Genomic DNA, 57,671 nt, shown 5'->3' on the forward strand with positions numbered 1-57,671 from the left:
CATCTTGGCTACTTACGTAATAGTTATATCCGAACCATCCTGCTAGTGCAACGACAATTGCTCCCCCCGCAATCACAAAGATATTGCGGTTTTTTTCGATGCTTTTTTCAAATTTGGTTAACTCTCCTGCCAAACCTTCTGGGCTCTCTAAAAAATCAAGCCCCGAATCTGTGTCTTTATTGCTCATTACTATTGATTTTCAAATTGGAGTGCAAAATTAGGAAAACTCTTGAAACTCAAAAAGAACTCAGCTATTTTTTATACGGATTGAGCGCCTATTTAAGTGACTTCGTTCTTTTGCTCGACAACAACAGTGCCAAAAATTTCGTCAGAACAAAAAAACAGCCAAAATCTGCCCATTCTTTACTGTTCTTTTTTGACCCAACGAATCATTTTTCGCCAAATAGATTTGGATGGCGTCTCGTTGTGGTAGTAATTATTTTTCTTGCCGTAATAATCGTACGTCTGCTTGTAGCTGTACCCGTAGCCTTTCGACGAATAATAAGCCGCTGGCATGAGGTTGGCGTACAGGTCATCTTTGTAAAAATCATTGATGATAACGCCTACGTTTTTGATTTTATATTCTTCCGCAATTTGGTTGACCAACAAATACGATTCTTTGTGCGAGTACAGCCAACGAATGATGTAAATCACCAAATCGCTTTTCTTCAATAAAGGCACGTTGTCCGACACCAAACCAACGGGGGCAGTATCCACCAACACAAAATCATACTCTTGCTGAGCGTTGGCAATAAATGCCTCAAATCGCTCATTTTGAATAAGTTCAGTCGGGTTAAAAGGCGAAGGCCCCGCAGGAATAAAGTCGAGGTTTTCGATGACCGAGTGATGAATCGTCTGGTGAAAATCATCTGCCTTTCCCGACAGGTACGTGCTAAGCCCAATTTTGTTGTTGTGGTTAAAATAACGGTGCATGTTCGACCGCCGTAAGTCTGACACAACCACCAGCACTTTTTTCCCAATTTTGGTCAAAGACGTCGCCAAATTCAGCGTCACAAACGATTTGCCTTCGCCCGAAAGTTCAGATGTAATCACCAGCAATTTGCCTTGCTGACTCGGAACGTCGGTCAAAAAGCTGAGGTTGGTACGAATGCTGTTGACCGATTCAGAAAACAACGAACGGTTTTCCAAAAAGTGCAACAAATCTTTTTCATTTTGGGAGATTTTGTGCGGAAATCGCTGGATGAGCCCTAGCAAGTTGACGTGCTCAGAAGCACCAATTTTGGAAATTTCGGTAAATTTCCCGTTGGCAAAACGGGCCAAAAAAATAGAACCAAACCCAATCAATAATCCCAAAACGAGCGACACTGAAATAAGACGCGGCGCTTGTGGGTAAGTCTGGTACGCATTACTGCGGGTAAGTACCGTAAACGACGGCAAAACACCTGCTTTTACAATGGAGGTTTCAATCTCTTTGTTAATCAACAAAAGGTATATTTTTTCGTTAACATCACGGTCGTTTTGAAGATACCCAAGCTCTCGCTCTACCGATGGCAGGGCATTCATTCGGCTTTTAATTAGCGCCAAATTTTGACTGATAATGCCCAATGTACTCTCATTTTTTTGGCGCTGTACCTTGATGTTGGTGAGAATCTGCTCCCGCACGCGATCAATCTCGTCGTCGGCAGTTTTTACAATTGGGTTATTGACACTCAGGTTTTTACCAATTATATACGCTTTCCGGTCAAGAATGAGGCGATTGAGATCCGAGACTAACTTGAGAAGAACACCGTCGCTGGTACCATCCAGTCCTAGACTACCCACATTGACGGGCTCAAAACGATTGCTCAGGCTTTGTTCGAGCAAATTGATGTACGACTTTGCAATTTCTAGGGTATTTTTTTGCGCTTCAAGCTGCGTCATTTGCCCCATAACGTCCGACATAGAGGCTTGCAAACTAGGCACCGAACTGCGTTGTTTGTAACGTTCTAACTCCGACGATGCTTTTTGAAGCGCCGTCGCGTAGATTTTGATTTGTTCTTGAATAAAATTAATCGTCAGGTTAGACGACCTCTTCTTTTGTTCAAGGTTATATTCTTCGTACGATTCAATGAGTTTTTGAAGAAAATCTTGCGTAAACTGTCGGTTGTAATACGAAAACGAAACGTTTAAAATGGGTAAACTCGCTCCCTCTTCGGTTACTTTAATTCCACCGTCAAGACGCCCACGCAGGTCATTGAGGTCATTGTAAGAAAATACATAATCCTGCGAAAGCCTCTCTACAGATTTGACACTAAACGAAAGTCCTCGTACCGAAACGAGGGTATCTTTTGACAAATCGAAAGTTAGATTTTCGGTTTCGTCTTTGGTTTTGTACGTGATTACGCCTGATTGTTTGATTTCAAAAAGCCCAAACTGAAACTTATTGGGGTCATAAGAGATAAGTTGTGACGTGAAAGGCTGGTAAGGGTACACGTCATCATGACGAAAGGTAAGCTCACGATAAAAAGTAAACGGATAATTGAGTTTTTTAATCGCTCCGTTGATGACCTCTTCCGATTTAATGACATACAGTTCGGTAAGGTATTCTAAATTGGATTCATCAGACTGAATGAGGCGGTTAAGTTCGTCGAGCTCAGTTTGTTTATCGTTGTATTTTAACACCATCTCGGCCATGTAACGAGGATGGGCCACTTGAAGAAAAATAGCACACCCACCAACGGTCAAAACCAATGCTCCAATCACCCAATACCAACGACTTAGAATGACTTTAAGAATCCGCTTAACGTCAATGTCAGCAGACACTTCGGTGTATCTATCTTGTGATTGGCTCCAGTTTCCGTTTTGCATAATAGCTGTTTCCCTCTAATTTGTTTACCCCAAACGATTGAGCAAAGGTAATTGTTGTAACGTGTCAAAGTGCGGGTTTCGGCCCAAATCCTTCAATTTTTGTAAGTGATGAATCCCGTGCGCATCGGTACCAAATGCCTCATAATACCCTTTTTCTATCAATTGTTCGGCCGCTTTCCGCTCTGCCGACCCATACTGCCCCACCAACGACAGCAAATTGAGTTGAAAAGAAACCCCCCTGTTTTTTAGACTTTGCCATTCCCTCGGCTTGCCGTGCCAGTATCGGTAGCGTTCGGGATGCGCCAGCAAGGGCGTGTATCCTTTTTGTTGAATTTTTTCAATCAGTTTGTGCCCCCAAAGGCTAGGCGCCTGCATCGAAAATTCAAATAGAATATACTGGCCCTCGATGGGTAGCAGCTGATTTTCTTGAATGAGTTGGACAAAATTTTCGTCAGCATAATATTCCGCCGATGCTTCTAGCAACAAAGGAAGCGAATGGGTTTCAATGAGGGCGTTGGTTTTTGCGGCGGCGGCTCGGATGGTATCGACGGTATTTTTAAAATAATCGGCCCGAACGTGCGGCGTGGCAACAATTTTTTTGATGCCTATTTGTACGTACTCCTGCAACATTGCCAACGTTACGTTTTCGTCGAGCGCACCGTCGTCGATGCCAGGAAGCACGTGGCAATGCCAGTCACTTTCCATAAAATCAAGTGAAAAAGGAGCCGTTGCGCTAGAAGATTTTTTCTTAAAAAACGAAAACATCTGCTGCTATTTAAGTGTAAGGTATAGCCCTAAAACAACCGCAACGGCGTTGAGTCCAATAACCACTGGAGATAATATACTGGAGAATCTTTGGTTTTTAACAATCCTAAGGCTCCATTTAGAAGGCGGAACAAAGACGTAATCTCCGTCAAAAACGGGAATGTTGGCCACGGCGGGGTCGCCGAGGTTACGGATGTCATAATTGACTTCCTGCTGCACGCCTGAGCGTTTTCGTATGAGCTTAATGGTTTTTTCGGCCGTCGCAAAATCAATCCCCCCCGACATGGCAATGACCTCTCCCAGGGTCAATTTTTCATTATCAAGATAAATCATGCCTTGCTTCGCCACCGAGCCCAAGACCCTGATTTGTAGGTTGGAAATCTCAATGTCAAAAATAGGGTCGTTGATGAGGTCTTTGTAATACTGTTCAATGGCCTTGGTGGCATCCGTTTTGGTCAGTCCTGCCACTTTGACGCGTCCCACTTGTGGTAAAACGATTTGACCATGACGATCAACGGTAATCAAATACGCAGAAGCCCCTGCTTGTCCCGACGACATGGGCGTGGAAGCCACGGCGATGTTGCCACTTTGCGGAAAAATAATCTCAAGCGCGTTGAGGCTTCTGATGCGCAACCGATCTCCAGGTTTAAGGCGGTACTCTGTTGTATCTGACAACAACTCAGACTGAACACCAATCGTCTGAGTAGGTTTTGTGGTATCTGAGGTGCTTTTTTGGGCGTACAGAGGGCCACAAAAAAGCAGAAGCAAAACGATAAAACGCATAGCAAAAAATAGTGAGGAGGGATAACCTCGAAACAAAAATACGTAAATTGCCCGCCTGTCCAAAATACCCGATGTATGCTAAAACCTTTCTACCATGCCGAACTCACCGAAGCGGGCCTCGACGAAGTGGGGCGAGGCTGCCTAGCGGGTCCTGTGGTAGCAGCGGCCGTGATTCTTCCCAAAGACTACACCAACGAACTGCTTAACGACTCGAAGCAGTTGAATAAAAATCAACGCGAAGCCCTTCGCAACGACATACAAGAGGCCGCCTTGGCTTGGGCCATCGCGGAAGTTTCTAACGAAGAAATTGACAAAATTAACATCCTCAGAGCCAGCTTTTTGGCCATGCACCGCGCCGTGGATCAGTTGGCGCTACGCCCCGAGCATTTGTTGGTGGACGGAAATCGCTTTACGCCTTACCCGTTTTTACCCCACACCTGCATCGTCAAAGGCGACGCCAAGTTTATGAGCATTGCGGCGGCTTCGGTACTGGCCAAAACCTACCGCGACGACCTCATGGAGCGCCTCGCGGTGGAGTTTCCGCACTATGGTTGGGAAAGAAATGTAGGCTACCCCACGCCCGTGCATCGGGCAGGCATTCGAGAGTTTGGTCCCTGTTCTTACCATCGGATGTCGTTTCGATTGTTGTAATTTTTGCTTTCAAATTGAACATTGACGATATTTAACACAACCACTGTCACTTCGCAATGATGAAGTGCTTTGTTGTGGTTTGCTTTCAAATTGAACATTGACGATATTTAACACAACAAAACTTTCAACTACAATAGAGAAGGTTGAGTTGTGGTTTGCTTTCAAATTGAACATTGACGATATTTAACACAACCGCAACCTCGCAGAACATAACCGTGGGTAGGTTGTGGTTTGCTTTCAAATTGAACATTGACGATATTTAACACAACAGAAGGGCAGAAAGTAGAAGCAATTCGCGAGTTGTGGTTTGCTTTCAAATTGAACATTGACGATATTTAACACAACTCAATGGAAGCTTTTTACGAAATGTTCTGGGTTGTGGTTTGCTTTCAAATTGAACATTGACGATATTTAACACAACAGGGCCTTATTCAGAATTACAGAAGTTGGTTGTGGTTTGCTTTCAAATTGAACATTGACGATATTTAACACAACAGGCGAAGCGCACGTAAGAGCATAAGACTAGTTGTGGTTTGCTTTCAAATTGAACATTGACGATATTTAACACAACAGAAGGGCAGAAAGTAGAAGCAATTCGCGAGTTGTGGTTTGCTTTCAAATTGAACATTGACGATATTTAACACAACATAAGGATGCACTACAAACGCTGTAATAAGTTGTGGTTTGCTTTCAAATTGAACATTGACGATATTTAACACAACTGTTTTTACGTCGGAGGATGCCCATTTAAGTGTGCTAACCGCTAATTATTGGACACGTAAATGATAGAAAGTTAGAGACTGTAAGCACAGATTTTAGTCTTATTTTGCGTTAATTCTTTCATATCAATGTTATGTTTGAGCAAATACTTGTAAGGACTTTGGAAAGCAATTCCTCCATGTATCCTCTCAAAATTATAGAAGTTTCTAAAGTCTTCCAATGTTTTTCGAGCATGCTTCAAATCGTTAAACTCAAACCTTTGACAGACACAACTTTCCATAATGGAATGATAGGCTTCGATGTGCGCGGGAGTGTAATATAAACTCTGTCTAGTGGTTAATTTGGGTCAAATTTAGTTTTTCTTTTCGATTTCAAATGCTTTTTTGATTTGTTATTGGATTTGTCAAGGGCGGCTGAGGTACGAGGCCGTTTATATACCCTTGACAAATCCAATAACAGGCTATTTTTGCGTTTTACAATTGAAAGGAAAACTACAGGTCTATTCGCATTCTATCACCAAACTTAATGTGTAATTGTTGGGCGGTAAGTGCCCAATTTTGCAAAGGAGACGTCCATTTTCGGCTTATATTTTCAACGGCCAAGTAAATCAATTTAAGTAGAGCCATGTCAGTTGGGAAAGCGCCTTTGGTCTTGGTAATTTTACGGACTTGCCTGTGAAATCCTTCTACTGCATTGGTGGTATAGATGAGCTTTCTAATATGCTCATCATAAGCAAAATAGGTGGATAATTTATGCCAGTTCTTCTGCCATGATTTAAGCACGACTGGATATTTTACCCCCCATTTATCTTCAAGTTTTTTCAATTCCAATTCAGCTTTGTCTTTGGTAGGAGCCTGATAGACTGTTTTTAAGTCCTGCATAAAGGCCTTTTGGTCTTTGGAGGCCACATATTTAAGCGAGTTGCGTATCTGGTGAATGATGCAAGTCTGAACCTCAGCTTGAGGGAAACAAGCCAATATTGCCTCCGAGAAGCCAGCGAGGTTATCCGTACAGGCTATCAAAATATCTTTTACCCCTCTGGATTTTAAATCTGTAAGCACCGATAACCAAAAATTGGCACCTTCGCTTTCGGAGACATACATACCAATCAAATCTTTGTAGCCATGTCGATTAACTCCCAATACATTATAAACAGCACGAGTAACAACTCGACCACCTTCCCTTACCTTGTAGTGCATGGCGTCTAACCAAACAATGGTATAGAGACTTTCCAAAGGCCTACTCTGCCACTCTTTGACCTGCGGAATTACACGTTCGGTAATCTCGGAAAGGGTAGAATGAGATATTTCCACATCATACATTTGTTGGATATGATCGGATATATCTCGCAAACTCATCCCCTTACTATAGAGTCCGATGATTTGAGGGGCAAGGTTATCAGCTAAAACTGTTTCGCGTTTCTTGACGATTTGAGGAGTAAATGTGCTCTTTCGATCTTGGGGAGTACTCAAAATAATCTCACCAGAGGTGGTTTTGAGACGCTTGCTGCCTTTGCCATTGCGCTTGTTGCCTGATTCTCGCTCCTGTTCATCAAGATGAGCATTCATTTCCGACTCTAGCGCACTTTCTAAAAATTGTTGAAGTAAGGGAGCGAAAACCCCATTCTTGCCAGTTAATGATTGTCCCTTCATTAACTGCTCCAGCGCTTTGTCGCGCATCTGTTCAAATTCTGTCTTTTCCATTGTTCTGTCTTAAAGTTAAAACTTTTAGACAGAGTTCAGTTTACAGTCTCATGTGCGCATCTTGTTGTGGTGTTGCAGGTTTTGTGAATTCTTGTTTAACTTGTTTATCTCGAAAATATTTTTGGACTTCAGTGGCTACAAACTGGCTGCCATTATCACTCCTTACGCAGACTCCTGTAGGTAATTCGTAACTTTCAAAGAGGCTATCAAATAATGAAATGACATCCTCTTTCCTGATGGTAAAAGCACAATATTGGCCTAAATTCCACCTTGAATTTACATCTAACACCGTCAATACCTGCATACTTCTCTTTTTCCCTGATACCCAGACATACTTTATATCGAACTCCCAGTAATCGAATGGGATTTGAGTCTGTGGAATCAAATTTTTTACCCAATTACGCTTCCCCATTTTAGAACTAATAGCGTACCTGCTTTGAAGTAAACCACTCTCTTTCATTAGTTTATAAACAGAATGCTTACTTACTCTAAAACCTAATTCATCTCTCAGGTAGATATAGGCTTTGTAATAACCATAATCAACAAAGGGTTTTTCAAACAGTTCTTTCAACGTTTCAATCACATGATATGCCTCTATTTTACCACCTTCTTCATTGAGAAATTCGGCATATGGTTTGCGCCCAGATTTGCCTAAAGTAGCTTTGTAATAATAACTGCTTCTGGCGATAAAACAGGATTTTAGAACGGTTTTAATACTACCTCCTGAAAGAATAAATTCATTGGCTACTTCCAAGCGAATTTGCTTACTTAAAGGCTTTTTTTTAACAAAGCATCCTTGATTCTAAGTGATAATTCTTTCTCAGCGATGATCTCTTTATAAGCTTGAATCTCCCGCTGAAAGCGAAGAATTTCTTTGTCCTTATTAGAGTTACTAACACCCGATGGGTTTGAAAAACCTCCTTTTTCGTAGTGGGAGACCCAGTTATAAATGTTCGCACTGGAGACGTTAAACTCCTTAGAAGCCTTAGCAGCTCCGTGTTCTTTGTAGTACTTCACTATGGTCAGTTTTTCCTCCTGACTCCATGATTTTTGATGTTTTCCCATTGAATCACAAATTTAAAAGTTGTACCCTAATTTGTGTCCAACTTTTTAGCGGGCTAGATTCTAAGTTGTGGTTTGCTTTCAAATTGAACATTGACGATATTTAACACAACGCTTGAGCAAGAACTTATGCGCCCAAACAGTTGTGGTTTGCTTTCAAATTGAACATTGACGATATTTAACACAACCGGGGGGGCGGTTTCGGAGGCGTCGGAAGTAGTTGTGGTTTGCTTTCAAATTGAACATTGACGATATTTAACACAACCTCTTCTGCTTAGCTATGCAGTACGAATCGGTTGTGGTTTGCTTTCAAATTGAACATTGACGATATTTAACACAACCGACGAACTAACTCCAAAAAAACTAAGAGAGTTGTGGTTTGCTTTCAAATTGAACATTGACGATATTTAACACAACTTGTGCAGACAACGAACATAGTCATTGTGCGTTGTGGTTTGCTTTCAAATTGAACATTGACGATATTTAACACAACTGCCGCCGCTAAGCAAAGGATACATTTCTGGTTGTGGTTTGCTTTCAAATTGAACATTGACGATATTTAACACAACAATTGGGTACACTATCGAAGACCCTGAAAGGTTGTGGTTTGCTTTCAAATTGAACATTGACGATATTTAACACAACTTACTCAGCAGTCAGGAAAAACGTCAGCTTGTTGTGGTTTGCTTTCAAATTGAACATTGACGATATTTAACACAACCCAAGAGAGATTTTAGAGAAAGCCATGGCCGGTTGTGGTTTGCTTTCAAATTGAACATTGACGATATTTAACACAACCTTCGAGTAAAAGATTAACCGCTACGCTCGGTTGTGGTTTGCTTTCAAATTGAACATTGACGATATTTAACACAACCGCTGGTGTCGGAGTACAATAAGCTCACGGGTTGTGGTTTGCTTTCAAATTGAACATTGACGATATTTAACACAACAGAACGTTATTTATCGTTCAGTAAATCAACAAGTTGCCAAGTTTTGACAAATTAAAAAAGAGTAAGTTGTTTAGACGTTATTTTCAAGAATAAAAGAGTGGTACGCATAAATCTGAAATACATTTTTTCAAATTTTTACCCGCAGATTTCGCAGATTGATAGCCGCAGATAAACGCTGACGAATAGCTTCATAAAATACCTTTTCAGCGAAAATCTGCGTTTATACTATTCAGCGGTCTTCTGCGGGTAAAATAAATTTAAACAGTTACTTCACCAAGTTGGCTTACCTTCACTTTAACAGCCTTTAGCTGAATGTGTGACATCATTAGAAAAGGCATAGATTCACTAAGCGAGAACTCCTTGCTTTCATAACTTGCATTATAACGCGAATGGTTATGTTTGGCAAAAGAGACATAGCCAAAAAGATAGATTTTGCTTTTTATTCCTTCACTCAGTCCTGTTGCTTGATACAGTCGTTTGGATAAATCCTCGGGGTCATTCCACTGAATTTCGTCGGGGGTATTTTCATAGAAAACCACGAAATCGCCTTTTTTTAGATTTGGACAGAGCGGATTAAGCGGAAGTGTCTCTCCTTTTTCGTTGGTAAGTTCGTCGGCAAAAAGAGGTTCACCTTGTTGGCGTTTGCGCACCGCTTCAACAGTAGAAAGGAGTTTAAAATCACATATACGCTTCGTTTCGCCTTTTTTGTTGGTGCTTAGAAGCTGGTAAAAAGCCATGATATAGTTTTCATTTTTTTCAGCATACCGATTAGAAGCAACAATGACCCCGTCGGCATCTTTGGCAGGAATCGCCACAAAACTGCGTACATTCTTACTGATGGTTCTAACTTTTTTAATGACGGGAAGCGTATTTCCTTTTTTACTGCTGGGGTTCGTCGAACGATTCGGATAGTCGTTCAGGCTGTACATATAGACAGGGTTTCGTCGCATTTCCTCTTCCGAAAAGGCTTTGTCTCCCCTATCGCCATATTGTGCAAGCCTTTGTTTTAAAATTTCTCGGATTTGGACGTCCACAATTTTTTCTAAGTCTTTTGAACTTTTGATTAATTCAGGAGTGAGTGCTTTTCGCGTCACAAATACCTCATGTTTGTCAAAGGCATTAGGGTGGGGTTTCTGAATTTTACCAAAAAACGTTTCTTTAAACAAAGCCCCTCGCACACTTTGAACGGCTTGCGTATGCTTTCCTCCTTTCTTTTTACTATGATTTTGCTGGGCAACCAATAAGCGTTGATTCACCTGAGACGCAACCAAAATTTGTTTGAGTGCTTCTCTAATGGATGATTTTTGAATAGGCAAACGAGGTAAGCGATATTCCAATTCTTTGCTAAAAAGCAAGCCATCGTGGTCGGCATTTGCAATCTTCAATTCTTCCCTCACTCTGTGAAATGTGCTGATTTGCTGAACGATAGCGGGCGTACAAAAGCCAATCACCAAGGCGTCAAGGGCATGATGACGGTGGTCGGAGCGGTTTTTACCCTTGCCAAACTGAGCTTGCCACTGTTTGAAGTTCTCTATTTCAATTTTGTTGTTTTCGTCGGCTCGATTCGCAAAGTGACGCCACATTTCTATACCCGTCGCTTCTTCATACATTACTTCTTCAAGCAAACTACCGATTCGCCAAATACGCCTCAGTTCGGAGGTGGCAGCCCCCGTCGTAAATTGCACATCACGACTTACTTCTTGAAGTTTTGAGCGAATTTGCCGAGCAATGTACGACGTATTGGTAAGCTGGTCTGGGCGAAAACTCGGCGGTACTTCTTCTTGCAAGAAACGTTTCTGTTTTTCGGGACTTTTTGAAAATACTTTTTTGATGTGCTCTTTAAAAGCGATAAGAGTCCCTTCCCCTTTGTCTCTCATAAACTCAAAAGCAGTACTGTTGCTTTTCTGTTTATTTGCTTCCGTAAAGCAAAGGGTTTTATTAACGAATGAATTATCCATACTACGGCTGTATGGAATGATATGTTCTATCTCGATTTCTGGGCTCATCAAATCAGCTAGTGGAATCGTTTTAAAAGTATAAGGGCATTTCATGCCTTGTTCCAACCATAAACGATACTTTTCAAAGTGAAGGTCAAAGCCTTTTGAATCAAGAATAAACTTCTGAAAATCTTTCAAATTTTCCTGATTTTCCCCTAGTTCAAGCCAAAGTTCAAATTTATTGATGACGGCACTGTTGGGATATACGATACCAAACTTTCCGTACTTGGTAAGAAAAGCTGCGTACTCTTTACGACGCTTTTCTGTGTCCAAATTTTGGTTTCTAATTTTTTGACGTTCTTGTTTTGGTTTTTTCAACTCGCGGGTAGATTCCACTCGAATCGTAAGTTGTTCGGGATTGATACTGTATTTTTTAATGAGTTGATTCACTAGGCGAATCACTCTCATGGTTGCTTTTTCAACTACTGGGTTTCTCAGCTCATTGTTTTTGAGCTCGCTGATTCTAGGTTTAAGGGGGCGGTTCGCGGCGTTTTGCTCTACTTCGTAACCTGCTTTTTTCAGCGCATCGCGCTCATGTACTCCCTTACGTAGTTCAGGCAGTAGCTTTTGAAGCACCGTAGTAGAGTAGCTTCCGTACCCCTCCTCCAAGTGAATTTCTGTTATAGCGTTGATAATATCAGGGCTAAACTCCCATTTTTGGGCGAGCTTTTCGCGAAGCCAAGCCTCATCTTGGTGCATATAAATGATATGCCAAAGCTTTTCAAGTTGGCCTTGTTGTTCAATCTCTTGAAAAAGCCCTTCTCCCAATACCTGACGTAAAGAAGCACGGGTCTTATTACCCATCAAGTCTTTACCAAGCTCATCTGTGTTAAATTTTACATTTTTAGGTAGTTTCAATAGCTTTTTAGCATCGCCAAAACTCAGACTTTTGCGATTTTGAAGTTCTTCAAATAGCATTCCTCGTTGTTCGTCGTCGAGAGACACATTAAACATCTCTGGATTTTTTTCGTCCGTGATACGAATGTCAAGAAGTTGTTTCAGTAGCCTAAATTCTTGGAATGGTAAAGAGCTCAATGGTGCACAAGGCTTGGACTTCTCATAGCTACATTTCCCGATGAATTTTTTGGGTGACTTGAGCAGTCGTTGATAAAAAATGCAACGATTTTTAATTTGGTGATAGTTGCTATCGGTTAAAATAGCAGGGTAAAATGTACGCTGTTTTTGCCAAATCAGGTCGAACTCGGCTTCAATGAGTGTTCTTTCAAGGTGTCGCCCTTCTCGACGAATACCGCGTGAATTTACCAGTGAGAACTTTTCTGCACCATCCAGGCCCCTTTCGTCGTAGGGTTCGTCGGGATTATGCCATTCACCACGCTGTTGGAGTTCGTGGCTTTTTTCAAACATTTTGAAAAAGTAATGCCCAACAGTTTTACAATTATGAGCAGACATTCGGTTTTTGAGCCAGCTAATTTCGCTTTGAATCGCCCCCTCCTCTTTTTCCTTCTCTGGGTCTTTTCCCACCTCCTTCCTACTACTTTTAAAACCTCGGTACTTGTTGAATAAAAATAAAATCCTACCTAGTTCTTGTAGCGTAATTTGCTGCTCAACTGCCTCTTTGCGCATCTTGTACAAATCAAATGCAGTAATCTTGTGAGACCAATCGGGTATCATTCCTAATGGCTTTAGAAGGGTATTGAGTTGCGCTCTACGTAAGTGATAGCGAAAACGATTTCTCCGTGCACTACGATACCCCCGACGCTCGGCACTTCTTGACTTTTCAACACCCTTTTCTTCTTTATTTCCCATTGGGAAAGTATCTACGCCTAGTTCTAATAGGGTGTTGGTGCTATCTAAGAGGGCAAAACCAATTGAATTTGTACCCGCGTCAAGAGAAATCGTGTAGTGCATGTTGATTGATAAATTGGCGTTTAAAACATATCTTTGCTTCTGAAAGCTTATCACAATAAGGATTATTCCTTAGGCGAGCTTCGCCTGCCCTTCGGTTCGCCCGTTGGGCTTTTTTTTAGTAAGACAATGATACTAAAAATCTAATTTCTGTAAAATTTCAAGAGAAGCCTACAAAATTCTAATTTTCTCAAGCTTGGGTGTGTCTATGTGGTTCGGAAGCAGTACCTTTGCCGAAAATTTCTTCCAAATCGTATTTTGTATCATCCCAAAATCGTACATACAATGGTTTCTACCACGATTGCCCGCGATACCCAAATTTTTGATTTAATCGCCCAAGAACACCACCGCCAAGAGTCTGGAATTGAGCTAATTGCTTCTGAAAACTTTACTTCGCCGCAAGTAATGGAAGCGCAAGGAAGCGTATTGACCAACAAATACGCCGAGGGCCTTCCAGGCAAACGCTACTACGGTGGGTGCGAAGTGGTGGACCAAATCGAACAAATTGCGATTGACCGCCTCAAGGAGCTGTTTGGTGCTACGTGGGCAAACGTGCAGCCGCACTCGGGAGCACAGGCAAACACGGCCGTTTTCTTGGCATGTTTGCAGCCTGGCGACAAAATTTTAGGTTTTAACTTAGCACACGGTGGCCACTTAACACACGGCTCGCCTGTGAATATTTCGGGTAAATACTTCCAGCCGTTTTTCTACGGTGTAGAACAAGAATCTGGTCTTATTGATTGGGACAAAGTAGAAGCTACCGCTTTGAAAGAGCGCCCAAAAATGATTATTTGCGGGGCATCTGCTTATAGCCGCGACTGGGACTATATCCGTTTGCGTGCCATCGCTGACCAAATCGGCGCGTTGTTGTTGGCCGACATCTCGCACCCAGCGGGCTTGATTGCCAAAGGATTATTGAACGATCCACTGGAGCATTGCCACATCGTCACGACTACGACACACAAGACGCTTCGTGGGCCTCGCGGTGGGGTAATTATGATGCGCAACGATTTTGAAAACCCATTTGGCTTGAAAACACCGAAAGGCGACATTCGTATGATGTCTTCGTTGTTGGATTCTGGCGTTTTCCCTGGTACACAAGGCGGGCCACTTGAGCACGTGATTGCAGCCAAGGCCGTCGCGTTCGGCGAAGCACTTAGTGATGACTACACAGAATACGCTCACCAAGTTCGCAAAAATGCCCAAGCAATGGCAAAAGCGTTTGTCGATAAAGGCTATAAGATTATCTCAAACGGCACCGACAACCACTTGATGCTCATCGACTTGAGCAGCAAAGGTTTGACAGGTAAATTGGCCGAAAATACGCTTATCAAAGCCGACATTACCGTAAACAAAAACATGGTTCCATTTGATACCAAGTCGCCAATGGTAACGTCGGGGATGCGTGTAGGTACGCCTGCCATGACAACCCGTGGTTTGAAAGAAGCGGATATGGAGCGTATCGTAGATTTGATGGATGCGGTATTAATGAACGCTGAAAACGAAGCAAAAATCGAAGCCGTAAAACAAGAAGTAAACAACTGGATGGCAGAAGTGCCTCTTTATAAGTAGGCTTTCCTTTTTAGGCTTAACCTTTTGATATACAGTTTTTTATAAATAAATTAAACCCGAAAGAGAGTCAAAATTGGCCACTTTCGGGTTTTTTGTATGTTTTGTTTTTGCGACAAAACTGAAGTACAAATGCAAGATACACTTTTCGACCTTAATGCTGTAAATGCCTCTAAATCGGACTGATTTAGGGTCTATTTATTTAAACTATTGATTGGACGTCTTTAGTTGAACTACTTCCTAAAAAACGATGGTTAAAGCTCCCTCATGGCTTCCTAAACGGGGCTATTTTGGCTTAGTGCTCCTTAAACATTATCTAAAACTAAGCGATGAAAAATTGTTAGAAAGATTTAACACCGAGCGGGTCGCTGCCCAGAACCCAGTCCATCTCCATTTATTCCTTCAATCCCATTTTACGAAATGCCCCATTACCGTTTATAAATTCCCTCGGCCGTTAGTCCGATAATGGGTGATTTTTTGGTATTATTGAGATAGTATTGTAATATCATTTTAATATCAAAAAACGATGAAAGAAAAAGAACTTACCTCAGCCTCTGGCTACGCATTTATTGGTGTGGGATTCGCCCTATGGATTTTGGGCGGAATGATGGCAAGTGCCCAAACGGGCCTGTTAGCAGGACTGCTGTTTTTTCTAGGATGTATTATGTTTGTGGGTTTAACAGTCATCAACCCCAATGAAGCGGCTGTCTCCACTTTCTTTGGAGAGTATGTTGGAACCATGAAACAAAATGGATTGCGTTGGGTCAATCCCTTGTACCGTCGTCGGAAAATAAGCTTGCGAGCGCGCAACCTGAACGGCCAAAAACTGAAAGTAAACGACAAAATGGGAAATCCGATTGAAATTGCAGCGGTTGTCGTTTGGAATGTAGAAGATACGGCTCAGGCGGTATTTGAAGTCGATGATTATCAGAAGTTTGTTGAGATTCAGTCGGAAGCGGCGGTGCGTAAATTGGCAGGAAGTTATTCCTACGATAACATCGAAGACGAAGATGCAGACATTACCCTGCGCGACGGTTCGGGTAAAATAAACGACATGCTTGAGCATGAATTGAACGAACGCTTGGTGCGGGCGGGTGTAAAAGTCATCGAGGCGCGTATCAGTCACTTGGCCTATTCCCCCGAAATTGCAGGGGCTATGCTTCAGCGTCAGCAGGCGTCGGCTGTGGTGGCTGCCCGTAAACAAATTGTGGACGGTGCCGTGGGAATGGTCGAAATGGCTTTGGCCAAACTCTCTGAGAAAGAGATTGTTCACTTAGACGAAGAGCGTAAAGCAGCCATGGTGAGCAATTTATTGGTTGTGCTTTGCGGCGAAAAATCGGTGAGCCCCGTAGTCAATGCGGGAACGTTGTACAATTAAGCCCTAGGTCAGACGATAGTCAGACCGATAAATTATACAATCAGGCTTTTGTAGAATTAGTGGCACCCAGGTCAGACGATAGTCAGACCGATTGGTCTTACGGAATGTTTAGATACTTGTCTGAACATTCCTTTTTTGCGTTATTTACCATTATCTTTTTATTCAATGGCAACCGAAAAAAAGGCGTTTGTACTCAGAATCAGCCCCGAAATGCTCAAAGAGCTGGAACAATGGGCTCAAGAAGAGTTCAGAAGTACTAACGGCCAAATCGAATACGTGCTAAGTGATGCGCTCAAGAAACGAAAAAGGGCATCGAAATCACCTAAGAACCCAGCGTCGCTGGAGTAAATACCCATGCACTTATACCTTCACATTCCTTTTTGCAAACAAGCCTGCCACTATTGCGATTTTCATTTCAGTACCCAACTGAAGTCAAAAACGGAAATGGTGGCGGCTATTTGTCGAGAAATAGAGCTACAACAAGACTATTTGCCAACGCGAATGCTCGAAACCGTCTATTTTGGGGGAGGAACGCCCTCCATTTTGACCCAAAACGAATTGGAACAAATCCTCGAAACCATTCACCGTTTTTTTAAAGTAGAGCCAGGGGCGGAAATTACCCTTGAAGCCAATCCCGATGATTTAACATCTGAAAAACTCCGTGCGTTGAAACTGTTTGTGAACCGTTTAAGCATTGGTTTGCAGTCGTTTTATGAGCCTTACCTACGTTTTATGAACCGAGCGCATAACGCGCAAGAGTCGGAGCAATGTGTAAAGTTGGCCCAAGATCATGGCTTTGATAACCTGACGATTGACCTGATTTATGGCATGAGCCAAGCGCATTTGGGGATGGTTCCAACCCTCAGTGACGAACAACTCTGGCAACAAGACCTTGACAAAGCAATGGCACTCGAAACGCCGCATATTTCGGCCTATAACCTGACCATTGAGCCAAAAACGGCGTTGGGAAATTGGCTCAAAAAAGGAAAAATAAAACCCGTTGACGAAGAGTTATCGGCGCGGCATTTTGAGCAGATGGTTCGCTCCTTGACGCAGGCTGGGTACGAGCAATACGAAATTTCCAACTTTGCTAAAAATGGCCAATATGCCCGCCACAACAGCAGCTACTGGAAGCGGCGGCCGTACCTAGGCGTTGGGCCGAGCGCGCATTCATTCAATGGTGTTTCGAGGCAATACAACGTGTCTAACAACGCTATGTATCTTATTGGTATTCAGGCGAAAAAGCCTGTTTTTGAACTAGAAGAATTGTCAGTCTTTGACCAAGTAAATGACTATATTTTGACCAGTCTTAGGACGATTTGGGGCTGTGATTTGGCGGTTATCTGGGACATAGGGAAAGTTGACTTGCTGAAAGAACAAAAGGAGTACGTTGAAAAATTTCTTGAAAAAAATTGGGTAGAAGTACGAAACAATGTACTGTTTCTCACCGACAAGGGGAAATTATTTGCCGACCGAATTGCGTCTGATTTGTTTTTAGTTTGAACAATTGAATTCCTTTTTCGATTTTTGTTACATCTAATCTGTCACACTATTTGCTAATCACCTTTTAGTCCTCTATGGCTGTTAACCGAATTCGCCCTAACACCCCTGCATCAGCGCCCTTGCCCAAAACAAAAAGTTGGAAATCGATTCTAACGCGTTTTGTGTTAAAGAGCATATTGTATTTTTTGGTTGGGTCGGTGATTTGGGTGACAGTGCTCAAGTTTGTGCCCGTTTGGTTTACGCCTTTCATGCTTGTACGAAAAGTGGAGGCTATTACGGATGGTCGTAGTAGTAAAATTTATTCGGATTGGACTCCCATTGAAGACATGTCAAAAGAGGCGCCGTTGTCGGTAGTAGCTTCCGAAGATCAACTTTTCCCTGAGCATTGGGGCTTTGATTTTAAAGCCATGGGCAACGCATTTCAATCCAATTTGAAGGGAAAAAAAATCAGAGGCGCAAGCACCATTTCGCAACAAGTAGCCAAAAACGTCTTTTTGTGGCAAGGCCGCAGTTACGTTCGTAAAGTTTTAGAAGTATATTTTACGCTCTTAATTGAGGTGATTTGGGGAAAAGAACGTATCTTAGAGGTATATTTAAATGTAGCTGAGACAGGCAATATGACTTTTGGGTACGAGGCTGCTGCTCAACGTTTCTTTCAAAAATCGTCGGCCAATCTAACTCGTACTGAAGCAGCCCGTATCGCAGCGGTATTGCCAAGCCCTTTACGTTTTTCAATTAAAAACCCGTCGAGTTATACGCTGAGACGTACACAGCAAATAGCTCGCCAAATGCGAATGTTGGGCCGAGATTATACCGCAAAACTGTAAGAATATGCTTATTTTCTGAGTTAAATTTTCTTGTAAGTGGCTCATTATGTGTGTTTTAGATTGTTTTTGTATCGGTAGAAAAGTATATTCTACTAGATATATCAACTTTTGGCATAATTATTGCCTGTAAAATTATACTATACCAATTACCCTACGTAAACTTAAATAATTGATTATCACAGAGTTGCCCTCTTGTGGGTTGCGAAGCTGTAACGTCATTTTAACAAGTATTAACGATGTAGTAGGGGCATGATTCGAAATGTTTTACGCATTATTGGGTGTGCGGTGTTTTGGGCCGCGTGGCTGCTTCATTTTGAAGCACACACTCAGGCTGTACCCTGCGGAACTCCCCACGAAAATGCGGACGAAATTCAGCGCCGAGAAAGCCGAGTCATTCAGCTAAAACAAAAGTTTGCCGAACAGTACGCAACAGCCGCCATTCAAACGGTTCAGTATATCCCAATAAAAGCGCATATACTAAGAAGAACAGATGGTACAGGCGGCCTTAGCATCGCAGATCTCAACATCGCGCTTGCCCAAGTCAATTCGTATTATATCAACGTAGGTAGCGGGCTCCAATTTTATTTTTGTGGTTCTCCCAATTACGTCAATAACACCACTTTCTACGATTACGACAATACCGAAGAGTCTCCCCTCTGTAATGCCAACGATGTGACGAACGCCATCAACGTTTATTTTCCCAATACCATACAGTTTGGCAGTTTGGCAGTGTCAGGATACGCGTACTTTCCGAGTACTTTGGCAAGCACTAATCGACTTTTTGTACAGGCCAGTAATGCTACCGATTTGCGAACGTTTACGCACGAATTAGGCCACTATTTTAATTTATTACATACTTTCCAAGGAAGCACAGACCCCAATTTAGCCAACCGTGAATTGGTTCAGGGAGGCAACTGTGCAACAAAAGGAGATTTGGTTTGTGACACCCCTGCCGATCCTTACGGACGAGATTCGGTAAGCTTGCTCGGCTGTAGTTATACTGGAACGGCACGAGATCCCCAAAATCAGTTGTACAATCCGTCGCTTTCCAACATCATGTCGTATTATCCGATTGCGTGCGGAAATACTTTTACGGCAGGGCAAATGAACCGAATCAGCGGAGGGGTTTTGTTACGAACTGATGGTGCAAACCAATATTCACTCACTTGTGGTTCTACCGTCACAGGAGCTAATGTGCCAAGTAATTTAGCAGGAATACTAGGGCCATCGGGAGTAACGCTGACATTTACCGACAATTCTTCTAACGAGTCAGGGTTTATCATTGAGCGCTCAACGACCTCCGCTACCGCGGGTTTTGTACCTATTGGCGGTATTGCACCCAACGTTACGACTTACTTAGACCAAACAACCACCGCGTTTACGACTTATTATTACCGCGTAAAGGCATCCAATTCTTCGACCGATTACAGCGCTGTATATAGCATCACTACAGGGCTTAACTATTGTACTCCAACCTACACTACGCCATGTTCGACGCTCCAAGTATTGATTGATGATTTTATCTTGAGACAGGGAGCCACAACCATCATTAACAACGTCAACTCCAATTGTTCGCCAGGTAATTTTGGAGATTACACCTCCACGCTTTACAACGTAACCGCAGGTAGTACTTACACGTTTACGGCGAGGGCTACTTCAGGGGGCGTTGGTACTTATTTTGACCAACATATTACGATATGGCTTGATTATGACCAAGATGGGGTCTTTGAAGCATCCGAAAGGGTATATCAAAGTACGGATATTTCTTCGACAAGGATGAACCCTACGGCAACCAACTCTTTCACAATCCCAGTGACGGCAAGCGGAATGGTACGAATGCGGGTAAGGTCAAGTTATAACTCGGGGTCGGGTAGTGCAGTTACCGATCCTTGCGTTAACTTAAATTATGGAGAAGCCGAAGATTATAGCTTAATGGTCTCAGGGGCGTCGCCGCCCTCTATTACGACTGGTAGCGTCACGCCGAGTACCGTATGTGCTGGTCAAAGTGTCAGTGTTAGTTTCACAACTTCCAATTTAACCTCTACTTCGTACGTCGTTCAGCTGTCGGATGCGGCTGGAAATAATTTTGTTGATATTCCAACAACGGGAACAAGTAGTCCATTAACCGCAACAATTCCTGCTGGAACGTTAAGTGGAACGGGCTACAGGGTTCGCGTCAATTCTGTTTCACCGAGTGTAACGGGTTCAAACAGCGCAACCTTTACCATCAATAGCATTCCAAGTGCTCCCACCGCTACGACGCCAATTAATTACTGTCAAAACCAAACAGCCGTGGCACTGACGGCCACGGGCAGTAATTTGTTGTGGTACACGGTAGCCACGGGTGGGTCAGGCAACGGGACAGCCCCGACCCCATCAACTTCAACTGCAGGCACAACCAGTTATTGGGTATCTCAAACGGTAAGTGGTTGCCAAAGTAGTCGCACAAAAATTGACGTCATTGTCACGGCCGCACCAAGTGCTCCCGCCGCTACGACGCCAATTAATTACTGTCAAAACCAAACGGCGGTAGCGCTGACGGCCACGGGCAGTAATTTGTTGTGGTACACGGTATCCACGGGCGGTACAGGCAACGCCACAGCGCCAACCCCATTAACTTCAACCGCAGGCACAACCAGTTATTGGGTATCTCAAACGGTAAATAGCTGCGAAAGCAGTCGCACAAAAATTGACGTCATTGTCACGGCCACGCCAAGCGCTCCTGCCGTTACGACGCCAATTAATTATTGTCAAAACCAAACGGCGGTAGCGCTGACGGCAACGGGCAGTAATTTGTTGTGGTACACGGTATCGGCGGGTGGAACAGGTAATTCTACAGCGCCAACCCCATCGACTTCAACCGCAGGCACAACCAGTTATTGGGTATCTCAAACGGTAAATAGCTGCGAAAGTAGTCGCACAAAAATTGACGTCATTGTCACGGCCACGCCAAGTTCTCCTGCCGCTACGACGCCAATTAATTATTGTCAAAACCAAACGGCGGTAGCGTTGAGTGCAACGGGTAGTAATTTGCTGTGGTACACGGTATCGACGGGTGGGTCAGGCAATTCGACTGCGCCAACCCCATCAACGACGACAGTGGGTACAACCAGTTATTGGGTATCTCAAACGGTAAATAGCTGCGAAAGCAATCGCACAAAAATTGACGTTGTTGTGAGTTCTACGCCACCTCCGCCTTCAGTAACAACTCCTGTTAATTATTGTCAAAACCAAACGGCGGTAGCGCTGACGGCCACGGGCAGTAATTTGCTTTGGTACACCGTAGCGACGGGAGGTACAGGCAACGCCACGGCACCGACGCCTTCAACGACGACCGCAGGCATAACCAGTTATTGGGTATCTCAGACCTTGGGCAGTTGTGGTAGTAGTACCCGAGCAAAAATAGATGTCGTCGTTACAGCTACGCCAAGTGCTCCTACCGCAACGACACCGATTAACTATTGCCAAAACCAAACGGCGGTAGCGCTGACGGCCACGGGCAGTAATTTGCTTTGGTACACCGCAGGGACGGGTGGTACGGGTAACGCCACGGCACCGACGCCATCAACGACAACGGCAGGTACAGCCAGTTACTGGGTATCTCAAACGGTAAGTGGCTGCGAAAGTAGTCGTACAAAAATTGATGTGAATGTGACGGCTACGCCTGCTGCTCCTACAGCTACGTCGCCAATTAACTATACACAAGGACAAACAGCAAGCCCATTAACCGCTACGGGTACGTCTTTAAAATGGTACACGGTCCCAACGGGAGGAACATTTAATACGACAGCCCCCACACCATCGACGGCGGCAGTGGGAACCACCAACTATTATGTATCCCAAACGGTAAATTCGTGTGAAAGCCCACGGGCAACCATCGTTGTAAACGTTACTTCTACGTCAACCTCTGTGGCGTGCCCAACCATAAAAATATATTTGGAAGGTGTTTGGGGAAGTACTGAAATGTCAACGACGCTCAACCAACAAGGGCTATTGCCTGGCCAAACACCCGTAAGCCCCTTTGGAGTAGCTACTCCTGCTGGTCAACCTTATAAAACAGCCCCTTGGAATTATTTGGGCACAGAGACGGTAAGTTCTTACGACAGCGATGTGGTAGATTGGGTGTTGATTTCACTACGAACGGATGTAACCAATACCTCCTCAACGGTCTATCGAACTGCGGGTTTACTTCGTAAAAATGGTAATGTGACCTTGGTGGCAGCTTGCCCTACTTTGTCCACGTCGCAGTCTTATTATGTTTTGGTAGAACACCGAACGCACGTTGGGGCGGCGTCTCATACACCTGTAGCCATTGCAAGCAATAAGATTACGTACGATTTTACCCAGCAACAGTCCTATATTCCTTCCAATGCACCTGCGTCGGGGCAGCTTCAGGTTGGAGCTATTCACTGCTTATTTGCGGGGGATTCAAACAAATCTTCTTTTGCTGAGATAAATGCTAATGACTCAAGCACGTGGCGCTTAGACAACGGGAAATTTGCGCGCTATTTACTGACGGATTATAATTTAGATGGAGAAGTAAATGCCAACGACGACATTCTCTGGAGGAAAAACAACGGAAAATTTTCAGGCGTAAGTTTTTAAACCGGCATATTAATTGCCCAATATAAATGGCAGGCTGTTGAGGGCTTTAACAAAAATCGAACCAATTATTCGGAAAATATGAAAAAGTTTAATCTTCTATCTTTTTTAGTTGTCGGGGCGCTATTGATGAGTGCAACTTTTGCCAAGGCCCAAGGACGTTATGAGGTGAGGCTTGTTCCAGGGAGTTATAACTGCGCCAAAGATTCGGTGACGATGTGCGTAGAAATCCGTGCTACTTCTGCCGATAGTGCCTTTGTGATGGGGAATGCCAATATTTTGTTAACGTATCCCACAAACCAGTTGAGTAACCCCGTTTATAGAAGTCGGGGAGTATTTAGTGGAGGAACCTATTCGTTGCTTGGAATGACCCGGACGCCAGGAGATCCTACCAGTGCATTAAGTATTAACATCGTAAATAATGGGGTGAATGGAGAAGGAACAACGGTGGATACCAACTGGAAAACAGTGGCGTGTTTGGCATTTAGTACCGCAGGAAATACCAGCAAATGTTATAGTATTTCGGTGAGTTCAAGCAATCCGTCAACGGTCGTGACAATGGCATATCCTGATCCTGCTGACCCACAAAATAATATGTCATTGACAAGACAAGTGTCGCAAGGAGCGTTGACACCTATCAATAACCAATGCCCAGCTACACCTACAGTAACATTGTCAGGTGGAGGAACAATTGCAGCAGGAGGAAGCTCTACGCTGACCGTTACGTCCCAAAATAGCGTATTACCAGCGACGGTAGCGTTAAACGGTGGAATTTCGGTAACACTGACACAACAAGAGCCTAGCAAGACCGTAACAGTCACTCCAACCAATACAACTACTTATACGGTACAGAGTGTCACGGGCGATTGTGGAACTGGAACTGGACAAGGAACAGCGACTGTCACTATTCAAAGTGCTGGTACAGACTGCTCAAATGTTAAGTGTGTACCTGTAACTTTCCGAATTATTAATTAGGGGAGTTTTTAAAAATCTCTAATAGATAGGTGGCTGCTTTAATAGGCAGCCATTTTTCGTTTTCTACCTGTGCCGCTATCTCGCCAAGTTGTTGTAGAACCTTGGGGTGCTGATAAAACTGCTCTTCTAAGGCATACCGAATGAGGCTGTGCATCCATTCGAGGCTTTGCTGTTGACGGTTTCGATGGAAAAAGCCGTTTTGTTGTACTTGCTGCGTAAAGTGCTCAATCATTGCCCAAATAGCATCCAAACCCTTATTTTCGAGGGCTGAGCAGGTTTTTACCTGTGGATACCAACCATTTTCGGTGGGGGGGAACAAGTGAAGCGCATTTTGATATTCGATTACTGCTCTTTGGGTAGCAGGCTGATTGGTGCCGTCGGCCTTGGTGATGACAACGGCATCTGCCATTTCCATAATTCCTTTTTTTATGCCTTGAAGCTCATCTCCTGCACCTGCCAGCATCAACAAAAGGAAAAAATCGACCATGCCTTTGACCAAAGTTTCAGATTGCCCTACGCCTACGGTTTCGATAAAAATTATTTCAAAGCCAGCGGCTTCGCACAAGAGCATCGTTTCGCGGGTTTTATTGGCAACTCCTCCAAGTGAGCCACTCGAAGGAGAAGGCCGAATGTAGGCCAAAGGGTCGTGGGAAAGTTCTTCCATGCGGGTTTTATCGCCCATGATACTTCCCTTTGAGCGTTGGCTGGTGGGGTCAATGGCCAAAACGGCAAGCTTTTTGCCAAGACCCGTTATTTTTTTGCCAAAAGCTTCAATAAACGTGCTTTTTCCAACACCTGGCACACCCGTAATTCCAATGCGAACAGAACGCCCAGTGTGCGGTAAAATGAGCTCTAAAACTTGCTGCGCTAGTTCTTTGTCGGAAGGAAGCTGACTTTCGATAAGGGTGATGGCACGACTTAAAACCATTCGGTTGCCCGAAAGAACGCCTTCAACATAAGCCTGAACTGAAAGACGATGTCGCAAGGGAGTGACTTTTGGTTAGTGATGAGAACCTAAAAAAGCCTCTGCCCAAAGAATGTCTTCGGGCGTTGTGATTTTAATGTTTTCGTACGCCCCGTCGATGAGGGTTACTTCACGGCCCGCAAAGTTGAGAACGCTGGCACAGTCGGTGAAGAAAGGCTGCTCAGGAGCGTCAAAAGCTGGGCGCATCCAATCGAGTCGGAAAGTTTGGGGTGTTTGAACGAGTTGGTAAGAAGCGCGTTCGGCTGATTGGTTGCTGCCGTCTTCGGCCACAAATCGGAGAGAGTCTTTGAGCGGAACGCTCGTGACGGCAGCGCCCTTGTCGGCGGCAACCTCAAACCCTTTGGCAATGATTTCGGGGGTAACAAAAGGACGAACTCCGTCATGAACAGCGACGAGTCCTTCTTTTGTGCTGATGCGTTGAAGCCCGTTTTTGACCGATTGGAAGCGGGTGCCACCGCCAGTAACGGTGACAATCGGAGGGTAGAATTCGTGCTTGTCGCACAGGGCGTACCAAGCTTGCATTTCGCTGGCTGGGAGAACCAGAATGAGCTGCAAAGAGAAATCATACGAAAGGAATTTCTCAATGGTGTGCATTAAAATGGGTTTACCGCCAATTTCAATAAATTGCTTTGGCATCTTTTTCCCCATGCGTGTTCCGCTTCCCCCAGCGACGATAATGGCAAATTTTGTCATTTGCTTAGATGATCAACATGGCGTCGCCGTAGCTGAAAAACTTATATTTTTCTTTGATGGCTACCTCGTAAGCCTCCATGATTAACTCATGTCCACCGAATGCGCAAGTCATCATCAATAGAATGGACTCAGGTAAGTGGAAGTTGGTCAATAGCGCGTTTGAAATCTTGAAATCGTATGGAGGAAAAATAAACTTATCAGTCCATCCTACAAATGGCTTAACGCGATTATTGGCCGATACCGAAGATTCAAGTGCTTTGAGAGAAGTTGTTCCAATGGCACAAACCTTCTTCTTGTTGTCTAATGCGTTGTTAATAATCACCGTACTTGGTTCAGAAATTGCATAATTTTCTGAGTCGGTTTTGTGCTTGGTCAAATCTTCGACATCCACTTGGCGGAAAGTACCTACGCCTACGTGTAAAGTGATAGGCGCAAAATTAATCCCCTTGATTTCCATGCGGCGCTGAATCACTTTTGTAAAGTGCATCCCCGCGGTAGGTGCCGCTACAGCGCCTACGTGTTGGGCAAAGATAGTTTGATAACGCTCACGGTCAGCATCTTCTACTTTGCGCTTGATGTCGCGCGGTAGGGGAGTTTCGCCTAGTTCGTCGATGGCACGCATGAGCTCGTCGTGGTTGCCATCATATAAGAAGCGGATCGTACGGCCGCGCGAGGTGGTGTTGTCAATGACTTCTGCTACCAAATCGCTATCGCCAAAATACAATTTGTTTCCAACCCGAATTTTACGTGCGGGATCCACCAATACGTCCCAAAGGCGCATTTCGCGGTTAAGCTCGCGCAACAGAAATACTTCGATTTTAGCCCCTGTTTTTTCCTTTTGTCCGTACAAACGAGCAGGGAAAACTTTGGTATCGTTGACAACCATTACGTCGCCTTCGCTGAAGTAATCTATAATTTCGGAAAATTTTTTATGTTCAATTTTCTTAGTTTGACGATTTACCACCATTAAGCGGGAGTCGCCACGATCGGCTGGATAGAGCGCAACAAGGCTCTGAGGAAGGTCAAACTTGAACTCGGACAGTTTCATATATCTTTTTTATCTAAAAGACACCTCAAAAAATTAAGACCGCAAAAGTACTAATAAATAAGCGATTTTCAGTTACTTTGGTGCTTTTTTTTAGATATATCCCTTCCTCAGAGGTTTTGAGAATTAACTTGACGCTTTAGGGAACGAGTGACAATGGAAAAGTAACGTTGGCATCGTCGCTACCAGGAGTGACAGTCCCGTTCTTTACTGGTTGACCATTAACGGGCGGTTGGTGACGAAGCTGTACTTTTATCGTACCTGTGCTGGCTGCTCCTGTCACTAGCGTACCTGCCAATCCAATGGGTAGGTTGCGGCTGTCTTTATCAGTGGCGGTGTAAGTAAACAGGCTAGATGCACTTGGGGTTACTACGACTAAGTGCTCATCTGCTTCTTCCAAAATCTCGCTATTAATGCTTTCTGCTGGGGACACACTTTCATTTAAAAATTCTACCTCAAGTTTGTAAGTGCGGCTTGGGCGTAAAGAAATAGCGCTGATGGTAGGGGCAGCACCACCGTCGCCGTCCAAATCTTTCCACTCAAAAGTTTGAGTTGTCGTTGTGCCATTTTCGGTAAATTTTAACCGAACTGTGGTAATCAACTCGTTTTCATCCTCGGGAGCGGGATCTTCTTTTTTGCAACTTCCAAGGGTTAAAACTAAACCTAATAGAATGATAAGCCGGGTGTGAAAAAGTGACATAGTTTGATGGATATGTTGAATGAAAAATTATAAAACTGGGAATGGGTCAAAAAAACGTTCGTTGGCTTCCATTTTTTTGATTTCTGCTTCGGTACAAAGACACGCAAGGAGTTCTTGCTCAATCGCTTTGGGGTTTAAATCTTGCCCAATAATCACAAGTTCGTTTTGACGGTCGCCAAAACGCTTATCCCATTTACTTTCGATGAGCTTTTGATTTGAGACGTAAGCCGAATACCGAATTCGCTGGTTAAAAGGCATGCTGCACCACCAAACTCCCGCGCTTTCAGCACGAAGGGAGCCGCCTGCTTGGCTCCAGTTAATGGCTTCGTCGGGGCGGGAAGCTAACCAAAAAAGTCCTTTGCTGCGGATAATGCCTGCGTGCCAATCGTTGGAAAGGTAATTCCAAAAGCGCTCAGGGTGGAAAGGGCGCTTGTCTCGAAATACAAACGAACTGATGCCGTACTCTTCGGTTTCGGGCGTGTGTCCTTTGCCTGAGGCTGTGTTTTGTAACTCTTGAATCCAGCCTGCGGATTGCTCGGCTTTGTCGTAGTCAAATAGACCCGTGTTTAGAATCGTGGAAGGAGGCACTTTGCCAAAAGTCGTTGGGATAATTTTTGCTACGGGGTTCAAGGACTTGATGATGGCTGTTAACTCTTCTAGCTGTGCTTTGGTGACTAAATCGGTTTTGTTCAATAGGATGATGTCGGCAAACTCAATTTGGTCGGTCAATAAGTTGACAATTGTCCGATAATCTTGCGGGTCTTCACTGAGTTGGCGCGTTTGAAGGGTATCCACCGAACCAAAATCTTTGGCAAAATTGAAGGCATCCACCACCGTGACCATGCTGTCGATTTGTGCCCATTTAGACAAATCAATGCCGTTTTCTTCGTCCACAAACGTGAAAGTTTGCGCCACAGGAACAGGCTCAGAAATGCCTGTGCTTTCAATGAGTAGGTAGTCAAAGCGGTTTTCTTTGGCCAGCCGTTCTACTTCTACCATCAAATCTTCCCTGAGCGTGCAACAAATACAACCATTCGACATCTCAACGAGTTTTTCTTCGGTGCGAGAAAGGGTGTTTTCTCGCGCTACAAGCTGTGCGTCAATGTTTACCTCACTCATGTCGTTCACAATGACCGCGACTTTAAGTCCTTCCTTGTTGTGAAGTACGTGGTTGAGTAGGGTGGTCTTACCTGCCCCCAAAAAACCTGACAGTACGGTTACGGGCAATTTTTTTTTCATTTGTGGCTATTTTTGCAATAATGTTGCAAATGTAATTAAAGTTTCACTTGCATCAATGTTGCAATTGACTTTTGAGCAGAATTTTTTGCAAAGGAATTAAAACGTATAGCGAAGTTTCAGGGAGATATTGCGGCCTTGTTCGGTTGCAAAGTAGCGAAACCGATTGAGGTAGTCGCGGTACGAAGTATTAAGGGCGTTTTGAACCGCAAAAGTCCAATGTAATTGCGACGATTCCTTGAGCGACAGAATGCCCCCTATGTTTATATTCCACAAATGATAAGCCGAAGGAGGTTCCATAAAATCACTGTTAGGCGGTACGCGTCGCTGTTTGTCCACCCAAAGGTGGCTGAGTGTCACATAGGTATCTTTGGAAGAAAACACTTTCCCAACATTCCAACGCAATTCATTTTCGATGCGATTGGCAGGAATAAACACCAAATACCCCTGCTCACGGCGGTCGTAAGCGCGCAAATAAGAGAGTTTTAAATTATGGGAAAAATGCTTTGGAATTATATCCCACTGAGTATCAAGGTCGAAGCCCGTAAATGTGGCGTCGGTTTGGGTGTATTTGAAATAGGGGAACGCGCCACGGATGGTCAAAATAGGTTCGGCTTGGGGCTTTAGGTAAATAAAATCAGAAATTTGGTTGTGATACATTCCCAATTCTCCCTTAAAACGTTGGCCAGTGTATTCCACACTTCCGATGAGGTTGTAAGCGATTTCAGGCCGAAGAGTTTCGTCGCCTTCTTCGTACGAAGCTGCTCCGTGGTGAACGCCTTTGCTGTACAATTCATTGGGCGTAGGGGGCCGCCAAGCTGTTCCAAAATTGGCTCGAAACGACAACTTTTCGTCGGGGGTATAAACTACGCCAACGGTCCCAGAGCCATTATTAAATGAATGATGTCGAGGGTCAGGCGTGCTGCCAATGAAGCGAAAAACATCCAATTGGCGCCAGTCAAAACGAGCGCCAGCTTCCAACTCCCAGTGTTGAAATACCCAACGTTCTAGCCCAAAAACGCCGATATTGGTTTGCTCAAAATCAGGAATCAGTGGCCGCCCGTCCGTAAAGTTGTACTGATACAGTCCACTTAGGCCAAGTTGTCCACTCATTTTGCCGTTGCCAAGTGGCTTGTGGTCAAGCACAAGGTCGCTGGTAAGGGTAGTGATGCGGAATAGTAGCGCGGGAGTAGTGGATGCTTGCGGCCCGTGCAAGTCATACTCGGCCCGACGGTTAAATTGCCGCCCGACGGTCCAACTAAGTCGGTTGCCGTTAAAATTATAAAATGCTTTTCCTTTGAGAAGGTTATGGAGAATGAGCTGGTTGGGGCGTTCGATGTTGCGGGTGAAGTCCGTTTTGATAAATGGTTCGCCGTTTTTGATGACGTTTAATAAATCGGACGTACTCCCAATGTGTGAACCCGAAAAAATGCCAATGTTATTAACAAATTGGCTAAAAAATGCTTCAACGCCAAAGCGGCTGCTTCGGTAGCCTGTTGTGACCGAAAAATTGTTTTCTCGCACGCCCGTATTGGCCATAAAATAGTCGGGAGTGCGGATGTTGCCACCGTTTTTGAGGGTGCCTTGAATACGCCACGCCCAGCCTTTCCACTGTGGTAATCCTCCTTGCAATGTACCTGACACAACCCCAATGCGGCCGTTGGAAAACGCCGCAGCATTCACTTCGCCACTCAGTCGTGGGGTTTTGGGAAGCTCGTCGGGCTCGACCAAAATAACGCCCGCAATGGCGTCAGAGCCGTAGCGAACACCTGCTGCTCCTTTGACAACGGTTAGGCGTTTGGCAATAAACGGGTCGATTTCGGGCGCGTGTTCTGAGCCCCACTGTTGGCCTTCTTGGCGAATGCCGTTGTTCATAATGACGACCCGATTGCTGTGCAGACCGTGGATGACGGGCTTGCTAATCGATGCCCCAGTTTGCAGGGTTGTGACGCCCGATATTTTTTTGAGGGCGTCGCCCAACGTTTCACCACGGGTGAGGTCGAGGGCTTGACCTTCTAAAAGGCTACTTTTTTGGGAAAGAGGCGTTTGGATGCGCCGTGCAACAATCTCGACGTCCTGAAGGTGAACCTCATCTTCTCTCAGGTTCAGGTCCTCTTCGGCGCTGTGCTCAAGAACAATGGAGGTTTTAATGATTTTATACCCAACGATTCGGCATTCGAGGGTGTATTTCCCTTGGCAAATTTGGTCGATTTTATACCGTCCTGAGGTGTCCGTTGTGGCAAAAAAGGAAGTTCCTTCGATGCGTAAAATAGCCCCAACGATGGGTTGACGGGTTTCACGGTCTTTGACGACTCCCTTGATGAGACAGTGGCAATCTTTCGCAGTTTGACCGTAAGCAGAGTGAAACAACAAAAAAAGAACCCATCCAGTGAAGAATTGATGCTGCCAACGGCGTCTTGGGCGCGTCGGGAATATTGAGGAAGGAGGAAGTTCTTTTTTATTCATTTTGGACAAAAGTACTTCATCTGCAACGAAGTTGCAACTATAAAAAGTTCACTAAAAAACCTGTTGGGTAGTTCTTTCTAAAAAGAAATTCCAACAGGTTTTAGCTTATTTTTCAGACTCTTCGGTGGTGTCGGCGTCTTTGGGGCGTTCGTAAATAAGTTTGCCCTTATCGTCCCATTCGCTGAGAACCACTGCTTCGCCGTCTTCATACCAGTAGCGAGGGTAGCGGGTTACTTTTTTGCGTTGACGACGGTATTGGTAGTATTCATTCCAGGTTCCGACGGGGAAATCGTTGTCGTATTGGCCTTTGACCATGAGCTGACCACCGTCATAAAACATCAGGTAATCACCTTTGCGTTTGCCAAACTGCACTGGAATCACTTCCCGCACCTTGGTGTGTGCCGAATCATAATAGGTGACTCTTGACTCGGCAGGAAATCCGTGTTTCCATTTGCTTTTGTCCAACAATTTATAATCGCCGTCGTAACTTTCCCAGCGCCCATCTTTGGTGCCGATGTAATAATTGCCTTCTTCGACCAAATTTCCCGACACGTAGCGTTTGTATGGGCCGTGCAAAATCAGCGCCGCTTCTTTGTCTTTCATCACCGATTTAGTAATGATGCGGTTGCGGGTATCGTACCAATACACATCCAGCCCATCGTAGGTACGTGGTTGGCGGTATTCTTTCAGAACGTGAAATTCGATTTGCGTAATACGGTCGCCACTTCCCGTGCTAGAGGTCATGCGGTTGATGGCAAGCCCTTCGTAATCGGTATGGTATTTTTTCTTTTTCTGCCTGCGTGCCTTTTCTTTTTTCTTAATATCCTTGATTTTGAGGCCAAGGTCGGGCAGCGTTTCACTGAAAAACTCTTTAGCATCCGAGGGTTTGACGGATTTACCTCCGACGGTGGCACCAACTCCAAGGCTAGGCGTGGCAATGCCTGCTTTTTGGAGCATGCTATCGGCCTGCGCTTTTCGTTCTTTAAGTTGTTGCGATTTGGTTTTGCTCGACGAAGGGTTTTGCTCTTGTGCAGCAGCCGTAAATGCCAAACAAAGCGTAACAAATGCAGGAACAAAGCGGAAAGAGGACATACTCGAATGCAAAAACATGGTAATTCTACGTGTTTGATACGAAACTAACGAATCATTTGCCAAAATTATACCAAATTTTAAAACGTTGCGCCGCTGATTTTGTTGTACATCCAATTATTCGCCTTTCGTTGTCTTTCTTTCCTTCGTTATGCTTTTAAAATTCGGATTACTTTTTTCCCTGCGTCGCATTGCATTGCACACAAATAAGGGCCTGGTATCCAGTAGTTTCCGTCAATAATCTCTGAATATACGCCCGCCGCCATGTTGCCTTCTTTAATCGTACCTACTTCACGACCCATCATGTCGTACAGGCCGATTTTGACGTACATGTCTTTTTTGAGTGAGTACAAAAGGGTGGTGTAGGTCGTGAATGGGTTGGCTCCGCTTTGTTCAAACGTAAACTCTTGGTTGGTAGCCACGTATCCACTCGTCGATTGGCGGAAAATAGGAAGCGTTGAGAACGTTTTTCCTCCCATAATCTTTTGGACAGTGCTAGATTCTACCCCTAAGTGGTCTTGCAAAATGCTGGCGTAGATTTGGCGGAAATCGTACTCAAATTTGATGTCGCCGTTGCCGTCGAGGTCACTCAAGACAGGATTTCTTCCCAATATCCCTCCCCTAACGCCCGAACCAATCACAAACAGTGGTGCCGCTGAGCCGTGGTCGGTACCCATGGTGCCATTTTGCGACACCCGTCGGCCAAACTCTGAGAAAGTCATGACCACTACTTTGTCGGCCAAGCCGCGTTTTTCCAAGTCTTTTTGGAAAGCAGCCACGGCATCCGAAACAGTTCTGAGCAAATTGGCGTGGGTGCCAGTGTTGGTGGCATTGGCCACTACTTGGTTGGCGTGGGTATCAAAACCCCCAATCGTGGTAAGATAGATTGGAGTTTGAAGCCCACCGCCAATAAGCTCGCTCACAATTTTGAGCTGACTTGCCAAGTTTGTTGTAGGGTAGGTGTAAAGATTTTTGAGAGACTTATCCCATTTTTGTTTGATAATGCCCGAGTAGGCCACCGACTGGGTCGCTACTTGGCGCATAAAACGAAGTTCGTCGCCTGCAAGGGTATCAGGAACAGGTTCATTATCGAGGGTCGTTCCTGTGACAAGGTTATAAAAATTAGTAGGGTTACTAAACACTACCCCCGTTGAGCCGAGGTCGGTTTGAATCAACAACGACTCCACCGAACCCAGCTGAATAGCCATGGGTTCTTCGGGGATTTGGAGGGGAAACCCTGGGTAGAGTTGGGTCAAATAGCGTCCAACCCAGCCTTCATCCCAAAATTCGGCCGCATCAGAGCCCGTCAACCAAATATCGGTAGAACGAAAGTGTGAACGGTTGGGGTTGGCATAACCTACATTCTGAACAAGGGTCAGTTTACCTTTGTCGTATAAGTCTTTAAAAGCTGCCATTGCAGGATTGAGTCCCATCTGACTTGTCAGGGGCAATACGTTTTCTTTTTTGATGGCAATGCTCGTACGCTTGTTGTAGTACAACGAGTTTTCGTACGGCACGACGGTATTCAAGCCATCGTTTCCACCCGCAAGCTGGACTAAAACCAAGATTTTTCCGTTAGTTGCTTCCATATCGATGGAAAACGGATTATGGGCAAAAGCTTTGACGGACATTCCGCCCATTCCAAAAGCGACCCCACCCGACAAAAAGCTTAATTGTTGTAAGAATTCTTTCCGATTCATAAGTTATTTTCAGGGTTGAAGGGTTACGCAAACTGAAATTCTGGCAGGCGCATAATCGCTTTGAGCAACGCTTTGATTTGGTTGTCGGCGCCAGGGGTACTGGTGGACCAGTTGGCGAGAATCGTACTGCCCAGTAAGGTCGAAAGCAGCGACTGTTTTTTTGCCGCACTTATAGGAAACTGCAAAAAGAGACCCACCATATCGTCCACCAATTTGGTCGCATCTTCCGACGTTTTGAAGGTACGGGCGTAGGAAACAGGCGTATTAATTTGTTTAAATTGGGTTGCTCTGGCATTTCCCATGTTGTTGACGATATAGTCGGAAAGACTGCCGCGCGTGACAAAAGTGGTTGAGCTAATCCAATCGCGTTGCCCTACCCATCCTTGTACATCTGGGGGGTAAAAAAGTTGTTGTTGAAGTGCTTGCGTTTGCGTATAGATGTACGGCCAATCGTTGGTCGTATTGACTTGTTCACGAGTTAAATCAAAGGCTTTAAGAATACCCACGGTAATTTCCATGGGGTTTTTAATTTTGGCGCCTCGGTATTGTGGGTTAAAAAACTCCTCAGAAGTGAGCATAAACTTTAATACGGGGCGTATTTCGTAATTATTTTTACGAAATACATCGGCCATTTGCTTGACAAAAGCCTCGTTGGGTTTATAAAACACAAACTCTTTGAATAGCTTGCGACAAACGAACTCGGCCGCTTCGGGTTTTTCGAGAATCAAGTCCACCACGTCGCCGTGTTTATAGTTGCCCGTTTTTCCAAAAATAGTTTTATTGATATTGGCGAAACGGTTTGGATTGAATACCGCATTGAGCCCGTTTACTTGCCAACCTGTAAAAGCAAGGGAGGCTTGTTTGATGTCATTTTCGGTATAATTCCCAACGCCAAGCGTAAACAGCTCCATGATTTCGCGGGCGTAGTTTTCGTTGGGATTGGTTCCATTACTCAAACGACCGTCCAAGTAAATCAACATGGCAGGGTCGATGGAAATATCTTTGGTTAATTGCCTAAAATTTCCCCAAGCCGAACGCCGAAATAAGTTGTTTTGAATGTACAAATGCTGCGGGTAGTTGACTTTATCTCGTGCCGAAACGAAGTGATTATGCCAGAAAAGTGTCATTTTTTCTCGCATATTTGTACCTTCCGACAGCATGAGGTCGTACCACCAGTACGTCATGGCGCGGTAGCGGTCGCCTTCGAGTGAGTTATTGACAGGCGTTTCCGTTACCCAGTCTCCTGGAGATGAAGGAAGCGGTCGGTCGGCCAATAATTCCTTCTCAACAAAGTCGTTGAGCGTTGTGTATGATAACGCTTTGTCGAGGTCTTTGCGAGAATAACCAAACAGGCAGCGAGACAGCAGGTGTTTGGCGTTAGAAACATCCCACACTGGCATAGTAGATAGTGATTAGAGGGTACTTTGCTGATAGCATTTTAGGTTAGACAAAGGTATATAAAAAAGGTTTAATAAGGGAGGTTAGCCTTTTTTAGTAGCCCAATGAATTAATAAAAAACAAACCAAAAATAAATAAGAATGCAGGTAGAAGTTTGTGCGTTTTCGATAGAGTCGTGTCTGAATGCCCAGCAGGCGGGAGCTACGCGCATTGAGTTATGTGGCGGGTTATACGAAGGAGGAACGACGCCCAGTTATGGGTTGATAAAAAGAGCCAGAGAAGTAACAACGCTTCAACTATACGTCATGATTCGCCCCAGGGGTGGGGATTTTTGTTACGACGACGAAGAGTTTTTAGTAATGAAACAAGACATCGAATTGGCCAAAGAGTTGGGGGCAGATGGTGTCGTATTTGGATTGCTTTTACCAACGGGTGAAGTGGATGAAGTACGTACGGCCGAATTGGTCGCATTAGCGAAGCCTTTGCAAGTAACTTTTCACCGTGCTTTTGACGTGGCCAAAAATCCATTTGAAGCGTTAGAGGCGGTTATTCGGACGGGGGCAGTGCGTATTTTGACGTCGGGACAAGAAAATTCGGCTTTGGACGGCGCGGAGTTATTGACCCAATTAGCCAAAAAAGCCGCAGGACGAATAGACTTAATGGCAGGAAGTGGAGTAAATGTTATGAATGCCGTGCAATTGGCGCAAACAGGCGTGCAAGCACTCCACCTTACGGGTAAGGCCGCTCGAAAAGGCCAAATGATTTATCAGAAAGAAGGAGTGAGTATGGCTTCCGTCTTACCCACCGACGAGTACGAGATTATTTACAGTGATGCCCTCAAAATCAGGTCAGTAGTAGAAGCTGTAAATGATAAAAAAGACAATTATTAAATTTTTTTATTAATTTAAGTCGCTTATTATCTTACAAATAGATACCTTTGTCGCCGTAAACTACTCCTTCTTTTGACAAACATGATTACCGAACCTTTAATGATTCAAGCACAAGCCGCTGACAGCAATTTGTCAAACGGTATGGTAGGTCAGGCTATCACCTACGAAAAAATTCCGACTCAGATTTACGCCGATGCCAAAGATGCTTCGCGCGCCGTGGCGCAAGAAATCGCTGATTTGATTCGGGCTAAGCAGAAGGAAGGCAAAAATTGTGTGTTAGGCTTGGCGACGGGGTCGTCACCTAAAACGGTGTATGCCGAACTCATCAAAATGCACCGCGAAGAAGGATTGAGTTTCAAAAACGTAGTGTCGTTCAATTTGGATGAATACTACCCCATGCAGCCCGATTCGATTCATAGCTACGTGCGTTTTATGCGCGAGCAATTGTTTGACCACGTGGACATTCCTAAGGAAAATTACTTTATTCCCGACGGAACGGTACCTTCGGCGCTTATCGCTGATTTTGCCCAGCGTTACGACAACAAAATGAACGCAATGGGCGGTATCGACTTTCAACTTCTTGGAATTGGAGGAAACGGTCACATTGGTTTTAACGAACCAGGCTCGTTGATTAACTCACGTACCCGTTTGATGACGCTCGACCACTCTACCCGCGCTGCTGCGGCGATGGAGTTTGGAGGGCTTCACCATGTACCCAAAAAAGCGATTACGATGGGAGTTTCGTCCATCATGAACGCCAAACGGGTGGTGTTGCTGGCATGGGGCGAGCGCAAAGCCCCCATGATTAAGTCGTCGGTAGAGGGCCCCGTGAGCGAGCTTGTGCCTGCGTCGTACTTGCAAGCACATCCTAACGTGGCGTTTTTTGTAGATACGCGGGCGGCTTCAGAACTAACCCGAGTGAAATCACCGTGGTTGGTGGATACCGTTGAATGGGACAATTCAATGATTAAGAAGGCGGTAACGCATCTTTCATTGACCCTTCAAAAACCAATTTTGAAACTCACTACCAAAGATTACAATGACAATGGTATGAGTGATATGTTGGCTGCTCACGGTTCTGCATACGATATTAATATCAACGTTTTCAATCAGTTACAACATACCATCACAGGATGGCCAGGAGGTAAACCAAACGCCGATGATACGCACCGCCCTGAGCGCGCGCATCCTGCGAAAAAACGCGTGATTCTCTTCAGCCCACACCCCGACGATGACATTATTTCGATGGGAGGGACGTTCCAGCGTTTGGTGGACCAAGGACACGAGGTTCACGTTGCGTACCAAACGTCAGGGAACATTGCCGTGGCCGACGACGAGGCGTTCCGCTTTATCGACTTTGTGGTGGATTACAACCAGAAATTCGGTATCGAAAGCCCTGCCGCGATGAAGATTTTTGATGACGCAAAAGCGTTTTTGAAAACGAAAAAAGACAGCGAAATAGATACGCCAGAAGTACGTTACGTGAAAGGCATCATTCGTCGCGGAGAAGCAAAAGCAACGTGCCGTTTTGTCGGAACGGAGCATTTTCATTTCCTCGACATGCCGTTCTACGAAACAGGTACGGTACAGAAAAAGCCAATTGGCCCAGAGGACGTCAAAATCATTGCCGATTTGATTGAGGAAATCAAGCCACACCAAATCTACGCAGCGGGCGACTTTGCCGACCCTCACGGAACCCACAAAGTATGCTGGGATGCCATTGAAGCGGCTTTGGGACAATTGAAGCACAAAAACTTTATGAAAGATTGCTGGGTGTGGTTGTACCGTGGCGCTTGGGCGGAGTGGGATATTCACGAAATCGAAATGGCGGTGCCAATGAGCCCCGACCAAGTGGTGAAAAAGCGGATGGGTATCTTCAAACACCAATCACAAAAAGACGGAGTGGTGTTTCAAGGGGAAGACTCACGTGAGTTTTGGCAACGTGCCGAAGAACGCAACAGCGGAACGGCCAAACTCTACGACCAGCTTGGCTTGGCCGAATACGAGGCGATGGAAGCCTTCGTTCGTTGGCATTTTTAAACTAGCGTATAGGTTTCCAAATCAATAATTTTTAAGCATCGGTCGGTGAATAACTGGCCGATGTTTTTTTGTGCAAAATTCTATCTTTGTGCTTTAAAACATCACGTATATGCGCACTGTTATTTTGTTATTTCTTTCCAATGTTTTTATGACAACCGCTTGGTATTGGCACCTCAAATACAAAGATACTGACTTGTGGAAGGTGGTGGTTATTAGTTGGTTAATTGCATTTTTTGAGTATTGTATTGCCGTTCCAGCCAATCGAATTGGCTCTTATGAATTCAACGCATTCGAGCTTAAAACCATCCAAGAAGTTGTCAGCTTGGTCGTCTTTGTTGGATTTGCTGTTTTTTACCTCAAAGAAGAACTTCGCTGGAATTATCTTGTGGGTTTTGCCTTGATTATACTTGCGGTATTCTTTATCTTTAAGAAGTGGTAATGCCTTCACGTGCAACAGTCGTTTTGGGATGTGCGTATAGGTGATTAGGGCACTCAAAAAACGACGGCAATGAGGAAAATTCTATGGATATTGGGGTTTTGGTGGGGGAGTTGGCTGTGGAGTTATGGTCAGGTAGATTGTGGAAACATCGGTTTTGAAACAGGAACAACCCAAGGATGGACGTTGACTAACGGAAACATTGGCCTTGCGGGAATTCAGCTTATTTATCTAAATGAAGTCGCGGGTACGTTCGACAATGGCCACCTGATTACCAAAATAAGCGATGGCAACGACCCCAACGTCACACGTGAAGCGTTACCGATGGTGGCGCCAGGAAGCCAGTATTCGATTCGTATTGGTAACGGCACCGCTAACCGTGGGTCGAGATTTGACCGAATTAAAACCACGTTTATTGTTTCGCCCGATAACACTCTTTTCCAGTACAAATTTGCCGTTGTACTCAACAAAGACCAAAATGATACCCACCAGTCCCACCAAAAGCCTGGCTTTAGTTTACTGATTTATGATGAAAATAAAACGCCGATTGGGTGTAGCTATTACGATGTGCAGCTAACTAGGGCAGGGGTGGTTGCTGGATTTAAAGCGCAAAGTACCACGGTAGAATACCGCCCTTGGACTACGGGCGCGATTGACCTTCGTAATTACGTCGGTAGGCAACTGACGGTTGAGGTAACAGCCCACGGGTGTACGCAACGAGGCCACTACGGTTATGCGTATTTTGATGCGCAGTGTTTGAAGGCCGAAATTAAGGCTAGTTCAATTTGTCCCGATGCCAGCGGTTATTTGACTTTGGTCGCTCCCGATGGTTTTGCTTCCTACAAATGGAATACGGGTGAAACGACCACAAGCATTAGAATAAAACCCAAAATAGGGGATAAGTATTTTGTAAAAGTAGTAGCGCCGTCGAGTTTGGACGAGTCCTGTGAGTTGCAGTTGGATTATACTGTCAAACACCAAAAAGCGGATACAACCATTAACAAAACCATTTGTGAAGGTGAAAGCTTCACCGTAGGAACTACGGCTTACCGAACATCAGGAAAGTACGTTACAAAAATTGACCGTGGGGAAAGTTGCGACAGCACAGTCACGCTCAATCTTACGGTCAAACCCTTGGCTCGCCACTCCCAAAAAGTAACGATTTGTGAAGGCCAAACGCTGACCGTTGGTACAGTTGCATACACAACGGCAGGGATATATACCACTACTATCTCACGTCCTTCGCTTTGCGACAGTATTGTTACGACGACGTTGGTGGTGGACAAAATAGAACTTTCCGTACAACCCACCGAAGTAGCGGTTGCGGAAGGAGATAGCGCACAGCTACGTGCGACGCTGGTTTCGACCTTTGCCAATGCCAATTATACTTACCGCTGGGAACCCGAACAAGGGCTGTCGTGTGCCACTTGTGCCGTAACGTGGGCTTATCCAGAAATGACCACAAAATACAAATTGACGGTCACGAATGCGGATAAAACTTGCCAGAAGGTAGCCGAGGCACGCGTCAAAATTATTCAGTGTGGTGTTTATACACCCGATGTTTTTTCACCCAACGATGACCAACAAAACGACGTATTTTTTGTGCAAGCGGGTGATTGCGTCAAACAAATCAAAGAAATGACGATTTACAGTCGTTGGGGAGAAGTCATATTTCACCAAGCCAATGTTCCCATTTCTCAGCCTGCATATGGTTGGGATGGTAAGTACCTAGGGCAGTTGCTAGGTGTAGGTACGTTTCCTTACCGAATCACGATTGAGTTTACCGACCCCGAACTGAACTCCTACACTTTCACGGGTGTTGTGATGTTGATGAAGTAAGGACACGCTACTACTTGAATCTACCCACGCGTCTTGGAAACAATCGGGTCAGCCTGTACTTCGGCGTCGATTGACCCTTCGCACGTATTGATGGCCTTGGGAATGACCGAAACCGAGGCGTTTTCGTGTATTCGATTTAGTTTGGGGCGGTTTAATACTGATGCCGAAATCCCGCAAGTAGTAGAGGAAGTCAAGAAGGTGGTGGGACAATTGCGGGCGATGAGTGGTAAATAAGCTCTTTTGTCACGCTGTAAGCGTCTGAAACCCTTAATATCAAAACTCCACTTTTAATTTTAAATGACCTCCCAGTCCCTCATGTATGATACGAAAAAGCGTAGAAAGGCGAATATCAGAAGCATCATTCTCAATACGTGAAATGTAAGATTTGTTAGTCCCTATTTTAGCGGCCAACTCAGCTTGGGTCATATTTTTGCTTTTACGGGCTTCTTCTATTAATACCCCAATCTTGAAAGCTTCATAGCGTTGTTCCCAGTTTTCTCGTGCCTCAGTACCACGAGGGCCGTATTTGAGGTCTAAAATATCTTCTAAAGAGGTAATGTTAGGATTGTTTGTCATCGAAATAGGCTTTTTATCTTTTGTCACGCTTCAAGGTCTGAAATCGTTTTTGGGAAAGTGCCCGACGTTAAAAACGCATCTTCCAGAGGTTAGAGATAAAGGCTTTTAGCCAAACACAAACCAGCGTGGGCAGCCCCAGCGGGGCAAAATCTTGCGGGGCCGCCCGTGCGGTAGAAAAAAGGTAATTTCCCCACCCATGGAGCCCCGTAGGGGTGGGTATAAGGGACGTTAATTTGTCACGCTGTAAGCGTCTGACTTCTTCTAAATTAGAAATTAGATGAGTCATTTAAGTTCCTGTACTATTCGGATTAGTTCTTTCAATTCTTTATCATTGAGGCTTGAACGTTCTGATTTATCATAAATAGAAAGTAAATAAAGTTCATTATCATTAACATACACGCAAGTGATAACCCTTGCCCCACCTGATTTTCCTTTGTTTTTGCTGCCTATTGAGAGTCGTATTTTATAGCAACCATCACCCAGTGAGGTTCCCTGAAAGGGCTGGTCTTTAAGACTTTCAATGAGGCTCAAAAGCTCGCCTTTCAGTGAAGGGAATTTTTTAATGAGCCTTTTAGCTTGCCTTTGAAAAGGGGAAATAGGTATTATATCAAAGCTCATTTAAAAAATCGGTTAGACTTGGCTTGGGTAGTTTTCCCTCACGTATTAGTTTGACCTCTTCAAATGCTTCAAGCAGTTCTTCGCGGTGTAGTTGCTTTGATGTATCGGGCAAATCCAACTTTTTGCGGATGCTTTCCCACTCTTCAATCGGAATAAATACCCCTGTAATATGCCCCGTGTGGTCTGATAGGTACTGTAAGTTCATGGCTCAGACGTTATAAGAATAATTAGTTTATATGACGAAGATACAAAAAGCCGATTCTTTCACCAAACCTACCCTTTTGTCACGATGTAAGCGTCTGAAATTTTGTGGGAAAGAAGCCACGCGTTAAAAACGCATCTTTCAGAGGTTTGAGACTCAGTGCAAGCCAATCATCCAACAGCCCCAGCGGGGCGAAATCTTAGTAGAAAAAGAGCGATTATCCACACCTCATTTCTTAAACACATTTTTTCGATGCCATTCAAAATTAGCCAACGACGGCCAAAAATCCTTGTCATTGGGCAGTACGATTGTCTTACCCTCCATTTTTGAAAAACTGTACTCGCTCTGAGTGTTTTCCTTAAAGGATGGGGAAAGTATCACTTCATAGCTATCATTGATTGAAATCAAGCCTCGGTCAAAAGCGCGGTGTAAATTGGGACAAAGCGCGATACCGTTGGTTAGGCTATTGTCGAAACTTTTGGCAAATGGTACAATGTGACAAGCATCTACCATTGTAATCGTAAATAAAGCCGAAACTTGTCTATCCATGATTTTAACCAATTACCCACAAAAAAAGCCGTGAAACTCACGGCTTTTTTTGTGGGGCTGAGTCCCAAATTATTTTTTGCCAGTTACCGCTTTGGCAAATTTAATAAGCTCAGGGCCGTCCATGATGGCGCCTAAGTGCGTGGTAACTAATTTGCCGTTGCCGTCCACAAAGAAAAGTGTAGGATAGCCTTCGATGGGGTAGCGGCTGGCCAACTGTGGTCCTTCGCCTATTTCCATGTCTTTTTTCACATTGATGAACGTCGCGTTGAAATAATCGCCGACGTCTTTGCGCGTAAACACATTTTTTTGCATCATTTTACAAGGGCCACACCAGCTTGCGTAGGCATCAAAAAAGATGATTTTTTTCTCTTTTTTAGCCTTTTCGAGGACTTTGGCCCAAGGCAAATCCACAAATTGAATACCATCTGCTTTAGGGGCAGTGGTAGAAGGTGCAGGCGCAGATGGAGTGGTCGCTGCCATGCCTGTAAACAAAACAGCCGCGATGGCGAGAACAAAAATGAAACGTTGCATCGGTTTAGATAATTAGATTGTCAATTCGTTTGAGCATAAAACGCAAATTTCGTGCAAAATGGTTTGGTCAACCCATAAAACTTACCAAATCAATGAATAACGTACGGTGCCGTTGAGCGGTAAAAGCAATTCTTGTTGTCCACCCACATTGCGAACCACGGGCTTACTCTTAGGGTCTATGCGTACAAAATAACTTTGTCCATTTACTTCATAAAGACCTTTTTCGAGCTGTGAAATGCTATTGCCACTCACCAATCGTACGTAGCCGTTGGGGAGATTTCCGTTGATAGTGCGCGTTAAACCGCCATTATCGGGCGTAATTTCATCGGTAATATCGGCATTGTTGAGGCGATAAGTAGTGGTTGGGACACCCTCGGGCGATAAGCGATAACCTTTGTAAGTGAGCTGTGAAAGAGAATCGGGCCAAGCTGCATTCATATCGGCTAGCACTGCCCAATCTACCTGTCCTTTGGTCGTTGTTGTGGTGCCCATTGGGGATAAAATTTGCGGTTCACCGCGTTCGTACCACATTTCGGTCACGTTGGCAAAAGGCCCTTTCCAGAACTGCAACAAAGAACCCCAATTGAGGTCTAATGTATAATGTACACCTTCGGGCGTGCCTACTGAAAGACAGTGGGTGCGTTTGTTTTTTTCGCCTTGGCGTTGGATAAATGAACGGACTAACTCCGCTTTGCCTCCCGTCGTGGTTACTTCGATGGTCGGTATGGGCTGTGGTTCGGGCACCGACGACAATACGTGAAGTGGGTACGGACGGACGCCTTGGGTCGAAACCATCATGCCAAGTGCAGGGCGGCGCCAGGTAAATTTGTGGAAATCTAAGCGAAACGGATGCGAACCTTTGGTCAAATGTACGGTTGCGGGGACGTAGTTTTGCTGAAAATCATTCCATTGGTAAGGAAGTACTTGTTTTCCATCTATCTCCAACGACGCATTCGACATGTAGATAAGCTGAATCAGGTAGTCGCCTTCTTGGGCTACGTCCATGTTTCCTTCATAAACCAAATAGAAGCTATTGTTGCCCATCCCCCATTCTCTAGTTAGGATAGAGGTTGTGTCTTTTTTGAGAATATTTTCACTTAACAATGCCTTTGGGCGGTCGTTTCCTGCTTTGTAAAGGGTGTAAGTGAGGTTTTTTAGGGTCAACGGGTGTGTATCGTTCAACAATTGATAATACACATTTTTAAACGCCACATTGCCAGAGGTTACTTCTAATGCAATGCTAGATTGGGCAGAAGGGGCGGCACTCAAAAAAGTATTTTCTTGAATCACAGACCCGTTGAGGGTGAGTTTTTCTATTTGGGCTGCCGACGTTTTGGTCGATCGTTTGAACTGAACCAATAATTGTTGCCAAAGCCCAGGTGCTTTACTGGCATTTTGAAGCGGCATTAGTCCCGCTACTGACCCACTTGCGCTACCATCGAGTTTGGCATTTTTCCAACTATCGCTCAGCTGGATGTCATAGCCACCAGGAAGTTTCACTACGGCACTTCCTGCGGGCGACAACATAAAATCAAGTTGTAGAACCACATCGCCTGTGCCTAATTCGGTGGTGGCTTTGGCCGAAGAACTGCCAACCAAAATCCCCGTCGCTTTGTCAGCAAGAGCGGTTGTTTTTACAAAATCTTTTTTGTCGGGGTGCATCGTCACCGCCTGTGCTGACTTCCAGCTTCCTGTTAATTGGAACGCTCCGCCTTCGTGGGTGGGGAGCTGGGTCATGCCATTTTTTTGGGCATGTACTGAAAAAGCAAAACCGACTGCCAAAAGAAGACAGCCGGCTTGATATGCAATGCGTATTTTCATAGTCAAAAGTGCTTCGGCTTACTTGTTTACCTTTTGCAAAGGTACGTTTGTTTCGACAAACAAACTCCGAAGTACTTAAATTCTACTGCACTTTTACGATTTTTCGTCGCGCTATGCGCCCATTTTGTTCTGCATTTAAGAAATAAACCCCTGGGGTAAGCGTCGTAAAGTCAACTTCGTCTCTGCTGGTGGCGGTTTGTTGTCGTAACAAAACGCGCCCGTAGCCATCAGTGACGGTAATCGACGCAGGCGCACCTCCTTGGATTTCGATGGTACAACGCGTTTGAACAGGCACAGGATATACGCTTAACCAATCGCTTGATTGGTTTGGATTGACCGACAATAACGGGTTGACCGTCAGGGTAAGACGTGAGGTCGCTGGCCCGTTCCCGCAACCGTTGCTAATCGAAACGATACGATAGATGTTTGTTTTTGCAGGACGTACGGTAAACTCAAAAGGCGACACAGTGGTTGAAAACGTGGTGTCTTTCTGGGCCAAGCTATCGCGGTATGTTACGCGCCAAGGATTTTCACCCGTGAAGGCAATCGAAAGTTTGGCGCTTTCATTTTCGTAAATGTTTGATGGCCCCGAAATGGTCGCCGTTGGTAATTCCCGCACCACAATTTGAACAGGGCTTACTTTCCCTTTCACTGTAAAGTTAGAGGCAACTCCAATCACGCGTACAAAGTATGTTCCAGCTGTAGCGGTGGCAGGTACTGTGGCGGTGAGCGGTGTGCTAGAGCCTTCCGTCGAAATCGTTTGGAAGCTTGCGTCGTCGTTTGTCTTCGAGATTTGGACGCGGAACTGGGTATTTGATGGGAAGAAATCCGATGAAAAATACGGAATACCGAACGTTTGACCCGCGCAAACGGTGGTGGCACTTGGATTACCAACGTCGATGGTGGCTACCCGTACATTGATGGTAGCGCTTCCTGCTGGACTACCTTCGCCGCAATTGTTGGTAATTTTTGTTACCGTAAATATGGTAGATTCTAACGGGCTCACGGTGATGTTGGTCGGGTTTTGAGACGTCGTAAATGTTAGTCCATTAGACAACGTATAAGTCCAAGGGCCTTGGCCCGTAAATGCAATCGATAATGGTGCCGATTGACCTTGGGTGATGGTGCCTTCGCCGCTAATGGTTGCACTCGGAAGTGGCTGAATGACAACTACAATTTCCGCACGTGGGCTCTCACAACCGTTGGTTCCTGTTTGGGTCACATAAAAATTGTAAGTACCTGGCGTCTGTGTCGGTGGAATATTGGGTGTGCTCTGAGGAGTGCCCCCTGTTTTGTTGGTATTGTACCATTTTAAGCCTGTACCTGTGGCAGACAATGCCTGTGGCGTTGCGTTTTGACAAGTTACAATGGGCACTTGGCTTACGGCAGGCAATGGCGTTGTGCGTACGTTTACCCGAATGTCGGTACGAGGGCCTCGACAGCCATCGCGTAGTTGTAGCACAGAATACGTTCCTTCAAAGCCCGTGTCGGTCGTAATGGTAGGAATAACTCCCGTTTCGCTGCTGTTTGGATAAATCCAGAGCAATGACTCGCCCGTTCCTTGTACTTTGGCATCCAACTGAATGGCGGGGTCAAACTGACAAAGAAGGTATTCTTGCTTTGCCACTTGTGCCGTCGTAGGAAGAGGTTTCACGACTACCTGTACTTGGCTACGCTGGCTTTCGCAGGTGTATTGATTGGTCTGCGTAACGTAATAGCTTGTTGTGATGGAGTTATCGGTTGAGTTGTTGGTCGATGGGGTAGGGGCTACGCCGCTTCCACTGCCACCTGTTGCTTCGGTGTACCATTTGATGTTGCTTCCATTAGCTACCAAAGCAGTGGCGTTAGCGGTTGCACAATACACAACTGGTGACGCAGCGGTGGGGTTGGCAGGCGTTGGATTGACTACAAAAGAAAAAGTGGTTGTTTTTCCAGTACAAAGAGATGTTGCGGGCACAACGCTAATGGTGGTTGAAACAACATTCTGCGAGTTATTTAAAGCACTAAACCCAGCGGCGATATTGCCCGTTCCTGCTATTCCAAAACCAACGTTGGTAGGAGTTGACCAATTAAATGTTGTGCTTGGAGTGGCGCTTGTAAACGAGATAGCGTTTCCTTTTTCTCCCGCACAAAGGGTAATATCAGCAATGTTACTAACAACTGGGCTTGGGTTTACTGTGATGGTAAACGTTTTGGCTGTTCCTTCGCAGGTATTGGCGGTTGGAATGACGCTTACCGTAGCGGTTGTGGCAGATACGATAGGGTTTGCTACTGTATAATTTGTGATATTGCCCGTGCCTGTTGTTCCAAACCCTACGTTAGCCGTGCTTGTCCAGGCGTAGGTAGTGCCTGAGGTGAGGCTTGTAAAAGAAATAGCGGGGGCGGTCTCTGTTCCGCAATACGTCAAATTACTAAGTGTCGTAACTACTGGAGTTGGGTTGGCAGTGACGGTGAAAGTTTTTACTGGGCCAGTACAGGTAGCGGTTCTCGCCGTCACACTCACGGTCGAGATGATAGGTGCTACGCCCGCGTTGGCCACCGTAAAAGCGGCAATATTTCCCGAACCTGACGTCCCAAAGCCAACATTAGCCGAAGATGTCCACGTATAGGTACTTCCTGAAGTTGGGCTCGTAAAAGCAATGGCAGCGCCTGGGGCAGTGTTACAGTAGGCTACATTGTTTACGGTCGTAACTTTAGGCGAAGGGTTTACGGTAATGGTAAATGTTTTGGAGGCTCCTACGCAGGTATTGGCAGTAGGCGTAACGGTGATGTTGCCCAAAACGACAGAGGCACTATCAACGGTTGTAAAAGCGGCAATATTTCCCGTGCCCGCCGTTCCGAAACCTACGTTGGTACTGCTTGACCAAGCGTAAGTAGTACCCGATGTGGAACTAATAAACGGAATCGCACTGGCACTTGCATTGCCACAATAAACGGCATTCGCAACTGTGCCAACAACGGGTGTAGGATTGACAGTGATGGTGAAAGTTGACGCTGGGCCAGTACATGTTCCTGTGCTTGGGGTGACAGTGATGGTACTAATAACGGGGTTTGAAGTAGCGTTGGTAGCGGTATAGGCAGGGATATTTCCCGTTCCCGAAACCCCAAAACCAATGTTTACTGAACTTGTCCAAGTATAGGTCGTTCCTGTAACAGGGCTAGAAAACGTGATGGCCGAAGCCGAGGCCGCATTACAATAGACGGCGTTAGAAATGGCGTTGACAGTTGGCGCAGGGTTTACAGTAACAGTAAATGTTTTTGATGCTCCTGGACAAGCGCCAATGCTAGGAGTAACCGTAACGGTTGCAACGACGGGAGTGGTACTAGAACTGGTGGTCGTGTAAGAAGGAATGTTGCCTGTTCCTGACGTGCCAAAGCCCACGTTTGCCGTGCTTGTCCAACTGTACGTGGTACCTGCCACAGGGCTAGAAAAGTTAATTCCTGCTACTGGGATTCCACCGCAAAAAGCGGCATTAGCAACGGTATTGACGCTGGTTGTTGGATTGACAGTCACGCTAAAAGAAGTACTGTTTCCTGTGCATCCTCCCACCGAAGGCGTTACGGTAACCGTAGCAACTTGAATACCTGCCCCTGCATTGATTGCCGTAAAGGCGGGGATATTTCCAGTACCTGAGGTTCCAAAACCGACGTTTACTGAGCTGGTCCACGAAAATGTTGTACCCGCCGAGAAGCTTGTCAGCGCGATGGCAGGATTGCTGGTACCATTGCAAGTAACCACATTTGAAAGGGTGTTGGCTGTAGGTTTATGTTTGACCGTGATAGAAAACGTCGTTGGAGTACCCGCACAACCGCCCACGCGTGGCGTAACCGTAATGGTTGCGGTTACGTCAGCATTGCTATTGTTGTTGGCAATAAATGCAGGGATGTTCCCCGTGCCTGAAGTACCAAAGCCAATGTTAGCCGAAGATGTCCATTCAAATGTCGCCCCTGCTGACGAACTGGTAAAGTTGATGGAAGGGGCTGAGGTATCGTCGCAATAAGAAAGATTGGAAACGGAATTGACAGTGGCATTCGTTGGATTGACGGTCATGTTAAATGACTGCGCTGGGCCTGGGCACCCGTTGAGATTGGGCGTGACGGTGACGGTCGAAGTCACCGAAGAAGTGCCTGGGTTGGTAGCGGTGAAAGCAGGGATAGAACCTGAACCTGAGTTTCCAAACCCTACGTTTGCCGAACTGGTCCAGGTGAAGGTCGTACCAGCCGTTGGGCTGCTAAAATTAATCGCCGCATTGGCCGTGCCATTACAAACATTGACGTTTCCCACGGCGTTGACCGTTGCGACGGGCCGAATGGTCACATCAAAACTAGAAGCAAGTCCTACGCAGCCATTGACCGAAGGGACAACGGTCACATTGGCAGTGACGTTTGACGTTCCATTGTTGACAGCGGTAAAGTTAGGGATATTTCCCGAACCCGATGTGCCAAAGCCAATGTTGGTGGAGCTCGTCCAAAAGAACGTTGCACCAGCACTAGAGCTGCTAAAAGAAATACCACTTACACCTGCTCCACTACAAGCGGTTACATTGCTAACGGGGTTCACAGTGGCAACGGGGTTGACCGTAAATGAGGCACTACCTGCCGAAGCAGTCAGTCCTGAAGTGACGCGTATTTTGTAGCCTGAGCCTGCACTTGTACCCACAGGAATGTTGGCCGAAATGGGGCTAGTGTTGCCCGAGCCAATGACGTTGGGAGTAGCAGGGAAGACCCCCGCAGCGTCCGATAACTGTACCGAAAAAGTAGGAGTTCCTGCAAAGCCTGTTGCACTAAACGACACCCGTACTCCTTGGCCAGCGCAATAGCCACCCGCAGGGATGACACCCGACGTACTGGTGACTATAACGGAGCTAATACTTTGAGCTGCACTCTCAAAAATTACCCCACAAACCAGCAAAGCAGCGCAGCTTAGAAAAAGTAGTTTTTTGAACATAATCCGTTAATGTATTGATTTTGATAAAAACGCTTAAAATTACCTCTTTATTGATACATCATCACTTTTCAAAGAATGAGATTTATTTTCCGTCTTTGCGAATGGCCTGATAAACGATTTCGTGGACCCTCCGACGGATTCGTTTTCGGTTGATTTCGTTGTTTTCGGCATTAGGATGCACACGGTTTGACAACATCACAAACACAAGCTCTTCTTTAGGGTCAACCCACACCATGGTGCCCGTAAAACCTGAATGCCCAAACGAACTTGATGAAGCCACGGAAGCCACAAAATTGCTCTCCCCGCTGGTGGGAGCTTTGTCCCAGCCCAACCCACGGTGGTGGGCTGAGTCATACATTTTTGAAAATAAGGGTAGGGTTTCTTCTTGAAAATATCGACGGTCGCCGTAGTGTCCCTTTTGTAGGTTCATTTGCATCAAAATGGCTAAGTCGTAAGCAGTACTGAACAAGCCCGCATGGCCCGCCACCCCGCCATAAACCGCCGCCATTTGGTCATGAACTGTACCCCGAAGCAACTGATTTCGGTACGAAAAGTCGTTTTCAGTAGGTGCAATCTGACTTTCTGGAAAACGCCCCAAAGGCAAATAGGTCGTCGTCATCATTCCGAGTGGTTCGTAGAAATTTTGCCCCAAAAACTCATCTAACGGCTGATTGGTGATTCGTTCGACTACTTTTTGTAGCACCAAAATCCCCAAATCACTATACACAAACGAATGCTTCCCATTGACCTCTTTACGCATCGGTGACTGGATGATACCTTTCCAAACCGAGTCGCGTAGGGCGGGTTTGGCAAAAAGCTTGGGGGCAATTTGCATCGAATATACGCTGTCACGAATCGAGCTGTAATACTCGGTCATCAGCCCGCCGCCGCCTGTTTTGGTACGCTCCCAAAGTTTGGGATAAAATGACACCAAGCCCGAACGGTGTAGCAGTAGCTCTTCGATGGTAATTGCCGCTTTGTTTGTTCCTACGAGTTCAGGCAAATAGTGTGCCGCTTTTTGTTTTAAGTCCAAAACACCTTCTTCGTGTAGGTACATCACTGCTTGGAGGGTTGCGGCTACCTTGGTCACCGACGCTACGTCGTAGAGGGTTTCGTTGGTTACTTTTTCATTGAGATTATCATAAGTCAAGGTGCCGTAGCTCCGCTGAAACACCACGCGTCCTTTGCGCGCTACTACTACTTGGCAGCCTGGGAAAATGCGCGCCTGAATCGAGCGTTCTACGAGGGTGTCAATTTTGTTCAACACCTCGGCACTCATACTCACCTGTTCTGGGTAGCCGATTTGTATCCGATTGAGCGAAGGAGTAATAATGCCCGTGCCTAGCTCGTAGGTGTTTTCAATGGAAACGGGTAATTTACCTTTGAATGGCAACGCCCCAAAAATTTGCTCCGCAGCCACTACTTCCAGGTCGGGTAGGTTTTCGTAAGCACATACCACTGCGGAAGTGACGGGCAGTTGCTTCAAGGCGTAAGGGGTGGCAAAAATGCTCACAATCACCTTGGCTTTTTGTTGCAAGCGGTTGAGAAGCTCAACCGTAGCAGGGGTAATGGTAAAAGGACGGTTAAAATTGCGTCGGGTATCGTGCAAACTAACCATCACCACGTTGGCGTTGGCGGTTTGTGCCACCAGACCTTCTATTTCTTGGTTGGTGGTAGGTTTGTCGGCATACACAATATGCTTGAACGGGGCATATTTGCTCAAAGTTTGTTGGAAGAGATTGATACCCCCGCCGCCGATGGCAATTGAGGCAAAAGTACACGTATCGAGCGATGAAAGTGGCAGGAGTTGGTTATCGTTTCGTACCAAAGTGACGGCTTGTTCGCACAAATCACGGGTGAGGGCTTTTACTTCGGGGGCCTGTAGCGATGCGTTGAGGGCGACAACGGGAATTGGCTTGGTAAGGTGCAAGCCTGTCCAATACTTAGCTCTTAATATTTTGCGAACTTTTTCGTCGATAACATCCATCGGAATCGTCCCTCTCGATACCCCTTCTTTGATACGCCGCACCGACTCAATCACGCTTTCGGGGTATAGCAGTACGTCATTTCCTGCTACCAATGCTTTTATGTTAGCTTCAACGGGCGTTCGGCCACGCACTACACCTTTCATGTTCATGGCATCAGTAAAGACCAATCCCTGAAAGCCCATTTGTTTTTTGAGCAAATCGGTTACTATTTTTTCGGAAAGAGAAGAGGCAAGGTGAGGACGATTGTCAAGCACGGGGACGTATAAATGCCCCGTGATAATGCCCGTAAGGCTGTCAGCAATCAGTTTTTGAAAAGGATATAAGTCGGTTTGGGTCAGATGGTCGGTCGAGTGTGAAAGCACAGGTAAGGTAAAGTGGGAGTCGGTGCCCGTATCGCCATGGCCTGGGAAGTGTTTGGCAGTGGCGATTACCCGTTGGTGTTGAAGTCCCTTCATATACGCAGCCGCTTTGGCGGTTACATTCTCGCGGTCTTCGCCAAACGAGCGTAGTCCAATCACGGGGTTACGGGGGTTTGAGTTGATGTCGGCAACGGGTGCAAAATTGACTTGGATACCCGCCAACTGGCACTGACGGCCAATCATCCGCCCCATTTTATAAATATATTGATTATCCTGAATGGCACCGAGGGTCATTTGTTTGGGGAAATCGTCGATGCTGTCGAGGCGCATTCCTAGCCCCCATTCTCCGTCGATACCCACCATCAGGGGCACTTTTGAAAGCGCTTGATAGCGGTTTACGAGTTTTGCTTGCCGCGAAGGGCCTCCTTTGAAAAAAATAAGGCCGCCGATATGGTGATTTTTAATGAGGTTATCCACGTGTCGATAGTAGGTTTCATTACGGTCCGAATAGGTGGCAACCATAAAAACCTGCCCGATTTTTTCTTCGAGGGTTAAATTATTAAATACGCTATCTGCCCAGCGATTTGCCTCAAAAACCGCTTTAGAGGGAGTATTGTCTTCTTTTAGCGCCCATTGTTGTGCTGGCTTTCCGTCGGTTGCTTTGTGGTATGAGCCCACTAGCCCCATCGCAGCACCTGCACTTATGATAATTCCTACAATAGAATTCGTCCAAAAAATCTTCATTTCACTGATTTAAAAATAGCGACAAAGTTACTAAAACCTCTCCACAAAAATTGTACAAAACCGATATTCTGGTACAATTTAACCTGAACTGTTTATTATTTATAAACTAAATTTAATGAACAGGTTATTGCCTGAAATGAGGTGAATTATAGGTACTTATCCGTCGGTTTTTCAAATATAACCTAGCCGTAATACTGGGTTAACATTGACTTAATATTGTACTTCTACCTTTGCTGCGTAATCCTGATAAAGGATTTATGACACCAACTTGAATCAAATATTACAACTCCCAAATGTTGACCATTCAAAAAATGTTACGACAATTTACTGCCTTACTGGCGATGCTTCTTCTGAGTTTTGCCACATTTGCCCAAACAGGAACACTTCGCGGAACAATCACCGATGCCAAAACAAAAGAAACGCTTATTGGCGCAACCGTACGCATCGGTGGAACTCAATTTGGAGCTGCTACCGATATTAACGGCTTCTTTTCCTTTGCAAAAGTACCCGCAGGAAGCTATACAGTAGAAGTTACTTATGTTTCTTACAATACAGAGACGATTCCAAACGTAAAAATTGAGGCTGACAAAGTAACCGAAATCAATACCGTGCTTATCGAGTCGGCCGCTACACTTGCTGAAGTAAAAGTAGTGGCGACCCGCCAAACCAACACAGAAGTGTCGGTGATTAGTGAAATCAAGGCTTCGCAGAATATTGTTAGCGGAATTTCGTCGCAGCAAATCGCCCGCTCCCTCGACCGCGATGCCGCACAGGTGGTAAAACGCGTACCTGGGATTACGATTGTGGGTGACCGTTTTATTAACATTCGCGGTCTCAACTCTCGCTACAATAACGTGATGCTTCATAATGCCTTTACTCCTTCGATGGAAACCGACGTAAAGTCATTCTCGTTTGATATTATTCCTAGCTCCCAAATCGACCGTTTGTTGATTTTTAAAAGTCCTGCGGCCGAGCTCCCTGGCGAATTTGCAGGAGGTGTTGTTAAAATTTTTACCAAAAACATCCCTGACCAAACAAGTATCGTATTCGACTATGGGGTGAGCATTCGTCAGGGAACATCTTTTGGCGACTTTTTCCAACCAGAACAGGGCAAAAATTATTGGATGGGCTTCAACAATGGCTACCAAGATATTCCAAGTAGTTTTCCTAAGAAAAACCTAAACTTTGCCACTCCTGCTGAACTTGAACTTGCAGGAAGAGCGCTTCGCAACAACTGGACTACAAACCGTACGTTGGCAGTTCCTGACCAGCGGTATTCGTTAACTGGAAACTTCAAGTTCCAAGCAGGAAATATCCGTTTTGGAAACGTCACCGCCCTCAATTATAGCGATGCACGCACCGCTTTTGAAATCAACCGTAAAGATTTCAACGAAAGCAATAACGACCAACAGTCAGTCATCTACAATTACAACGACGCTCAGTCAAACCGTAACATTCGAGTAGGGGTACTTCACAATTGGTCGGTTCGTTTCAACGAAAATCACTCGGTTGACTTCAAAAACTTATTTAATCAATTGAGCAATTCGAGTACGGTTAATCGTACAGGGCGCAATTTAGAATCAAACTTCTCTCCTGACAGTTATTCTTTCGACCAAGTATATCGCGGTATCTACACAGGGCAAATAACGGGTAATCACAAATTTAACAACAAGAAAACGTTGGTTGATTGGGTAGTTGGTTATAACAACGCCTATCGTGACCAGCCTGACTACCGCCGTTATCGTTCGGATATTGATGAGTCAAACGGACAGCGTACGCTTTATGTACCAGTAGGAACAGCGGCGGCTTTCTTCTTGGGACGTTTTTCTTCCGAAATGAGAGAGTCAGCGGTTACGGGTGGAGTGAATCTTACCCAAAAATTAGAACTTAAAAATGGTTCAGAAGTAGAATTCAAAGCAGGAACGTACTACGAGAGTAAAGAACGTGATTTCAAGGCACGTAACCTTGGATATGTTCGTACAAGTCGTACCAATCCAGAAATTTTAGGAGGCTCAATTGAGCAATTATTCCAGCCTGCGAATATCAATAACACTGACGGAATTCGCATTGACGAACAGACAAACAACAGTGATTCGTACAAAGCAAGCAACGACCTTCTTGCCTTCTACGGTTCGGCAAACGTGCCATTGGCCAAGAAATTGAACCTAATTGCAGGAGTACGCTACGAAGCAAATACCCAAAAATTATCCTCAGCCACCATCAATGGCGAACCCGTCAACGTAAGTTTTCCTGTCAATAAATTGTTGCCCTCTCTTAATCTTACGTACAATTTCTCAGAAAAAAGCCTCCTGAGAGCTGCCTACGGACGAACGCTTAACCGCCCTGAATTCCGCGAATTAGCGCCGTTTGCGTTCTATGATTTTGATTACAACATCGTTTACAAAGGAAACCCTGAGGTACAAACGGCCAACGTTGATAATTATGACCTTCGATATGAGTGGTATCCAACCCCTAACGAAGTGGTGAGTTTGGCAGGGTTCTACAAATATTTCACTAATCCGATTGAGGTGATTGTAGTTCCAGGAGCAGGTTCGGGTGGAGCAAAAACATTTACGTTTGCCAATGCTAAAAGCTCTGTTAGCTCAGGAATGGAACTAGAAGTTCGTAAGGGTTTAGCCTCATTTGGGTCGTCTCCTGTTTTGCAAAACATGAGCCTTTTGTTCAACGCTGCGCTTATTTTTAGCCGCATTAAATTAGGAACGTTGGGCTTGGGCCAATCAGACGACCGCCCACTTCAAGGCCAGTCGCCATATATTGTGAATGTGGGTCTTAACTACAACAATACCCAATCAGGTTTACAAGTAAATCTTTTATACAACGTAATTGGTCGCCGAATCTTCGCCGCTGGTTTTGAAGGTTATCCTGATATTTACGAAATGCCCCGCAATGTATTGGACATTACTTTCTCCAAAGAAGTCGGCAAGCGTTGGGTAGTTAAAGGAGGGGTAACTGACATTCTCAATCAGACGAATGTATTACTCCAAAACGGCAATGGCGACAAGAAGTTTGACCGTAAAAACGATCAGCTTATCCAAACGTACCGTCCAGGTAGAATGCTTCAATTCGGATTTTCGTATCGGATATTATAAAAATAACCAATCAAATCAATTCTCAAACTCATGAATTTGTTTAGAAACACACACGTTCTTCGTACAATAGCCATGATGCTATCGGCAGTGTTTATCTTCAATGCCTGTACAAAAGAAGAAGAAATCGTTCCTGTCCCAACCATTACCGCAGGAAGTGCTGTGAGTAGCAAGGTAGGGGATGTTGCCAAAATTACGGCTACTATTAATGCACCAGGTGGCTTAAAGACCCTGACAATTCTTAAAAATGGTCAGACATTTGAGAGCAAAGCCTACACAGGCGAAACCAGCATTTCGTATTCAAAAGACTATACGATTGAATCACTTCCAGTAGGTTCTACTGTGGTATTCACATTCCAAGCTACTGATAACAAAGACCAAGCTTCTACTGTCGCTACGCAGGTCGTTACCGTTTCAGCCGTACCTGCCAAACAAGTGGTGGACGTTTCGGGAGTTTTGGAAGGAAATATTAACTGGACAAAAGACAAAATCTATAAGTTGAAAGGTTTTGTTCGTGTTGGTGAAGATCCAAAAATTGACGGAACTCCTACTAAAACGGGCACCCTTACGATTCAAGCAGGGACAGTTATTATTGGGGAGCGTTCGTCAAAAGCGACTTTGGTTGTACAACGCGGAAGCAAAATCATTGCCAACGGAACTGCCGACGAGCCAATTGTATTCACTTCTGAGCGTGCAATTGGTGAGCGTGAAGCTGGTGACTGGGGTGGCTTAGTGATTTGCGGAAAAGCACTCAATAACCTTACTACTGGTGGAGTAAAAGGAGTAGCTGAATTGGAAGGTCAATACGGTGCTTTCCACGGCGGTACCGATGATGCCGACAACTCTGGTTCGTTGAAATACGTTCGTGTTGAATACGCTGGTATTCCAATCAACCCCAACCAAGAAGTGAACTCGTTCACCTTTGGTTCAGTGGGTTCAGCTACAACCTTAGAATATTTGCAAGCTTCATACGGTGGCGATGACTCATTTGAGTGGTTTGGCGGAAGTGTTAATGCCAAATACCTGATTGCTTACCGTGGACTTGATGATGATTTTGACATCGACAATGGTTTCCGTGGTAACTTACAGTACGGTATCAGTTTGCGTGGAGCGGCTATTGCTGACCAGTCAGGTTCAAACGGATTTGAAATTGATAACGACGGTAGCGGTACAGCCAATACGCCTGTCACTGCAGCTACCCTTTCAAACTTCACATTGATTGGGCCAAAACAAACAAATGCTACGCAGATAAGTGTTCAATACCAAAACGGTATGCACTTGCGTCGCAATGCCCAAGTAAAAATCTACAATACCTTTGTTACAGGCTTCCCTAACGGCATTTTCATTGACCCAAGTGGTTCGGTTTCTACTTTGAAAAATGCAGAAGAAGGTAAGTTAGTATTGAATCAGGTAGTAGTATCGGGTGTAAAAAGCTGGGGAAGCAATAACTTTGGCGCAGGCGCAGGCAACCCGAACGGATTTGCAGTACGTGACGTAAACACCGCTTCTACACCAGTTGCGTTGGCAAATATCGGAGATAAAAAACCATCAG

38 protein-coding genes, 2 pseudogenes and 2 CRISPR repeat arrays (2 of these 42 running past the window's edge) are annotated in these 57,671 nt (G+C 45.1%); of the genes and pseudogenes, 15 read left to right on the forward strand and 25 right to left on the reverse strand.

What is annotated here, in order from left to right; translation table 11 throughout:
- The 4 genes from DTQ70_RS25725 to DTQ70_RS25740 form a co-directional block, all read right to left on the reverse strand.
- Positions 1 to 187, reverse strand: the start of a protein-coding gene (locus tag DTQ70_RS25725; protein ID WP_122933453.1) for a tetratricopeptide repeat protein. It extends 509 nt beyond the left edge of the window; only the first 187 of its 696 coding nucleotides appear in the window; its start codon is at positions 185 to 187; its stop codon lies beyond the left edge, outside the window.
- Between the two features lie 176 nt (positions 188 to 363).
- The gene (locus tag DTQ70_RS25730; protein WP_122933454.1) at positions 364 to 2,808 is read right to left on the reverse strand and encodes a polysaccharide biosynthesis tyrosine autokinase; all 2,445 of its coding nucleotides are present in this window, start codon (positions 2,806 to 2,808) and stop codon (positions 364 to 366) included.
- 24 nt (positions 2,809 to 2,832) lie between these two features.
- Positions 2,833 to 3,573, reverse strand: coding sequence for a tyrosine-protein phosphatase (locus tag DTQ70_RS25735; RefSeq protein WP_122933455.1), 741 nt, complete (start codon positions 3,571 to 3,573; stop codon positions 2,833 to 2,835).
- A gap of 6 nt (positions 3,574 to 3,579) precedes the next feature.
- Positions 3,580 to 4,356 (reverse strand): polysaccharide biosynthesis/export family protein, encoded by a 777-nt coding sequence (locus DTQ70_RS25740; RefSeq protein WP_122933456.1) that lies wholly within the window; start codon positions 4,354 to 4,356, stop codon positions 3,580 to 3,582.
- A gap of 75 nt (positions 4,357 to 4,431) precedes the next feature.
- Between DTQ70_RS25740 and DTQ70_RS25745 the strand changes: the two are divergent.
- Positions 4,432 to 4,941 (forward strand): annotated as a pseudogene (locus DTQ70_RS25745) (ribonuclease HII); the annotation flags it as partial.
- 61 nt (positions 4,942 to 5,002) lie between these two features.
- Positions 5,003 to 5,729: direct repeats of the CRISPR family, unit length 46 nt; unit sequence GTTGTGGTTTGCTTTCAAATTGAACATTGACGATATTTAACACAAC.
- Positions 5,730 to 6,218: 489 nt separating this feature from the next.
- Here DTQ70_RS25745 and DTQ70_RS25755 read toward each other — a convergent pair.
- The 4 genes from DTQ70_RS25755 to cas9 all read right to left on the reverse strand — a co-directional run bounded on the left by DTQ70_RS25755 (position 6,219) and on the right by cas9 (position 13,308).
- Complete coding sequence (locus DTQ70_RS25755) at positions 6,219 to 7,406, reverse strand: IS256 family transposase (protein ID WP_229600163.1); 1,188 nt, start codon at positions 7,404 to 7,406, stop codon at positions 6,219 to 6,221.
- 64 nt (positions 7,407 to 7,470) lie between these two features.
- On the reverse strand, positions 7,471 to 8,184 hold the full coding sequence (locus DTQ70_RS25760; RefSeq protein WP_122933460.1) for a DDE-type integrase/transposase/recombinase: 714 nt from the start codon (positions 8,182 to 8,184) through the stop codon (positions 7,471 to 7,473).
- 14 nt (positions 8,185 to 8,198) lie between these two features.
- On the reverse strand, positions 8,199 to 8,495 hold the full coding sequence (locus tag DTQ70_RS25765) for a transposase (protein ID WP_122933461.1): 297 nt from the start codon (positions 8,493 to 8,495) through the stop codon (positions 8,199 to 8,201).
- Between the two features lie 64 nt (positions 8,496 to 8,559).
- Positions 8,560 to 9,442: a CRISPR direct-repeat array (repeat unit 46 nt; unit sequence GTTGTGGTTTGCTTTCAAATTGAACATTGACGATATTTAACACAAC).
- Positions 9,443 to 9,699: 257 nt separating this feature from the next.
- The gene (gene cas9, locus DTQ70_RS25770; protein ID WP_122933462.1) at positions 9,700 to 13,308 is read right to left on the reverse strand and encodes a type II CRISPR RNA-guided endonuclease Cas9; all 3,609 of its coding nucleotides are present in this window, start codon (positions 13,306 to 13,308) and stop codon (positions 9,700 to 9,702) included.
- A gap of 282 nt (positions 13,309 to 13,590) precedes the next feature.
- Between cas9 and glyA the strand changes: the two genes are divergently transcribed.
- The 7 genes and pseudogenes from glyA (at position 13,591) to DTQ70_RS25805 (ending at position 24,159) form a co-directional block, all read left to right on the forward strand.
- On the forward strand, positions 13,591 to 14,877 hold the full coding sequence (gene glyA, locus DTQ70_RS25775; protein WP_122933463.1) for a serine hydroxymethyltransferase: 1,287 nt from the start codon (positions 13,591 to 13,593) through the stop codon (positions 14,875 to 14,877).
- Between the two features lie 736 nt (positions 14,878 to 15,613).
- A pseudogene (locus tag DTQ70_RS31360) lies at positions 15,614 to 16,015 on the forward strand (SPFH domain-containing protein); the annotation flags it as partial.
- A 402-nt stretch (positions 16,016 to 16,417) separates the two neighbouring features.
- On the forward strand, positions 16,418 to 16,600 hold the full coding sequence (locus tag DTQ70_RS25785; RefSeq protein WP_122933465.1) for an Arc family DNA-binding protein: 183 nt from the start codon (positions 16,418 to 16,420) through the stop codon (positions 16,598 to 16,600).
- Between the two features lie 6 nt (positions 16,601 to 16,606).
- Positions 16,607 to 17,755, forward strand: a complete 1,149-nt coding sequence (gene hemW / locus DTQ70_RS25790) for a radical SAM family heme chaperone HemW (RefSeq protein WP_122933466.1) — start codon at positions 16,607 to 16,609, stop codon at positions 17,753 to 17,755.
- Positions 17,756 to 17,829: 74 nt separating this feature from the next.
- A complete protein-coding gene (mtgA, locus tag DTQ70_RS25795) occupies positions 17,830 to 18,582 on the forward strand; it encodes a monofunctional biosynthetic peptidoglycan transglycosylase (RefSeq protein WP_122933467.1) in 753 nt (250 codons plus the stop codon).
- A gap of 249 nt (positions 18,583 to 18,831) precedes the next feature.
- Positions 18,832 to 23,187 carry a GEVED domain-containing protein gene (locus DTQ70_RS25800; protein ID WP_122933468.1) on the forward strand — a complete coding sequence of 1,452 codons (4,356 nt, stop codon included), beginning with the start codon at positions 18,832 to 18,834 and terminating at the stop codon, positions 23,185 to 23,187.
- Between the two features lie 78 nt (positions 23,188 to 23,265).
- Complete coding sequence (locus DTQ70_RS25805; RefSeq protein ID WP_164490211.1) at positions 23,266 to 24,159, forward strand: hypothetical protein; 894 nt, start codon at positions 23,266 to 23,268, stop codon at positions 24,157 to 24,159.
- Here the strand turns inward: DTQ70_RS25805 and meaB are convergent.
- The 9 genes from meaB to DTQ70_RS25850 form a co-directional block, all read right to left on the reverse strand.
- Complete coding sequence (gene meaB, locus DTQ70_RS25810) at positions 24,152 to 25,144, reverse strand: methylmalonyl Co-A mutase-associated GTPase MeaB (protein ID WP_122933470.1); 993 nt, start codon at positions 25,142 to 25,144, stop codon at positions 24,152 to 24,154. The genes DTQ70_RS25805 and meaB overlap by 8 nt on opposite strands.
- Before the next feature lie 15 nt (positions 25,145 to 25,159).
- Positions 25,160 to 25,837: a 2-C-methyl-D-erythritol 4-phosphate cytidylyltransferase gene (locus DTQ70_RS25815; RefSeq protein WP_122933471.1), complete on the reverse strand. Its 678-nt coding sequence runs from the start codon at positions 25,835 to 25,837 to the stop codon at positions 25,160 to 25,162.
- 4 nt (positions 25,838 to 25,841) lie between these two features.
- Positions 25,842 to 26,885, reverse strand: a complete 1,044-nt coding sequence (queA, locus tag DTQ70_RS25820; protein WP_122933472.1) for a tRNA preQ1(34) S-adenosylmethionine ribosyltransferase-isomerase QueA — start codon at positions 26,883 to 26,885, stop codon at positions 25,842 to 25,844.
- A 136-nt stretch (positions 26,886 to 27,021) separates the two neighbouring features.
- Positions 27,022 to 27,582, reverse strand: a complete 561-nt coding sequence (locus DTQ70_RS25825; protein WP_122933473.1) for a hypothetical protein — start codon at positions 27,580 to 27,582, stop codon at positions 27,022 to 27,024.
- Positions 27,583 to 27,609: 27 nt separating this feature from the next.
- Positions 27,610 to 28,821, reverse strand: a complete 1,212-nt coding sequence (locus DTQ70_RS25830; RefSeq protein ID WP_122933474.1) for a GTP-binding protein — start codon at positions 28,819 to 28,821, stop codon at positions 27,610 to 27,612.
- A 96-nt stretch (positions 28,822 to 28,917) separates the two neighbouring features.
- On the reverse strand, positions 28,918 to 31,284 hold the full coding sequence (locus tag DTQ70_RS25835; RefSeq protein ID WP_122933475.1) for a TonB-dependent receptor: 2,367 nt from the start codon (positions 31,282 to 31,284) through the stop codon (positions 28,918 to 28,920).
- A 105-nt stretch (positions 31,285 to 31,389) separates the two neighbouring features.
- A complete protein-coding gene (locus DTQ70_RS25840) occupies positions 31,390 to 32,394 on the reverse strand; it encodes a toxin-antitoxin system YwqK family antitoxin (protein WP_229600012.1) in 1,005 nt (334 codons plus the stop codon).
- A gap of 128 nt (positions 32,395 to 32,522) precedes the next feature.
- Positions 32,523 to 34,073 (reverse strand): DUF1501 domain-containing protein, encoded by a 1,551-nt coding sequence (locus DTQ70_RS25845; protein WP_122933476.1) that lies wholly within the window; start codon positions 34,071 to 34,073, stop codon positions 32,523 to 32,525.
- 23 nt (positions 34,074 to 34,096) lie between these two features.
- Positions 34,097 to 35,473, reverse strand: coding sequence for a DUF1800 family protein (locus DTQ70_RS25850; RefSeq protein WP_122933477.1), 1,377 nt, complete (start codon positions 35,471 to 35,473; stop codon positions 34,097 to 34,099).
- 138 nt (positions 35,474 to 35,611) lie between these two features.
- Here DTQ70_RS25850 and DTQ70_RS25855 point away from each other — a divergent pair, with 138 nt between their 5' ends.
- From DTQ70_RS25855 to DTQ70_RS25875, 5 genes are all read left to right on the forward strand, one after another.
- On the forward strand, positions 35,612 to 36,361 hold the full coding sequence (locus tag DTQ70_RS25855) for a copper homeostasis protein CutC (RefSeq protein WP_122933478.1): 750 nt from the start codon (positions 35,612 to 35,614) through the stop codon (positions 36,359 to 36,361).
- A 99-nt stretch (positions 36,362 to 36,460) separates the two neighbouring features.
- On the forward strand, positions 36,461 to 38,401 hold the full coding sequence (gene nagB / locus DTQ70_RS25860; protein ID WP_374758000.1) for a glucosamine-6-phosphate deaminase: 1,941 nt from the start codon (positions 36,461 to 36,463) through the stop codon (positions 38,399 to 38,401).
- Between the two features lie 109 nt (positions 38,402 to 38,510).
- Complete coding sequence (locus DTQ70_RS25865) at positions 38,511 to 38,840, forward strand: DMT family protein (RefSeq protein WP_122933480.1); 330 nt, start codon at positions 38,511 to 38,513, stop codon at positions 38,838 to 38,840.
- Between the two features lie 69 nt (positions 38,841 to 38,909).
- On the forward strand, positions 38,910 to 40,676 hold the full coding sequence (locus DTQ70_RS25870; RefSeq protein WP_122933481.1) for a gliding motility-associated C-terminal domain-containing protein: 1,767 nt from the start codon (positions 38,910 to 38,912) through the stop codon (positions 40,674 to 40,676).
- 33 nt (positions 40,677 to 40,709) lie between these two features.
- Positions 40,710 to 40,910 carry a hypothetical protein gene (locus DTQ70_RS25875; protein WP_122933482.1) on the forward strand — a complete coding sequence of 67 codons (201 nt, stop codon included), beginning with the start codon at positions 40,710 to 40,712 and terminating at the stop codon, positions 40,908 to 40,910.
- 39 nt (positions 40,911 to 40,949) lie between these two features.
- Here the strand turns inward: DTQ70_RS25875 and DTQ70_RS25880 are convergent, their stop codons facing one another.
- The 8 genes from DTQ70_RS25880 to DTQ70_RS25915 all read right to left on the reverse strand — a co-directional run bounded on the left by DTQ70_RS25880 (position 40,950) and on the right by DTQ70_RS25915 (position 53,012).
- Complete coding sequence (locus DTQ70_RS25880) at positions 40,950 to 41,252, reverse strand: helix-turn-helix domain-containing protein (RefSeq protein WP_122934565.1); 303 nt, start codon at positions 41,250 to 41,252, stop codon at positions 40,950 to 40,952.
- Positions 41,253 to 41,534: 282 nt separating this feature from the next.
- Positions 41,535 to 41,870: a type II toxin-antitoxin system RelE/ParE family toxin gene (locus DTQ70_RS25885; protein WP_122933483.1), complete on the reverse strand. Its 336-nt coding sequence runs from the start codon at positions 41,868 to 41,870 to the stop codon at positions 41,535 to 41,537.
- The gene (locus DTQ70_RS25890) at positions 41,860 to 42,075 is read right to left on the reverse strand and encodes a hypothetical protein (protein WP_122933484.1); all 216 of its coding nucleotides are present in this window, start codon (positions 42,073 to 42,075) and stop codon (positions 41,860 to 41,862) included. The genes DTQ70_RS25885 and DTQ70_RS25890 overlap by 11 nt, the downstream gene beginning before the upstream one ends.
- A 225-nt stretch (positions 42,076 to 42,300) precedes the next feature.
- Complete coding sequence (locus DTQ70_RS25895; RefSeq protein ID WP_122933485.1) at positions 42,301 to 42,621, reverse strand: HNH endonuclease; 321 nt, start codon at positions 42,619 to 42,621, stop codon at positions 42,301 to 42,303.
- A 69-nt stretch (positions 42,622 to 42,690) separates the two neighbouring features.
- Positions 42,691 to 43,152, reverse strand: a complete 462-nt coding sequence (locus DTQ70_RS25900) for a thioredoxin family protein (RefSeq protein WP_122933486.1) — start codon at positions 43,150 to 43,152, stop codon at positions 42,691 to 42,693.
- Between the two features lie 81 nt (positions 43,153 to 43,233).
- Entirely contained in the window at positions 43,234 to 44,973 is a 1,740-nt protein-coding gene (locus tag DTQ70_RS25905) for a family 16 glycoside hydrolase (protein WP_122933487.1), read from the reverse strand.
- A gap of 82 nt (positions 44,974 to 45,055) precedes the next feature.
- The gene (locus DTQ70_RS25910) at positions 45,056 to 49,921 is read right to left on the reverse strand and encodes a T9SS type A sorting domain-containing protein (protein ID WP_122933488.1); all 4,866 of its coding nucleotides are present in this window, start codon (positions 49,919 to 49,921) and stop codon (positions 45,056 to 45,058) included.
- Between the two features lie 82 nt (positions 49,922 to 50,003).
- Positions 50,004 to 53,012, reverse strand: a complete 3,009-nt coding sequence (locus DTQ70_RS25915) for a glycoside hydrolase family 3 N-terminal domain-containing protein (RefSeq protein WP_229600013.1) — start codon at positions 53,010 to 53,012, stop codon at positions 50,004 to 50,006.
- Between the two features lie 311 nt (positions 53,013 to 53,323).
- On the opposite strand from DTQ70_RS25915, the gene DTQ70_RS25920 reads away from it, so the two are divergent.
- Together DTQ70_RS25920 and DTQ70_RS25925 are read left to right on the forward strand one after the other, a co-directional pair.
- Complete coding sequence (locus DTQ70_RS25920) at positions 53,324 to 56,122, forward strand: TonB-dependent receptor (RefSeq protein WP_229600014.1); 2,799 nt, start codon at positions 53,324 to 53,326, stop codon at positions 56,120 to 56,122.
- A 30-nt stretch (positions 56,123 to 56,152) separates the two neighbouring features.
- Positions 56,153 to 57,671, forward strand: the 5' portion of a protein-coding gene (locus tag DTQ70_RS25925; RefSeq protein ID WP_122933489.1) for an Ig-like domain repeat protein. The gene runs 254 nt beyond the window's last position; only the first 1,519 of its 1,773 coding nucleotides appear in the window; it begins with the start codon at positions 56,153 to 56,155; its stop codon lies beyond the right edge, outside the window.

This window comes from Runella sp. SP2, assembly GCF_003711225.1.
GTDB lineage: Bacteria > Bacteroidota > Bacteroidia > Cytophagales > Spirosomataceae > Runella.

Coding starts and splice junctions, on each gene's coding strand:
- DTQ70_RS25730 (WP_122933454.1), bottom strand. CDS start 2,808: ATGCAAAACGGAAACTGGAGCCAATCACAAGATAGATACACCGAAGTG.
- DTQ70_RS25735 (WP_122933455.1), bottom strand. CDS start 3,573: ATGTTTTCGTTTTTTAAGAAAAAATCTTCTAGCGCAACGGCTCCTTTT.
- DTQ70_RS25740 (WP_122933456.1), bottom strand. CDS start 4,356: ATGCGTTTTATCGTTTTGCTTCTGCTTTTTTGTGGCCCTCTGTACGCC.
- DTQ70_RS25755 (WP_229600163.1), bottom strand. CDS start 7,406: ATGCGCGACAAAGCGCTGGAGCAGTTAATGAAGGGACAATCATTAACT.
- DTQ70_RS25765 (WP_122933461.1), bottom strand. CDS start 8,495: ATGGGAAAACATCAAAAATCATGGAGTCAGGAGGAAAAACTGACCATA.
- cas9 (WP_122933462.1), bottom strand. CDS start 13,308: ATGCACTACACGATTTCTCTTGACGCGGGTACAAATTCAATTGGTTTT.
- glyA (WP_122933463.1), top strand. CDS start 13,591: ATGGTTTCTACCACGATTGCCCGCGATACCCAAATTTTTGATTTAATC.
- DTQ70_RS25785 (WP_122933465.1), top strand. CDS start 16,418: ATGGCAACCGAAAAAAAGGCGTTTGTACTCAGAATCAGCCCCGAAATG.
- hemW (WP_122933466.1), top strand. CDS start 16,607: ATGCACTTATACCTTCACATTCCTTTTTGCAAACAAGCCTGCCACTAT.
- mtgA (WP_122933467.1), top strand. CDS start 17,830: ATGGCTGTTAACCGAATTCGCCCTAACACCCCTGCATCAGCGCCCTTG.
- DTQ70_RS25800 (WP_122933468.1), top strand. CDS start 18,832: ATGATTCGAAATGTTTTACGCATTATTGGGTGTGCGGTGTTTTGGGCC.
- DTQ70_RS25805 (WP_164490211.1), top strand. CDS start 23,266: ATGAAAAAGTTTAATCTTCTATCTTTTTTAGTTGTCGGGGCGCTATTG.
- DTQ70_RS25815 (WP_122933471.1), bottom strand. CDS start 25,837: ATGACAAAATTTGCCATTATCGTCGCTGGGGGAAGCGGAACACGCATG.
- queA (WP_122933472.1), bottom strand. CDS start 26,885: ATGAAACTGTCCGAGTTCAAGTTTGACCTTCCTCAGAGCCTTGTTGCG.
- DTQ70_RS25825 (WP_122933473.1), bottom strand. CDS start 27,582: ATGTCACTTTTTCACACCCGGCTTATCATTCTATTAGGTTTAGTTTTA.
- DTQ70_RS25830 (WP_122933474.1), bottom strand. CDS start 28,821: ATGAAAAAAAAATTGCCCGTAACCGTACTGTCAGGTTTTTTGGGGGCA.
- DTQ70_RS25835 (WP_122933475.1), bottom strand. CDS start 31,284: ATGAATAAAAAAGAACTTCCTCCTTCCTCAATATTCCCGACGCGCCCA.
- DTQ70_RS25840 (WP_229600012.1), bottom strand. CDS start 32,394: ATGTTTTTGCATTCGAGTATGTCCTCTTTCCGCTTTGTTCCTGCATTT.
- DTQ70_RS25845 (WP_122933476.1), bottom strand. CDS start 34,073: ATGAATCGGAAAGAATTCTTACAACAATTAAGCTTTTTGTCGGGTGGG.
- DTQ70_RS25850 (WP_122933477.1), bottom strand. CDS start 35,473: ATGCCAGTGTGGGATGTTTCTAACGCCAAACACCTGCTGTCTCGCTGC.
- DTQ70_RS25855 (WP_122933478.1), top strand. CDS start 35,612: ATGCAGGTAGAAGTTTGTGCGTTTTCGATAGAGTCGTGTCTGAATGCC.
- nagB (WP_374758000.1), top strand. CDS start 36,461: ATGATTCAAGCACAAGCCGCTGACAGCAATTTGTCAAACGGTATGGTA.
- DTQ70_RS25865 (WP_122933480.1), top strand. CDS start 38,511: ATGCGCACTGTTATTTTGTTATTTCTTTCCAATGTTTTTATGACAACC.
- DTQ70_RS25870 (WP_122933481.1), top strand. CDS start 38,910: ATGAGGAAAATTCTATGGATATTGGGGTTTTGGTGGGGGAGTTGGCTG.
- DTQ70_RS25880 (WP_122934565.1), bottom strand. CDS start 41,252: ATGACAAACAATCCTAACATTACCTCTTTAGAAGATATTTTAGACCTC.
- DTQ70_RS25885 (WP_122933483.1), bottom strand. CDS start 41,870: ATGAGCTTTGATATAATACCTATTTCCCCTTTTCAAAGGCAAGCTAAA.
- DTQ70_RS25890 (WP_122933484.1), bottom strand. CDS start 42,075: ATGAACTTACAGTACCTATCAGACCACACGGGGCATATTACAGGGGTA.
- DTQ70_RS25895 (WP_122933485.1), bottom strand. CDS start 42,621: ATGGATAGACAAGTTTCGGCTTTATTTACGATTACAATGGTAGATGCT.
- DTQ70_RS25900 (WP_122933486.1), bottom strand. CDS start 43,152: ATGCAACGTTTCATTTTTGTTCTCGCCATCGCGGCTGTTTTGTTTACA.
- DTQ70_RS25905 (WP_122933487.1), bottom strand. CDS start 44,973: ATGAAAATACGCATTGCATATCAAGCCGGCTGTCTTCTTTTGGCAGTC.
- DTQ70_RS25910 (WP_122933488.1), bottom strand. CDS start 49,921: ATGTTCAAAAAACTACTTTTTCTAAGCTGCGCTGCTTTGCTGGTTTGT.
- DTQ70_RS25915 (WP_229600013.1), bottom strand. CDS start 53,012: ATGAAGATTTTTTGGACGAATTCTATTGTAGGAATTATCATAAGTGCA.
- DTQ70_RS25920 (WP_229600014.1), top strand. CDS start 53,324: ATGTTACGACAATTTACTGCCTTACTGGCGATGCTTCTTCTGAGTTTT.